Here is a 56,871-nt window from a genome sequence, read left to right as displayed (position 1 = left end):
GAGGGTCATCCGCCGACTTTGCCCGGTGCCACCGACCGCAGCCGCCCGATCACCTTGACCGTGCACCACGACAACGCGAGCGCGCCGGCCGTCAGGAATGCGGTACGGACGCCGTTGGCCTGAATGAGGCTGCTGATCGTGGCCGGGTCCTGCCCGATGTCGTCGAGCCGGTTGTGCATCGGAATCGCCCACGCCACCGTGCTGAGCAGTGCGCCCACCCCGCTCACCCCCACGACGGCCGCGACGGGCTTCGGAATGCCGGCCGGCCGGGTCCACCAGAACGCCGCGCACGCCAGGAACGAGACGAAGCCCGGAACGATGACGACGCCGGGGATGGCATGGTTGTAGGCGAGGTGGTACGCGGGGAACTCGTCGGCGCTCATCGCCCGATAGAGGGGATAGGAGACGAACTGGGCCTGCCAGGCCACCCCCGCGCTGTACGCGGTGAGCCCCGAGACCGCGGCCAGGTTCCAGATCCGCCAGCCGGGTCGGCCGACGTCGACGGCCATGGGGGCCGGGTGCGTGACGCTCATGAGGTGTCCTCTCGTGTGCAAGACTTTGACTTGAGTCATTCTAAATTGATTTTAGAAAGGATCAAGTGAATAACGGGAAAAGGTCATACGAAAGTCCGACACGGGCGAAGCAGGCCCGGGACACCCGCATGGCGATCCTTCGAAGCGCCGCGGCCCTGTTCGCCGCCGACGGGTATGGCCCGACGACCGTCGGTGCGGTGGCCGAACGCGCCGGGGTCAGCGCCCAGACGGTGTACAACTCGATCGGCTCCAAACGGGAGCTGTTGAAAGCCGCGTACGACGTCACCCTCGCCGGCGACGACGAACCGATACCGCTGGCCGAGCGGCCCGAGGTCAAGGCGATGTACGCGATGACCGACGCCGCCGAGTTCCTGCGGAGCTATGCGCGGTTGGGCAGGCAGGTGGCCGAACGGATCGGCCCGCTGGTGCTGCAGCTCGCCGCCGGTGCGGCGCTCGGCGAACCCGACCTCGTGGAACATCAACGGACCACCGACCAGCAGCGCCTCACCGGCACCGGAATGGTGGTCGCCAAGGTCGATGCTCTCGGAGCGTTGGCACCCTCGCTCACCGTCGAGGCCGCCCGCGACCGCATCTGGACACTGAACAGCATCGAGGTCTGGGGTCTGCTCACCCGCAACCGAGGCTGGAGCGGCGACGAGTACGCCGACTGGATCGGTGACGCCATGTGCGCGGCGATCCTGGCGCGACGGTGATCGGTGTTCGTAGCGGGTGCGGTGCCCGGACGTCGACAATAGACTTCTGAGTCGTGAAGTTCACCCAGTCGGTGGCGGGCACGAGCTACCAGTTCGACGGCCTCATCGAGTTGATGGCCAAGGCCACGCCGCGCCGCTCCGGCGACGAGCTGGCCGGCTGCGCGGCGTCATCTGATGCCGAACGTGCCGCTGCCGCATGGCAATTGGCCGATCTTCCGCTGTCGGTGTTCCTGGAGGAACTCGTCGTCCCGTACGAATCCGACGAGGTGACCCGTCTCATCATCGACAGTCACGATCGCAGCGCCTTTGCCGAGATCTCCCACCTGACCGTCGGCGGTCTACGTGAATGGCTTCTGGAGGCTTCCGCACACGACGACAGTGCCGACCGGATCGCCCGGGTGGCAGCAGGTCTGACGCCGGAGATGGTGGCGGCGACCTCGAAGATCATGCGCAACCAGGACCTGATCCTGGTTGCCGGGGCGACCACGGTCACCTCGGCTTTTCGAACCACGATCGGGCTTCCGGGACGGATCGCGACCCGTCTGCAGCCGAACCACCCCACCGACGATCCGCGCGGGATCGCCGCGGCGACACTCGACGGGCTGCTGATGGGCTGTGGTGACGCGGTGATCGGGATCAATCCCGCGACGGACTCGCCGCATGCCACCGCCGACCTGCTGCGGCTGCTCGACGACATCCGACAGCGGTTCGAGATCCCCATGCAGTCCTGTGTGCTCTCGCACGTGACGACCACGGTCGACCTGATCGACGAGGGTGTGCCCGTGGATCTGGTGTTCCAGTCGATCGCCGGCACCGAGGGAGCGAACACGAGTTTCGGTGTCACCGTCCCGATGTTGTTGGAGGCCAACGAGGCCGGGCGTTCGCTACGGCGCGGTACCGTCGGCGACAACGTGATGTATCTGGAGACCGGACAGGGATCGGCGCTGTCGGCCGGTGCCCATATCGGCACCGGTGGTCGCCCGGTCGATCAGCAGACTCTGGAGACCCGCGCCTACGGACTCGCCAGGGCCCTGGAGCCGTTGTTGATCAACACCGTCGTCGGGTTCATCGGTCCGGAGTACCTGTTCGACGGCAAGCAGATCATCCGTGCGGGACTCGAAGATCATTTCTGCGGAAAGCTTCTCGGCCTGCCGATGGGTGTCGACGTCTGCTACACGAATCACGCCGAGGCCGACCAGGACGACATGGACACGCTGCTGACGCTGCTCGGTGTTGCCGGGGCCGCGTTCGTGATCGCGGTGCCCGGGGCCGACGACATCATGCTCGGCTACCAGAGTCTGTCGTTCCACGACGCGCTGTATGTGCGGCAGGCGTTGTCGTTGCGCGCGGCGCCCGAGTTCGAGGCGTGGCTGCAGCGTCTGGACATGGCCGACGGCGACGGCGCCATCCTCCCGATCGATCCGGCCACATCGCCGCTGCTGGGTCTGGCGGCAGGCCGATGAACGAGCCGCAGCAACCCGCCGATGACGTCTGGTCCGATCTGCGTGCCACCACTGCCGCCCGCATCGGCCTCGGCCGGGCCGGGAACTCGTTGCCGTCGCGCCGGGTGCTCGAGTTCCAGGCCGCGCATGCGGCAGCCCGCGACGCCGTCCACGAACCCCTCGACATCGACGGCTTCATCGCGGGTTTGGCGGATCTCGACATCGAAGCGCCGCTACACATCTCGAGCCAGGCGGACGGCCGCAGCGAGTATCTGCGACGCCCCGATCTCGGCCGCCTGCCGGCGGATCTCACGGGGCTGCCCGACACGGGTGCGGACCTCGGCATCGTGCTGGCCGACGGTCTCTCGCCCCGCGCGCTCACGGATCACGGCCACGGCATGCTGGCTGCGCTCCTCGACACGCTCGCCGGGCGGTACAGCCTGGCCCCGCCGGTCGTCGCAACGCAGGCACGGGTGGCGTTGGGCGATCACATCGGCGAGGCACTCGGCGTGACGACCCTGATCGTCGTCATCGGCGAACGTCCCGGCCTCTCCGTTGCCGACAGTCTCGGGATCTACCTCACACATCTGCCGCGTCCCGGGCGCAGCGACGCCGACCGGAACTGCATCTCCAACATCCATCCACCTGATGGGCTCGATTATGCGGGCGCGGCGTCGATGACGGCGGCGCTGATCGACGGTGCACGCAAGCTCGGTCGTTCGGGCGTGGTGCTCAAGGACACCTCACGCGCTGCCCTGACAGACGGAGAGGCGATCACGATCGAGTCGTGATCGCCTCTCCGGGGAATCTCTCTGGAGGATCTCTTCTCCGGGAATCTCCCTCGATTCAGTCCCGCGCGTCAGCCAAGACCCAGCATCGAGAGGAGGCCCAACCAGAATTCGCCGAGTTCGATGGTGAGCGAGCCGAATGACATGGAGGTCTCCTTTGTATGGGTGCCCGTGTGGGTGTGCCGCACAACGTAGCAGACACGTTGCGGTGCTGCTCGGTACGCGGAACCGGCACGCGGGGGTATGCGCGGTTTGCCGTTATCGGTGTGGCGCACCCCACCATTCGCACGACATCCGAGGTGCTAGCCGAAGGTGAACCGCGTGCAATCGGTGGGAAACGACGACCATGCGAACGCGCGCCGCGGGGTGATCGTCCGCAGGCCCCCGCCGTCGGCCGGTGACTGCCACGAATCGGGTCCGGGTCGGTAGTCGGAGTACTTGTCGAAAGCCGCCGCGAGCCGGGCGCCGACGCCGTCGGGCGACGCGCACACGGCCACGGAGTCGCCTTCGACGATCACCACATCCGACCCGCTCTCCAAGTTGAGTGTGCACGCCGGGTTGGCCTCGACGTTACGTGTGTGCCGCGTGGTCGGAGCGCCGTCGTAGAAGAACCGGCCGTCGACCCAGACACCCCAGCGAGGGACCGCATGCGGCGTACCGTCGGGCCGGACCGACGTCAGCCAGTAATGCTTGGACTCGACGAGCCGCGCCTCGACCGACGCCCAGGTGCGCGTGCCCTCGAGGTCGTCGCCGACGCCGTAGCCGTCCGGGAATCGCGGGCGGTCCACGACCGGATCCGGAACGGGTGGCAGCGAATCCGCGATCGGTAGCGTCGGTGCCCGGGTCGGTTCGTGCAGGTCGGCGGGGGAGTCGGTCATGGCCTCACTCTACGAGCGTGGGGCGGGTCGCGGCCCGACCGTTCTTGCTCTGTTGGCGTGGACGGTCTCCTCGAATCAGCCCACCGGGATCCGCATGAGATCGTTGCCGACGATCACGCGTCCGCGGAATCCACGCTGGGCCTGCGTCAGCCACAGCAGGTCGGGGACCTCCTTCGTGCCCGGGGCGAGGTGATTGAGCACCAACGTCTTCACGCCTGCCTTGGCCGCCACCGTCCCCACCCGGGTCACATCCGAGTGTGCGCGCTCGTGATGCTGGATCTGCTCCGGTGACAGACCGCCCGCGTTCCGGACCACGTTCAGGTCGATCACCTCGTGCACGAGGACATCCGCGCCGCGGGCGAGGGTGACCATGTTGGGGGTGATCGTGGTGTCGCCGCTGACGACCACCGAACCGTAGCGGGTGTCGAATCGAAAACCGTACGACGGGAAGATCGGTGGGTGTTCGACCAGGATCGCGCTGACCTTCACCCGCTCGTCGGACATCACCTCGAACGGCTTCATCGGTGGCGCCACGTTGCCATTTGCCGAAGCGCCGACATCCGGAGTGGGGATCTCGTGTGCCTGGAACATCTTTCGGATGTCGGGCCAGCCCTCGTCCCGCATGCGGGTGTTGATGTCGTAGGCGGCCGCAGCCAGGCTGTAACGGAAGAAGTCGGCCATACCCGGTGTCGGGTTCTCGGGATTCACGGTGCCACCCGGTGGACCGATGAAGTCGGGCAGTTCTCCCGCCGACGCCGGCCCGTGGATGTGCACCGGATGCGTCATCGGGTCGACGCCGCCGAAGCGCAGCCACAGCAGCGTGAACAGATCCGCGAGATGGTCTGAGTGCATGTGCGTGACGAAGATCCGGTCGAGGTCGCCGATGTCGAGCCCGGACCGCTCGAATTGTTCGAAGGCCCCGTGACCGAAGTCGATCAGGTAGATGTGCCCGTCGACCACCAGGGCGGTCGAGACGCCGGTGCGGCCGGTCATCGGGACCGGCCCGGCTGCCGTGCCCAGCAGCACGAGGTGAGCACCGGTGCGGGGCACGGGGATCGGGAGTGCCGTCGCCTCACCGGCGCCGACGGGTGTGGCCGCGGTCCCGGCGACGGCCGCGCCACCCGCGGCGAGCATGGCTGATCGGAGTGCCGTACGGCGATTGAATCTCATGAAGTCCTCATTGACGTCGATGGGTCAGCCCGCGACGGCGACAGCGCCGCCGGCGGGAAGATAGGTGTAGACAGCGGAAACGGAGGCGCCGGCGACTGTCACGACGCGATCCGGGCGAACGACCGCCGCCGTCGCGCCACCGGAAGCCAGCCATTGCCCGAGGGGTGACTCCTCCTCGACGGTCATCGCGATGGCGCCGCGGCGCCCGATCTCGTCGGCCTGTGCCCGGCTGGGCGGCGTGGTGGTCACCAGCAGGAAGGTCGCCGACACGACGTCGTCGAGCCTTCGGTCGCCCTCACCGACCACTGCGTTGGGGCACAGCGTCCCGGAGAGGCTGCGCGGATCCAATGCCACCGCGGGTGTGGGGAGCAGACGACCCCGGGACCAACCGGCGTGTACGAGGGCCGACGCCGGCAACGCCGGTGATGCGCCTTCCACGGCCTGCTGGGTGATCCCGGGCAGGTGCGGAAGCAATGGGCCCACGATGCGACGTGCGACGTCGCCGATCCGGCCGCCGCCGGTCATCGTCACACCGATGGCCATCGCCAGTGTGATCAACGCGGTCACGTGGGGCTTGCGTTCCTGCTCGTAGGTGTCGAGTGCCGATTCCGGCAAGGTGTGGCCGATGACCCCGGCGAGCTTCCACGCCAGGTTCATCGAGTCCCGCAGGCCCGAACCCAATCCCTGGCCGATGAACGGGGGAGTGAGGTGTGCGGCGTCACCCAGCAGGAAGATGCGCCGGTCGCGCCAGCGCTGGGCGACATGGGCGCGGAAGGTGTACTCGCGTGAGCGGACGAGCGTGAGGTCGTCGAGGTCGGTGGAGGCCAGCCATGGTCGCAGAAGTGGTTCCAGCGCAGCCAGATCCGGGAAGGTGTCGGCGGATTCACCATCCAGCAGACGAAACTCCCACCGGTAGCGGACGTCGCTCACCCGCATGAACGTGGCCGCCCGGCGACCGTCGCAGACCTGCGCGACGCCGTCCCACTGGCGCAGATCCGCCGGGGTGTCGACGTCGACCACCAGCCACCGTTGCGTGAATCCGAGATCGTTCCAGCGGATCCCCGTGGAGCGGCGGACCGTGCTGTTCGCGCCGTCGCACCCCAACACGTACTGTGCTCGCAACACCTGCCGTCCACCGGTGCGGCGGTCGGTGAGTTCGACGCGTGCCGCGTCGCCCTCGTTCACGACGAGGTCCACCTCCACGTCGCTGCGCACCGTCACCGCCTCGCGGCACTCGACGGCACCGCGCAGCAGTTGCTCGAGTTCGGGTTGGTCGAACATCGACGCTCCGGGATGGCCGTGCCTGCCCACGTCGGTGAGCCGGCCGAACTCGGCGAGCACGCGCAGCGACCGGTCGACCAGCCGTAGCCCACGTGCGGGCCTCGAGTGCTTGCCGAACTCGTCCGCGATACCGACTGCGGCAAGGATTCTGAACACCTCGTCGTCGAGGTGTACGGCCCGTGGTTGCGGGTAGGGGTCGGCCCATCGCTCCAGGATCAGCGACGGGACACCGAGATCGGCGAGCAGCGCCGCGGCAGTCAGGCCGGTCGGTCCGCCGCCGACGATGACCACCGGCAGCACCTCGGGACCGTCGTCGTGCACACTGTGTTGCTGTTGCTGCACGTCACACCTCGCCGGGTCGGTCGGCGAACTCCCAGCGCAGTGGCAGCCGGTCGAGTGCGGTGCGGACCGACGTGAGCTCGGAATCGGGCCCGGCGGCCGGGGTCAGGACGGTGACCACCGTGCCGTCGTCGACCCTGGTGTCGACGGTCATCCCGGCACCCGTCTCTGCGACGATCTCCTCGACGACGCGGCGAGTGGCATCCGCGCGCAGCGCGAGTTTGTACGGTTTGCCGACATCGGTGACCGGAAGATCATCGCGGATCGTCACCGAGACCGGGACCGCCGCCGATTCCGGCACATGCGCGATCGCCCAGTCCCGCAGGTCTGCTGCGGCGACATCGGCTCCCGGACGGAGGGTCACGTAGGCGACCGGAACCTCGCCGGCGTGTCCGTCGGGCCGGCCGACAGCGGCGGCACCGGTGACATCCGGATGCTCGAGCAGCGTGTCCTCGATGATCGCCGGGTCGATATTGTGGCCGCCGCGGATGATGAGATCCTTTGCCCGGCCGGTCAACCGAAGGAAACCACGTTCATCGACCGCTCCCAGATCGCCGGTGTCGAGCCATCCGTCGACCAGCTTTCCCATGCCGTCGAGGACGACGCCGTCGGGCCCCGGACCGACGACATAGCCGGCGAACACGGTCGGCCCGTGGATGACCACCGTGCCGACCTCTCCCGGCGGCAGATCGGTCCAGGTGCCCTCGGCGTCGATGTGTACCGACTTGATGTGCTGATAGGGCAGTCGCTGACCGACAGTTCCGGCCGGTTGTCCAGTGCCGAAGCTGCGTGCACTCGCGCAGGTCGCCTCGGTGAGGCCGTATCCTTCGAGCAGCGGGACCCCGGTGTGGGTTTCGAACGCGTCGCGAACGGCGCGGGGCAGCATCGACGCGCCCACCATGCACACCCGCAGGCTGGAGATGTCGGCGTCGATCGGACATTGCGCCAGCACCGAATACACGGTCGGCACCCCGCTCATCCCGGCGATTCGATGGTGCTCCACGATCTTCCAGAACTGGCCGTACAGCTCCAGATCGCGGTACCCGAGGGGGCCCGCCCACACGACGGTCTGACCGCGCAGCAACGGAGAGAGAACGGTCACGATCAGCGCGTTGACGTGGAACAGCGGCAGGGCGGCGAAGATGCGCGCCTGCTCGTCGAGCACGGTGTTGGAGGCCAGCATCCAGGCATTGGCCACCTCGTTGGAGTGGCGATGCGCGGCGAGTTTCGGTGCGCCGGTGGTACCTCCGGTGTGGAAGAGGGCCGCGAGGTCGTCCGGTTCGGGCGACGGGACGGTGACCGCCGTGTCCACCCGGGCGACATGGTCGGCGAGGTACTCGACGTGCACGCCGTCGATCATCGGCGCGCGTGCGGTGACCTCGCCGCCGGTGGGACGCAACAGGAGCAGCATGTCGATCATTCCGGTACGTGCGATCGCCTCGGCCTTGGCGAACACCGTCTCATCGAGTTCGGGGCCGGCGGCGATCAGGGTCCGGGCGCCCGAGCGGCGCAGGAGTTCCGAGATGTGCTGCTGTCCGAGTGCAGGATTCATCGGCGCCGCAACCCCGGCGGTCTCACACGCCAGGAGTGCCACGATCAACTCGGCACAGTTCGGAGACAGCAACCCGACCGGTTCGCTCCGGCGGATGCCGTGTTCGGCCAGCGCGCCGGCCAACCGGGACACCTCGCGGTGCAGTTGTCCGAACGTCAGCTCGACCGGGTCTCGCCATCGCGCCGCATCGGGGATCACCGAGATCGCCGTCCGATCGGGCCACAGCGTGGCGGCCCGCTCGAGCACCCGGTAGGTCGAGTCGGGTAGTCCACGATCCTGCAATGGAATCGATTCCACCCGTGCGACATCATCAGGTGTCTCGTAGGCCGTCCACATCGTTTGGTCGGCCAATGCTGTTGTCGTCGAGCGGCTGTCGTAGACGGTCATGAGTAATGCACCTCGGTCCGCTGGACACCGAGGTCCAGCTTGCCGTCGTCGGTCGCGATGGCGAGTTCCATGACGTCGCCGTCACGCAGGTACTTGGGGTTCTTCGCCTGGCTCTTGAAGAAGCTCTTCCACTTCAGGGCGGGTGGCAACAGTGAGCCGATGATCTCGATCGGTTTGGGTGGCGCGGTGAGTGCGGTGCCGCCCGGTGTCCCGGTCAGGATGAGGTCTCCGGTGTCGAGTCGCTGGAATCGTGACAATGCCTGCAGGGCCTGGAGCGGTGAGTAGATCATGTCCGCCACCGTCGAATCCTGTCGGACTTCACCGTTCACCCGGGTGATCAGACGCAGGTTGTCGATCTGGTCGAGGTCGCCGGGTTCCAGAATCACCAGTGCCGGCCCGACCGGCGTGAAGGACGGGTAGGACTTACCCTCGTAGAACTGCGTTTTCGGCAGTTGGACGTCGCGGGCGGACACGTCGTTGGTGATCACCAGCGCTGCGATGTGGCGCGGCAGGTCCGCTGCGGTGAGTGTGGTGCCCACGGGGATCGGTTCGCCGATGACCAAGCCCAGCTCGATCTCGTAGTCGAGGAGTTTGACGTGTTCCGGTTTGATCACATCCGATGTGGGACCTGTGATCGAGCCGGATGCCTTCCGGAAGAAGGTGAGTGGGACGGTGTCCGGGTTCATGCCGGAATCCTTGACATGGGACACGTAGTTGGTCATCTGCGCGACCACCCGGCACGGCGTCGTCACCGGCGAGATCAGTTCCAGCGTTGCGATATCCACCGAGTCGGAGTCATCGGCCGTCTCGCCGAGAGCCGCCTGATCGGTGGAGATCTCGGCCAGCAGTTCGGCGGTGGTGGCGGCAGACGTGGCCAATCGGCGCCCACGGTTGCCGTCACGGACCCACCATGCGTCCGCGGTCCGGAGAACGGAAATGCTCATGATGATGCAACTTTCACTAGGCCGAGCAGACGCTGCACGTCGAACTCGTTGTCGGATTCACGAAGTGAGTTGAGAATGGCGGCGAACTCCCGGATGGATTCGCGGCCGGGCTTCACCCCGAGGAAGTCGGCGGTGGCCGGCGGGCCCCATTGGTTGAGCCCGGAGGCCGTCATCGGTGCCCACCCGGGTTCCAGCGTGCAGTCGAACAGATCGCCATCGGCGAAGTGCTCGACCAGGAAACCGTCGGGATCGCGCCAGTAGTCGAAGATCTGACTGCCCTGGATGTGACGGCCGATCCCCCACGAGCGGAAGTGCCCGCGCTCGCGCAGATACTCACCGCCCTGCGCCAGGACATCGAGGTCCCGGACCTGGTACGCCGAGTGGACGTACCTGTTCGCCGGTCCCAGGGTCATCGCCAGCGTGTGGTGGTCGGCGGGGGTGGAGCCCCGGTCGCAGCGGATGAAGCTCATCACCGGGCCGCGCTGGCGCTGGCCCGGATAGAACAGGAAGTCGCTGACGATGAGGCCGAGGTTGGCGAGGTACCAGTTCAGCGTCTCGAGGTACCGGTTCGACTGCAGCACAACATGTCCGAGTCGCTCGACCTGCGCGGGCTCGCGGGGCTGACGGACGGTGACGTTGGCTCGTTCCGGTTGCCCACCGACGTTGTGCGGGACGGCCTGCTGGGTCGGTAGCGCCGGTAGGTCGCGCACTCCGGCGACCACCTGCACCCGCGCTCCACTGGGATCTCGCGTGGTGGCGACGACCCCGCCGAGTGTCTCCGGAAGTCGTTCCACGCGCGCATCGACCCCGGCGGCGAATGTGTGCACGTCCTCGAGCGCGGCGGCGCGGAAGGTCGGACCGACGAACTTCGACCGCCGACCACGACGCACGATCACGCACGGCGGGCCTTCCAGCGCTCCCCGCAGATGAAGCTCGTCGTCGGTGTGGAGCGAGATGGTGAATCCGAAATCGGCGGCGAACGCCGCGGTGCGCGCGAGATCGGGCTTCTCGAACTCCAGCCAGGCCAGATCCTCCACCTTGATCACCGGATTCGCGTACCGCCCGGGGTGTTCGCCGGGCAGTGCGCCCTGATCGACATGCAGGTCGTGATGCACGTCCTGTGGTGTCTCGAGATCCATGGGAATCACCTTCACATCTAGACTGACGATATCGTCACATATGCCGCAACGCTCAGTCAATGTTTTCTGACGAAATCATCACTATTGAGAGTGCGGTGTAGAGTCGGCGCTGAACGTGAGGGGACGAGCACATGACGGCAACGACGAACGCGGCGGTCAGCCGGTCGGAGCGACGAAAGCTGCGGACACGGTCGGCGCTGATCGGGGCCGCGCAGCGGTTTCTCGCCGAGGGGCGGGTGACCGCTTCCGTACTCGACCTGACGAACGCCGCCGATGTCGGGATGGGGTCCTTCTACAACCACTTCGACAGCAAGGAAGATTTGTATCAGGCCGCCGTGGATGCTGCTCTCGAGGCTCACGGGGCACTGATGGACCGGATCACGCACGACATGCCCGATCCGGCCGAGGCATTCACGCAGAGCTTCCGACTCACGGGGCGCATGCATCGGCTCAATCCGGAGATCAGTCGCGTTCTGCTGCAGCGTGGTAGCTCGATGTTGCTCGCCGATGAGGGTCTGGCGCCCCGGGCCCGTCGAGATCTCATCGCGGCCGCCGAAGCCGGACGATTCGCCATCGATGACATCGACACCGCCATGGTCGCGGTGGCCGGCGCCGCCGTCGCGCTCGGCGAGCTGCTGCATTCGCAACCCGATCGCGACGCCGGCACGACGTCGGACGCGGTCACCCAACGGGTTCTCATGTCGTTGGGGATGAGCGCCGACGACGCTGCCGCGCTGTGCCGGATTCCGTTGCCGGATATCGGGTCTGCAGACTTGCTGACCGACGGGGCCTGACGGGCGGACTCGCTCACCTCAGCCGACCCGCGTCACCGCCGGCGGATTCCAGTTCCCGTCGACGATCTGCTCGGATGGCCAGTACAGCCGCAACACCAGCGAGGCCTGTCCGTCGGCCGGCATGGGCAGCCAGTTGGATTCCTTGGCAGGACCGGGATTCTCACGCTGGATGTAGATGTCGATCGAACCGTCGGGGTTGGTCCGCAGACGCTCGCCGCGTACCGCATAGCGGTTGATCGGATTGGCTGCGAGGTAGCCCTGTTCGTCGTAGAGGGTCAGGGACCAGAAGGCGCGGACATCCGGGACCTGATCCTTGTCGAAATGCAGCACGTAGTCCTTGTCTGCGCGCAGCGGCCTGCCGTCACCGGTGGTCTCGCTCATCGCATATACGGCGTCCTCGGGCAGGTTGGCGCCCAGTAGCCGGGCGGCGGTCACCGCACGTGCCAGATAGTCGGTGCCGTAGGCGCCGATGCTCTCGACCGGAGTGCGCCACCCGTTCACCTGCGGGGTGGTGTTGGCGAAATCGAGACGTCCGCGGGTTTCCGGCCAGGCCTTTGTCCACACGGCCCGATCTGCCGCGGACAGACTGTTCAGGTCGAGGCGGCGATTCGGCGACCATCCGTACCGGGCTAGGTCGGCGAGCAGTTCGCGGTCGGCCGGTCGCGTCTGGGTGTGGGATCGGGCCTCGTAGTACAGATCCCAGTACTCCTGGGGAGACAGTGCGGCGATGTAGTCGCCTACCTTCACGTTGCGGGGCCAATCCGGGTGGAGGTCGGTGTTGGGAAGCGGGATGTACGGACGTCCCAGAGAACTGAGCGGCACCGCCGAGAGCTGACGCTGCAACCCCTGCACAGCGGGGATGTCGTTGGGCCCGTTCACCTGGATCCGGCCGATCATCCACCCGGTGTCCGTCGCCATCCGGTACTCGCGGATTCCGGCGGGCAGTGTGCCTTTCCAGTTCGGCCCGACGATCGCGAACCGGTACGCCTTCCCGTCGCCGACGGTGCGAGAGCCCGGGGCTGCCGTGGTGTCGGTCCACATGTCCATGATGGAGAAGACGTGATACCGGTCGCCCATGTCCGGAACGCTGATGACGATGGGTTCGGCGGCCACGTCATAGAGCATTGACGTGTACAGGGTGTCGACGTTGGTCCGGACCACACCCTTGAAGCTCGCGTCCGGCAGGTTGTCCTTCGATCCGAGTTGATTCGTCGGCGCGATGCCGATCGCGGAGATGGGAACCGGCACATTCGTGTTCTGCCGACGCGTCACCTCCATCGACACGAGTGGGTAGGTGTAGGTGTAGGCGGCAACGGCTGCCTCCTCGAGCGAGCTGACCCCGAGCCGGGGCGCAGCGGCTGCCGGGGTCGACGTGAGCGTGATCCCCAGCATGGCCAACAGGATGACGAGGATGCCGCTGTGGACCCGTCGGGCCGCACGCGGTACGCGATCGAGTCGCCGGTTCATTCTGATTCCTTTCGTGGTGCGGCGGATCCGGTACCGGGCCGGGAGACGTCCGACGCCCCACGGATCACGCCACGCAAGGTCGCGGTGAAAACCGCTGTGAGAGTTGCTCGATCGACGCGGTCGGGATCGGTCCCGTGTTCCAATGCCAGCCCGAGGCGGAGGGCCTGGAGCGTCAGGGCCAATTGTTCGGGGGGCACGATGATCTCGACACCCAGGTCGTCGGCTGCGGTCTGGAGGGTGGTCGCCAGTGCGCCGCGCAAACCGCGTCGCACCCCGACATAGAGCTCACGCAGCTCGGGTTCGCGTGCGGCCTGCTGGGCGATCTCGATGAGCAGCCGCGTCCCTGCCTCGTGCTCGACGATGCCGACGGCCCAGACCTCGGCGATGTCATCCAATGCCGCCTCGGGGCGGTTCTGCGCCCGGACCTCGATGTTGCCGAGGGCCAGCTGCGCGCGGGCCTGCTGCTCGATCAACTCGGCAAGCAGCGCGTGCTTGCTCGGAAAGTTGGAGTAGACCGCACCTTTGGTGAAGCCCGCGGCATGCGCGATGTCGTCGAGGCGTGCGCCGGCATACCCGCGTTCGGCGAAGACGCTCGCGGCCGCGTCGATCAGGCGGCGGCGCACTTCGTCGCGAGGTACCCGCGGGACGGGGCCCGTCATGGCCGCCTCGTCCGGTGCCGCAACCCGTCGACGTCCTGCGTGGAGTTGATCACGCCGACACGATACTGGTCAGTATCCAATACTCACAAGTATCCAGTTCGGGGCAGCGTGAGATCACCAATTGCGCGCGGGGATCTCTCGGCGGCGGACTCGCCGCCGCGATCAAAGGTCGAGCGTCAGATGATCGTCACGACCACGTGACACGCACGTCAGGTATGCGCCGGCGGCGCGTTCCGCATCCGTCAGGATGGTGTCGCGGTGATCCACCTCGCCGACCAACGCCCGGACTTTGCAGGTTCCGCAGAATCCCTGTCGGCACGAGTACGGCACCGACGGCATGGCGCGGCGGATGGCGGAGAGCGCGGACTCGTCCGCGCCGACCCGGACCTGCCTCCCCGACGACGCGAGGGTCACGGTGAAGGGGCGACCATCCCGAACGGGCGGTGGGCTGAACCGTTCGTAGTGCAACTCGATGTCCGGCCGGTCGGCGAGATGGCGACGCAAGCTCTCCAGCAGCGGAATCGGGCCACAGCTGTAGACCGCAAGGCCCGACGGCGCACGACCGGTCGCCGGGTCCGTCGCGCCGAGCAGCGCCTCCATCGACGGGAGACCGTCCCTGTCGTCGGTTCGGATCGCCACCTTGTCGCCGTAGGCCGTCACCTCGTGACGGAACGGGATCGATTCGAGACTGCGACCGGTGTAGATCATCGACCAGTCGACTCCGAAACGTTCGGCAGTGTGGAGCATCGGCAGGATCGGGGTGATGCCGATGCCGGCCGCGATGAAGCGAATCGTCGTCGCCGGTGAACCGTGACCGGGTACCGCGAACGGAAACGCGTTGCGCGGCCCCTTGATCGGTATGTGATCGCCCACGCGCAGCTCATCGTGGATCTCCATCGAACCGCCACCGCCATCAGGGATGCGGCGTACCGCGATCCGGTAGGTGTGGCGATCGGCCGGGTCGCCGCACAGTGAGTACTCGCGCATCCTCCCCGATGGCAGGATCACGTCGAGGTGCGCGCCGGGATGCCAGCGAGGCAGTGGCGAGCCGTCGGGTGCCGCCAGGGTGAGTGCGACGACGTTCTCGTCGGCGGCGACGACCTGGCGATCGATGATCTGCAGCGTGATGGTGCCGAGCACGTCATCGGTTCGGCGGATGGGTGACAGTGGCCGCCAGAACGGCCACCACGCCTTCGCGATCACTCCACCGACGGTGAGGATCGGGTCGCGCCGCCAGCGTCCGTACAGATGTGGGGGCGCTGTCGTGGGGGGCGCGGAAGGCGGGCCGGAAACTGTTGACATCGTTTGTCACCCAGCGTTTCTGGCGGCAGGCGAACTGGCCAGATATGCGACCGCCTGCGCGGTGGAACCGATCTCGCTGGGATGAAAGCCCGGGCGGAAGTAGCTGAAGGTGGACATGACCACCTTGCGCATCTTCGGCAGTACCCCTGCCCGGACACCGCGGAGGTAGTGGTACTGCTGTCGGCAGAACCCGATGTCGAGACTCGGGTCCTGTCGCATGATGAACCGGAAGCCGCGGTGGATCAGGAACAGCAGTACCGGCAGCGCCACCAGCATCGCCCGGCCGCGACGCAGGTAGCTGTCCCCGAAATACACGGCGACGTCGTGGGCCACCGCGCGGTGCTCGACCTCCTCGGCGCCGTGCCAGGTGAACAGGTCGGTCATCGTCGGGTCCGCCCCGTGCTCCACCCAGGTGTTGTTGAGGGCGAAATCACCGAGGATCGCGGTGTAGTGCTCCAGCGCCGCGATCAGCCACAGACGCTCGACGAGGTGCTTGTGACGGGCCTCGGGGCTCCCGTCGTCCATCGGGGCGAGCACCTTGCGGAAGATCCATTCCGCGTGTGCCACAAATGGTCGCGGGTCCACTCCGTGGTGATCGAGGAACTCCCACAGCACGTGGTCGTGGGCGTCGGCGTGCATTGCCTCCTGTCCGATGAACCCGCGCATCGCGGCGGCGAGTTCGGGGTCGCGGACCAACGGCAGGGCCTCGCCGTAGGTCTGTACGAACCAGCGTTCGCCCTCGGGCAGAAGGAGATTGAGGACCGACACGAAGTTGGACGGGACGGGGTGTCCGGGTATCCAGTGCAGCGGAACCTGCGAGAAGTCGAAGCTGACGTTGCGTGCGTGCAGTTCGACCGGTCCGGGGTCTGCGGGGTTCGGTTCGACGACGTCGTGCGCGGAGCTGCTCATTGCTGCGCTCCGCTTGTCGGCGTTCGGTTTCGGCGCTCGGGGTGATGGGCGTGGATGAACTCCAGGGCGTCGGCGGCCAGCTGCTCCGGGTGTGCCAGCGGAAGCCAGTGCCCGGTGTGGCTGACGCGTCGTTCGGATGTTCGGGCGAACCGATCCGTGTGGGAGAACAGGGGCGGGCGCAGCGCGACGTCGCGGGTGTTGATCAGTTCGAGGACCGGAACGCTGGTCGGCCGCGCGTGCGGTGGACGGCGTCGGCGGCTCAGATTGGCACGGTAGTACCGGAGTCCGGAGCGCGCATCCTGGCGGAATGTCGGCGCGAGGACGATCTGTTCGGAGTCAACCTTTTCCGTGCGGGCGACGAACCGAGTCCATCGTCGCGGCGACAGCGCAGCGCCCACGAGTGCGTCGGAGACCCTCGGGATCTTGAAGAACCGTGCGTAGAGCAGACATGCCTGCTGCGTGAAGTAGTCGCGGACTCCGCGGGCGGTCGGCGGCCGCCACTGGGCTTTGAGCCACACGTCGGCGTAGTCGAGGTTCGGGCCGGAGACCGAGACGTAAGAGGCGATCCGGCGTTCCGCGCCAGGTGTGCAGACTGCCTCCCAGGTCTGGATGCCGCCCCAGTCGTGTCCGATCACATGTACGGGGTGATCGGGGCTGACCGCGTCCGCGACGGCGAACAGGTCGCGGGCGAGATGGTCGAGTCTGTAGTCCTCGGTCGTCCGCGGACGATCGCTGTCACCATAACCGCGGGTGTCGTACGCATAGACATCGCAGGTCGCGGCGAGAATCGGCGCCACGTGTGTCCACAGATGATGGCTGTCGGGCCACCCGTGGACGAGAAGGACCACAGGCCGACCGTCATCATCGCGCGTTTCGGGTGGGGTGGTTTCGGTCTGCTGGGTGGTGTCCGCGACGGCTCGGAAGACGGCAAGACGAACACCGTCGCTGTGGACATCGGATCGGGACCATTCGACCATCAACGCCATCCCATCGTCGTCATCGGTGTGAACTCCCCGCGGAGGAGAGAGCTCGCAGCCATCGGCAGAATCTAACAACACCAGTGCCGATTGTGTCAATGAATGATGGAACGTTTGGCGACTCTGACTGAGCGCGACGGTCGCCACTGTGTCCCGCGGCCGTCGTTCGAGCCGCGGTGAATCCGGCCCTCGTGCGAGGGCTGGCCGATGTCAGGGGTTGCGACACCGTCGATCGCGGTAGCGGTACATCCTGCCGGTCCTCGGTTGTGCCGGCGGCTGGAAGGTGATCGTGCTCGTGGCCAGGAATTCGGCGACGTCAGGCCCGGTTCCGATGAGGTCGATGACCGTGATGCCCGACGAGCTGATGTCCTGGTCAAACACGTCCGCTGTCGACGCCGCGGATGCTCCAGAGTCGGCGGACGTTGCGGGCTGGCTTATGGGCGCCGAGTCACGATCGGGTCCGTGCCCGGCCGGCTCACCTGTGGGAGGTTGCGGCCCGACGGTGTCATCGTGGCGTGGGTCGACGCCGTCCGGGCCGCGCATCTCGGCTCGGCTGCTGTCGCCGGATTCGCGGTCGTCCCGTTGCTCGCGCGGCTCGCCCGCCACCTCCGCGTCTTGTTCTGCGGGGGTGGAGGAGTGGGGTGTGGATTCGTCGGTGGCCGAGTCTGCGGTTGTCGAGGCGGCGGGGGCCGGCGCATCAGTGTCGGTGTCTTGGCGCATCGGGCAGGTGTCGAAGCCGCATTCGCAGCGGAGTTCCTCGCCGGGAACTCCGTGGATCTCGGCCAGGGCGGTGGCTCGTTGCTCACCGATGCGACGTGGGTCGCGTCGGCACACTCGGGTGGCGATCATGTCGGCGATCCGCTGGGATACGAACACGCCGTGTTCGGCACTGATGGATGCCGACATGTCCATGTGGCCGAACGCCGCCTTCGAGAAGGTGACGTTCTGGAGCATTTGTGCGGTGTCTTTGCGGGCCTCTGCGTAGCCGTCGGGATCGAGGGTGATCACCGCATCGTCGAGCTCATCGCGCAGGACGGTGTCGGTGGTGGGCCGGTGCCCCAGATCCAGTGCGACATCCTCGAAGTCGATCGGCGTCTCTGTGGTGCCGGAGCCCGTGTCAGGCTCGGTGTCGGACCCGGATTCCGTGGGCTCGGCTTCCGTGGGCTCGGGGGTCTGGTCATCGGGGTTCGGCTTGGGGCTCGGGCCGAATGCCTCATCGATGATCTCGTTGATGCGTTCGCGTAGATCACCTTTGGGCGCGACCTGTGCTGCGCGCACCATCTCCGCCATCCGATGGGTGCTGAAGTCTCCTGCGAGATAGGCGAGTCGGATCTTGGGCAGGTCCTGCAGCATCTCGCCGAGGTTCGACCACTGGGTGGCCTTGGTGCGTGAGAAGCCCAACTGCATCGAGATCTCGCCGGTGGCCGCCCGACGAGCCGCGGCCAGGGTCTTGTTCGATGTGTACGGTCCTGACCCGATGCGTTCGTTGTAGGTCGACAAGCCGATCTCGTAGGCGCCCAGCAGAGCTCGTGCCTCGGCTTGGCGACTGAGCCGCAACGCATCTCGCACGGCCTGATTGCGTGCCAGATCTGTCTCGGCACCTTCTCGCATGGCAGACAACGCAGCGTCGTCGACCATGTGATCGGTGAACGAGAACACGATGCGACCTCCCCCAAGGTGCTGCGATCTGATTGCGTTCAGAGTATCGGGTGGGTCTGACAAGATGGGACGCCCGCACGCGGCGGCTACCCCAACACGCGGTCGTCCTGAAGAAATTCCACAAGGATGCCGTCCGGATCCGCGATGAAGAAGTAGCGGACGCCGGTGCGTCCGTCAGTGATCGTGGTCGACGCCGGGCACAATCCGCGGTGGATGAAGTCGTGCAGGGTGTCGGCAACGGAATCCACCTGTAGCCCGAAGTGCTTCACCCCGATCTCGGGCAGGTCGGTGCTCAGCTCGCGGGCCGCATCAGGCAGCGGTGACGGGGTGGCGAAGCTGAACAACTCGAGAATGAGCCCGTCGAGCCGCAGATGTGAGACCGACATGCTCCCGTCGGGTGCGTCGTAGCGTAGCGCCTCGTTGAAGCCGAACTGTGCGTAGAACTGGGTCGACCGCTCGATCGAGGACACGCTGAGCGCCACATGGTGCAGGGAGAACTTCATCCGGCGACTATCCCCGACTGTCATCGATCCACACAACCGGGTGAACGCGCGGCTACCCAACGGGCGCGCAGGCTGCTGGCAGCGCGTTTGGTTGCAGGGTGCGCGAACGCGCCGCGACGTATCGCAGCTGGCCCCATCGAAGGCGCCCGCAATGGACGCGATGCGATCTGATCCTCGGGAGCTCGTGCGATCATGTTGCTGTGAGTGCAGGGCCTACTGCCGCGGATTGGGCCGAGCAGCAGATCGCTGCTGTGCGCGACGATCCGGCAGGCCGGGTCGCGCTTATGCAGCGTTGCTACTACGGGCCATACGGAAAGGCGCCGCGGCATCTCCCGTTTCAACGGGCGGCGATGTCGTTCATGCAATGGCAACTCCGGCGAGGCCTTCTCCACCCACTGTCCGGCGACCATCCCGGAAGCCCATGGTGGCGTGCCGTGAACGAGCGCATCCTTCGTGACGGGTGCGAAGCGGTTGCCCTGAGCGGGGACTTTGCCGGGCCGACCTCCTCGCAGACCGTTGACTTCTGGATGTCATTCGTCGGCTACCCGACCCCTCGGGCGTGGTATCGGGCGCACAACGGGAGCGTCGTCGCTGCCTACCTCGAGCACCGTGAACAGGCATCGGCCGAGAACGAGGCTGAGCGCTTCTTCATGAACGTCGTGCTCTGCCGTGTCCTGTTCAGCCACGCCCTCGTCGCGGCCCCACGAATGGCACTTGGGTGGCTACGCCCTCTCGCCCCGTTGCTAGGTGACCCACGACTGGGCATGATCGGGATCTTCCTGCAGCTGTCCCGCGTGCTTCCGGACCAGTACCCGCTCGACAAAGGAGTTCAGTTCTATCGTGATGCCGAACTCGGATTCGGCCGACTCGTGGACTATGGGGTGATCATCCCAAGGGTGCAGCAACTGTATGAGTGGTCTTCGCACGAACTCGCCGCGCCGGGGCTGCTCGACTGCATCCGGGACGAAGCACTGACCTACGCATGGCCATTCGAGGACCGCGACGTCTGGCGGCCCCCGAAGTCATTCCTTGTCCAGATGGCGCCACGGGCGCTCCGACCAGAACGACGCGTCTGAGCAACCACAGCACCGAACCACGGCTCCGTGACTTTGTGGTGCGGGTGGGTCCGGTGGACTGGCCGCGGTTACCGACGGTGCCGATCTGCTGACCGGCGTGGACCTTTGGGCACTGCGTAGACCGGAGTCCCGATCTTGTTGGCGATGTCGATGCCCTTGTGGCTGGTGCCCCAACGCGGATCGTAGCCCGAGGTGACGGTGCGCCCGCTGACTATTTGTCGGAAATCATTGCGAGGGATGGGCGGCAGGCTGTCGAGGAGCGGCCGGCGTCCAACCTCATCTCAACAGGCGCATTGGACGCTGCGCTGCGCACGCGGGTAGCGCGATTAATCCTGCGGAGGGAGCCGGAGGCTGCGAAATGCCACTCTGAGCAGGGCTTCTATCGGAGCCGATGACGGGAATCGAACCCGCGTATTCAGCTTGGGAAGCTGATGTTCTGCCATTGAACTACATCGGCGTGCGAGCGCCGAGACTCGCGAACGACAGAGTAGCAAATGTTGTGCGGGTGACACCCGCCGACTGGCGACTGGCGTGCCAGGCGCGGATCTCGGGATGGATTTGGCGGTACTCGCCGCATCTTCGGGGCACTCGCTCTAGTCTCGGGCAGGTCACCGACCACCCAGGAGTCCCACTGTGGAATACCGAGGCAAGACCGCGTTGATCACCGGCGCCAGTGGCGGTATCGGCGCGGAGTTCGCGAGGGTGTTGGCAGCTCGCGGCGCTCACCTGATCCTGGTTGCACGCAGCGAGGACAAGCTCAAGGCACTCGCCGGCGACCTGGCCGACCGACACGGTATCCGCGCCGAGGTCATCGCGGCCGACCTCAGCGCCGCCGGCGCCACCGACGACTTGGTCGATGAGGTGGACCGGCTCGGACAAACCGTCGACATACTCGTCAACAATGCCGGGTTCGGCGTACACGCCGACCTCGTCGATGCGGACCCGAAACGAATCCACGATCAAGTGGCGCTCAATGTCGGCGTACTCACCGACCTCACCACCGTCTTCGTCAAACGGATGGTGCAACAGGGTTCCGGCGCGATCATCAATCTGTCGAGTCTTGCGGCCTTCCAACCGGTTCCGCATCTGGCGGTCTACGCCGCGACGAAGGCCTACGTGCTGTCGTTCAGCGAGGCGCTCTGGTGGGAGTGCAAGCCGCACGGAGTCAAGGTGCTTGCGCTGTGTCCGGGCGCAACGGACACCGGTTTCTTCGATGCCGCCGGTGCGGACGGACAAGCGGTGGGCCCACGGCGATCGACGCGTCAGGTCGTGGAGACCGCGTTGCGCGCGTTGGACGCCGGCAAACCGAGCGTGGTCGACGGTCTGCTGAATCTCATCGGGGCCGTGGCGAGCCAACTCGCACCGCGACGGTTGGCAGTCGCGGTGGCCGAGCTGGCCGTCCGGCCCAGCCTCCGAGGCTGACCGAACCGCGGCGCGCCGTGCCGCGCAACCGACCCGACCTCCGCGTCACCAGCGCGCGGCGGACACCGGAACCCGTTGCGTGGACTGCTGCGTCGGTGCCGGTCGCTTGTCCTCGGCCAGGCACATCGAGCGCAGCACATTGTGGTAGACGACGAGCCCGTAGAGATTGGGCGCCCCGACGATTCCGCTGGATTTCGGGACCATCTCCGCGGTGATCCCGGCACTCGGGAACAGGTCGTTGAGCAACGCCGCCGCCGGGTCCACACCGCCCTGCGACCACGCCAGTTCGATCATGTGCGCCGACAACGCGTACGCGTAGTACGCCGCAGTCAGTGTCTTGGTGACCGACAGCTGCGAGATCGGAGCGGTCGCGGCGAGGTTGTCGCCCTGATTCCTGTTGTGGCTCAGCCCGATGACGACGTCGAGCGGCGCGCCGCCGACGTAGGGGAGGAGCACGCCGATCTGGGAGATCGCGGACTCGGCGGTGGTGAAATCGGCGGGGTCCGCCGGGATGAGATTGCGCTGGACGTGGGTTTGGCGCATCCATCGCTGCACGTCGTCGGACATCGCGGCGATCTGCCGATCGGTCACCGGGTTGGTGCTGATCGCCTGCAGATAGTTCGACGTGCGGGAAACGATGCGCGACAGCGGCAGGTCGCCGATCGCCGGGCAGCTTTCGGGGTCGGCGAGGTCGACCTGACCGGCGATGTCACGGATGAGCGCGGGGACCGAGTCGGTGAACCGCAGGTCCTTGACCGACTTACCGGCGTTCTCCTTCTCCGACCGGGTGACCGACACGATGCAGGCCTCGACAAGTCGCTCACTGACCGACTTGTAGATCTGGGTCGTGGCGAACACGCCGAGCAGGATCGGCAGCGTGATCAGGGTCCCGACACTGATGGGACCGGCGACGGTGGCGATCGACGGCACGGTGCGCCGGGCGACCGTCAACGGGACCATCACGGTCACATACAGATACAGCCACACGGTCTCGACAGCTTGTGCGACGGTGAGGTTCTCGACGGGGATCGACTCGGTTGCGTCACCTTCCCGGACATTCACCAACTGCGTGACGATCCACTGTGAGATCGGATCCCGATACGTCATGATCGGGCTCTCGTCGTCGGCACCCATGTCGTGCGGGTGGTTGGACACCGCGAGTTTCGAGATGCGCAGCCCCTGCATGTCCCGGTGGGCCCGGGCCTTGATCGACGCCGAGCGTTTCTGGATCTCGGGCGGCATCTTCGGCAGCAGCGAATCGAAGATCGCGTCATAGACGGCGCCGAACGTCGCGAACCGTGAACCAACGCATTCCTCTGGTTCGGCGGTGTGTGCGCGTGCGGTGGGTGCCGACGGCTGCGCCATCGCCAACCCCGTGACACCACGCTCCCCGCCGAACGACAGCACGACGGAGATCACCGCAGCCACCGAGATGGCAGTGATCAGCACTCGGCGGCCGGGGCGTCGCGGCAACACCGCTGCGATGCTCTGTGAGCTACCTCGAAGATTGCGCGCTGGCACCCGCTTGCCCCCCCAAGAATCGTGCGATGGACCAATTGCCCGCTCGCATGTGTCGTGTCTCATGACCGTCACGGAATGGTCACGCGGGTCACTCTAAATGAGCGATCGCTTATTTGCCATAGGTGGGTAGGGATCGCATGTGGTTCGACAGATGTTGGCCGGCCGCCGTTCATCGGGCGTATGTCAGATAACCTCACACCGTGCTGCTCTCCGACCGCGACATCCGCGCAGAGATCGCCGACGGGCGGTTGGCGCTCGACCCGTTCGATCCCGGTCTCGTCCAGCCGTCCAGCGTGGATGTGCGGCTGGACAGCTTCTTCCGCGTCTTCAACAACACGCGCTACACCCACATCGACCCGGCGCAACGCCAGGACGAATTGACCTCGCTCGTGCAGCCGGGGGATGGAGAACCCTTCGTGCTCCACCCCGGTGAGTTCGTCCTCGGCTCCACCCTCGAGGTCTGCACACTGCCCGACGACCTCGCCGGTCGTCTCGAGGGCAAGTCGTCGCTGGGCCGCCTTGGCCTGCTCACCCACTCGACTGCCGGCTTCATCGACCCCGGATTCTCGGGTCACATCACTCTCGAACTGTCGAACGTCGCGAACCTGCCGATCACCCTGTGGCCCGGGATGAAGATCGGGCAGCTCTGCCTCATCCGGCTGTCCAGCCCTGCCGAGAATCCTTACGGCAGCTCGTCGGTCGGGTCGAAGTACCAGGGTCAGCGCGGTCCCACGCCGTCGAAGGCCTACCTGAACTTCACCCGACCCACCGACTGACCGGCGGCTGCGCCGGATTCGTTCGGCGTTCATCTTCGACCGCGGCTGTTCATCGAATCGATCGGGACGGGTCACGTCGTCGTCGCGTCGCCGACGGAAACCCGGCGTACCCACAGAATCATGAAGATGACGGTGATCGGGTGTGGGTACCTCGGAGCGACCCACGCGGCATGCATGGCCGAACTGGGACACGATGTGCTCGGGGTGGACGTCGACCCCGAGAAGGCGGCGCGGCTACAGGCCGGTGAGGTTCCGTTCTTCGAGCCGGGACTCTCCGACGTGCTGCGCCGCAACCTCGCCGCCGGACGGCTGCGGTTCACCACCGATCCCCGCGAGGCCGCCGACTTCGCCACCGTGCATTTCCTCGGTGTCGGTACCCCGCAACTGCGGCGCGGTTACGGCGTCGACCTCTCCCACGTGGAGTCCGCGGTCGATGCCCTGGCGCCGCTGGTGCGGGGCGAGCACCTGGTGATCGGGAAGTCGACGGTACCCGTCGGAACGGCGGCCGCCCTCGCGCAGCGCATCGCCGTGTTGACCGCTCCCGGATCGCATGTCGAGTTGGTGTGGAGCCCGGAGTTCCTGCGTGAGGGCTTCGCGGTCGAGGACACGCTCGAGCCCGACCGACTCGTCCTGGGCACCGACCCCGACCGTGACGACTCCGGCCCCGCCCGGGTGGTCGCCGAGATCTATCGCGAGATCCTCGAATCCGGCACTCCCTTCGTCCGAACCGATTGGGCCACCGCAGAACTCGTCAAGGTGTCGGCCAACGCCTTTCTGGCGACCAAGATCTCGTTCATCAACGCGATCAGCGAGATCTGCGAGAACGTCGGCGCCGACGTGTCCACGCTGGCGGACGCCATCGGCTACGACGGTCGAATCGGGCGACGATTCCTGAACGCCGGGTTGGGATTCGGCGGCGGATGTCTCCCCAAGGACATCCGCGGTTTCATGGCCCGCGCAGACGAGGTGGGCGCCGGTCGGGCGCTGCGGTTCCTCCGTGAGGTCGATGCCATCAACACCCGCCGACGGGCCGCACTGGTGGATCTGGTGTCCGACGCCGCCGGTGGCGACGTGCTCGGTACCAACATCGCGATCCTGGGTGCGGCGTTCAAACCCGAGAGCGACGACGTCCGAGATTCCCCCGCCCTCAACGTGGCCGGGCAACTGGCGCTGCGGGGTGCGTCGGTCTCGGTGTTCGACCCCAAGGCGATGGCGAACTCGCGCCGGCTGTATCCGACCCTCGACTACGCCGACAGTGCCGCGGCGGCCTGCGAGGACGCCGACGTGGTGGTGGTGGCCACCGAGTGGGCCGAGTTCGTGCACATGCTGCCCGAGGAACTGTCCGGTGTGGTGCGGGCGAAGGTCATCGTCGACGGCCGGCGCTGTCTCGATGCCGCCGCCTGGCGTGCCGCCGGTTGGCGCCTGGTCGCACTCGGGGGGCCGATGCGGGTGACCGCGCCGCAGATTCCGGCCGACGGGGCCGAGCCGATCGAGACCGCGGCCCCGCAGGTCGCGCGGCCGCGGTCCTGAGAACACCGTGTTAGTGTCGTGACCGCACGCCTGCGCGCGCTCAGCGGCGCGGCGGACGCGGGGGAACGTTCATGGATGCAAGGCACCGGATCGGATGACAGACGACGCGACGGATGGCGATCGGTCGGTCGAGGCCACGACCGACCTCGATGCGCGAACAATCGATCGGGTCCTGCTCGGCGACATCGCGGCCCGCCAGATCGCGGTCGGCGTACCCGCTGACCTGCCGTTCATCCTGATCGACATCCGAGTCGAGGGCCTTCGCATCGGCATCGTCGACCCGCGCCTCGAGGCCGTCGTCGGGGAGCGGCTCATCACCACCATTCGTCCCGACGTGATCGACCGACTCCTCGCCGACCATCTGGTCCGTACCGGCCGCGTGGAAGAACCGGCCACGGACGAGTGGACGAGCGAACTCCTGGAACTGGCGGCCCGCGGTCGCGAACGACTCGCATCCTCGGACGCCACATTCATCATGGGGCAGCAGAACGTCCGGTTCTTCCGGGTCGCGCAACGCGACCTCGACGAGGCGACCGCGCCGTTGCGTGCCGAGATCGCCCTACTGTGTGATCAGGCGGCTGCGGCCGTCGCCGACCCGGTCGCCTCCGTCGTGCTCGATTCGGGACATCACCGCTGGCCGGGCCTGTCGGAGATGTTGGGCGACGCCGTCACGCTGCCCGTCGTCGCCGTGGAGGCGGACCGGATCGTCGACGAGCGACCCCGACGCCATCACGACCCGGTCGGTGAGGCGATGACCGAACCCGTCGTCGTGGCCGAACCCGAGGTGCCCCAGGCGGACCCGGTGGCCGTCGGTTCCGTCGTCGACGCCGGCCAGTTCGAAACACCTGTGCCCGAACAGGTTCCGCAGCCCAACCAGTCCGGTGACTTTCCGGTCGCGTGGGTGGATGCGGCGATCACACCGACCACCGATCCGATCGCCGTCGTGCGCGACGACGTGCATGCGCTGCGCGACACGACGGGCACATACGCCGCGCCGTACGAACCGCTCGCGCCGTACCTGCTCGATGCGCCGACCACGGTGGATGATCCGTCTCCCCGGACGATCGCCGACACCGGACCGGTGACGGTTGTGCAGACGGGTTACCACCCGCGCGAATGGGCCCTCGATCCCGACCACACTCCGGCCACCGCGACGATCCGCGAGCGCCCGATCCGCGAGCGCCGGCGCACCATCATTCGTGCGGCCATCGCGCTCGGAGCCGTCTGCGTGATCGTGGGACTCGCCGTCGCGGGCGTGCTCGCCGTCACCGGCGACGAGACGTCCGAACGCGCCGAGGTGCCGGTTGCGGCAGACACGACCACGCCCACACCCACCCGGGCCTATGCCGATCCCGCCGACGTCGTCGAGGCCGGCCTACCGGCGGCGCGGTACACGCCACCGCCACCACCGCCGCCGCCGACCACTGCGGATGAACCGACGCGGCAACAGAACCAGCCTCGAAACCGCCCGCAGCCCCGGCAACGGGTGATCCCGAATCCCATTCCGGGTCTCCCGCCGATCGTTTTGCCATTCTGAAGTCACCGTTCGTCAGGCCACATTGCGTGTCCTGGCGTGTTACGTTCGACCTGACTGTCACCGTTCGGAGTCTCGGACGTGCAGACGTCGGTTGATCGATGCTCGGTTTCCTGGGCATTTGGACGATCGGCAACCAGCCGGCATGAGTTCGGTCAATGCTCGAGACGGCAGGGCATGAGATCCGATGAGAGATTTTGCGACGCCCGTCGGTCGCGGCACCTCGGCCACGATCGGCGATCCGCTGCGCCGCATCATTCCGGATCGACTCGGTGACATCGCCGCGCGGCAGATCGCGGACGACGTCGATCCCGAGCGCTTCTTTCTCTTGGTGGACCTTGCCGCTGACGGCATTCGGATAGCCACCGTCGACCCGTCCACGGAGACCGTCGTGGCCGAGCGGATGTCGAGCATCCGCCCCGCCGAACTCGATCATCTCCTCGCCACGCACCTGGTCCGCACCGGCCGGGTGGAGCGGCCGACCTCCCCGGAATGGGCCGCAGAACTCGTGGAGCTCGCAGGACGTGGACGGTCCCGGCTGGCGACAGTCGAGACCGCCGTCGTGGTGGGGCACGACCGGGTGTCGTTCTTCCGGGTCACGCGCCGCGACCTCGAGGAGGCAACCGAAACGGTCTGGCCACAGGTCGCGCAGTTGTGCGACGAAGCGGCGGTCGCCGCGCCGGAGGAGATCAGTTCGGTCGTGCTCACCGCGGGTCACGACGCCTGGCCCGGACTGGCGGCAATGCTCCGCCGGGATGCGGAGGTGCCGGTGGTCGTGGACGGGCCCGGGGCCTTCCGGTCGGCAGGCCGGCCGTCCGATCGGCGCAGCGAAACCGACACGCGGGCACCCGTCGCGCGGACTTCCGCCGGCTCGGCGGCGGTCGAGCAGCGCACCCAACCCGTTGAGCGCGTCGATCGGTTGCAGGACTGGCCCGACGACGCACCGATCCCGAACGACGACCCGCTGCCCGGCCCCATCGCATCACTCGCGGCGGATCGCCCGCCCCGCTCTCGGAAGCCGTTCCGGAGACCATTGGCGGGGGTGGGGCTCATCGCCGTCTGCGCGCTCATCGGCGTCGGTGCCGCGGTCGTCTTCGCCGCCGTCATCGCACTGTTCGGTGGCGAGGAAACCCCGGACAGTCTGTCCGAGTTCGTCGACGACGGTCGCGAGGCGTCGGCACCGGCCGATCCCGGCAGCGGTGACGCCGATCCGGCCGACCCCACCACAGCCGACCCCGGAGTCGCCGTCAGGCGAGCTCTCGCCGCGGCCCGACGGCCCGCCGAACAATATGTGCCGCCGCCCCCACCGGAGACCTACTCGTCGAACCCCGAGTCGACGACGGGCGGCCCGCCGGCACGACGCGGACCGCAAAACCGGCCGCCCGGTCCCGCACCGGCGCCACCGCCTGCCCCGCCGCCCCCGCCCGCTCCGGCACCCGCCCCGGCGCCGGGTCCACCGCAGCAGCGGACCGTCCCGAATCCGATCCCCGGGCTGCCGCCGATCGTCCTGCCGTTCTGAGTAATTGGCCACGGCGATGACGCTGTGGCCCACCGCGTCTACCCGGCGGCGGGGGCGTCCGGTGGATCGGTGGCAGCGGATTCGCGTGCGCGGTCGAGGTATTCGCTGAGCTGACGCGCGAGGTCGCGGTCCAGTGCGCGGTCGAGGGCATTGTGGGCGGATACCGACCCGGCGCGCCGCAGCTCACCGAGAAGCTCTGTCGCCCATTCGGATTCGGCCGTCGTCTGCGGTATCCAGCCGTCGTCGTGGCCCTCGGTGACGGCGCGCCGCCCTGCGGAGATGACGATCTCGGCGACGGCGGCCATCTCGTGGTCGAGACGTCCGTGCACATCGAGGATGCCGCTCAACGGAAGACCGAGCTTCACCAGGCGGCCGTACGCGGAGACCGTCTCCTGATCGAGGATCGTGTACCGGTCTGGACTCTCGGAGTCGTCGGGTTCGATCAGCCCGTACTCCGCCAGACGCTCGTAGTGGACGGGGTTGCCGGAGTTGAGCAGATCCCGCAGATCCTGGGCCGACATCGTGGTCGACGTCGCGGTCGACCACGGCTCGGACACCAACTCCTCGAGGCCGAGGACCTTGGCGAGATTTTCTCCGCGCTGCAGGCCGGACAGGAACTCGCCGATGTGGCGAATGGTGAAGCCGCGTTTGAGCAGGTCGTTGATGACCTTGAGTCGAGCGAGATGGGCGTCGGTGTAGATCGCGATGCGTCCCCGGCGCAGCGGCCTCGGCAGCAGACCCCGGTCCTGGTATCCGCGGACGTTGCGGGTGGTGGTTCCGGCGGCGCGTGCCAGATCGTCGATCCGGTATTCGGTCACCGCGACATTCTCGCAAATGGCAATCGCGACACCGTCACGCGGCGATTCCGCGCGCCACCAGCAACAGGAGGTGTTCGTAGTTCTCCGCCGGGTCGAGGAAGGGTGGCTGCGACTCGGCGAGCTCAAGACTCATCGCGCCGTGGACACACGCCCAGACCTGCGCGGCCAGGCTGTCGGGATCGCCGGCCATGATCAGGTTCGCGGCCTGGCCGTACCGGATGATGTCGACGAGGACGCCGAACGCGCCGGTCGCGACCTCGTCGTCGGGCGTGCACTTCGTCGAGAACATCAGTTCGTACAGCCGCGGATAGTCCAACGCGAACGCGCGGTAGTTGCGGCCGGCGGCCAGCAGGCGCGCGGCCGCGTCGGAATCGGTGGCGGCGATGCGCGTTCCGAACTCGCGGAAACCGTCGGTGACCACGGCATCCAGCAGACCGTCCTTGCCGTCGAAATGGTTGTAGACACCCATCGGCGCCACTCCCGCCTCCGCGGCGACCCCGCGCACGGTCAATGCGTCAGAACCCTCGCGTTCCAGGAGCTGCCGCGCTGCGGCGATGAGGTTCGCCCGGACCTCGGTCGCGGGTGTTCGCGGATTCTTCACGGTCGACACGTTGACAAGTGTACTAGGACGGCGTTCTATTGGAGTAGAACACTGTCCTACAAAAATGTGACGACGTTCCACAATTTTCGAGGAGAAGCAGATGAAGACTCGTTGGTGGGCCCTGGCGGCCCTGTGCTTCGCGGAACTGCTAGTGATGGTCGACAACACGATCGTCAACGTGGCGCTGCCCACCCTGGCGCGTGATCTGGATGCCGGGATCTCCGGCCTGCAATGGATCGTCGACGCCTACACCCTGGTCTTCGCCGGTCTGCTGCTCACCGGTGGCTACCTCGGCGACCGGTTCGGGCACCGGCGCATGCTGTTGACCGGTATCGCCGGCTTCGCGGCGGTGTCCGTGTTGGCGGCGTCGTCGCAGACCCTCGGTCAGCTGATCGCGGCGCGCGCCGGCCTCGGGCTGTTCGCGGCCCTGGTGTTCCCGGCAACTCTCGCCATCATCGTGGCCGTCTTCGTCGAATCGAAGGAACGTGCTGTGGCCGTGGGTGTCTGGGCGGCGACGTCGGGCATCGCGGTGGCCATCGGTCCGGTGCTGGGCGGGTGGCTCCTGGAGAACTTCTCGTGGGCGTCGGTGTTCTGGGTGAACCTGCCGGTGGCCGCGATCGCCGTCGTCGCCATCGTGGCGGTGGTCCCGGGTACCCGCCCGGAGCGTGTCGCCCGGTTCGATCTCATCGGTCTGCTGCTCTCGGTCGTCGGCCTCGGGCTGCTGACCTACTCGGTGATCGAGGGTCCGCACTTCGGGTGGGCCGACCCGCGGACGATCGCGGGGCTCCTCGTGGCCGTCGGCGCACTGGGGCTGTTCGCGTGGTGGGAACTGATCATCGACCACCCGATCCTCAACATCCGGCTGTTCGCCAACCGGCACTTCGCCACCGCGGCCGCGATGATCAGCGTCGCGTTCTTCGCGCTGTTCGGATTCATCTTCCTGATCACGCAGTACTTCCAGGCGGTCAAGGGGTACAGCCCATTCGAGGCGGGCCTGCGGACGTTGCCCTTCGCGATCGTGATGGCGGTGTTCTCGCCGGTCGCGATGTCGTTGTCGCAGCGGTTCGGTCCGCGGCCGGTGGTGGTCGCCGGCGCGGTGTTCATGTCGGCCGGCTTCGGCGTGGTCGAGGTGTCGTCGCGCACCTCGGGCTACTGGGAGCTGATCATCTGGGCGATGTCGCTGATGGCCATGGGCCTGGCGTTCATCTCCGGGCCGTGCACGCAGGTCATCATGGAGGCGTTGTGGCCCGAACAGGCCGGCGCGGGCTCGGCGGTCAACGACACCACCCGCGAACTCGGCGGCACTCTCGGTGTGGCGGTGCTCGGCTCTGTGCTGACCTCGGTCTACACCGCCGGCGTCGTCGACCGGCTGTCGGCGCTCGGACTTCCTCAGGCGCTCACCGGCCTCGCCGAGGAGTCGGTGATGGCCGGGGTCGAGGTCGCCCGCCAGGCCCCTGCGGTGGCCGGCGGGCAGATCAGTGTCGCCGTACAGGAGGTGTTCGTCGACGGGCTGCACAGCGCGGTATGGGTCGCCGTCGCCATCACCGCCGCGGCGGCCATCGTGGCCGCCTACCTGTTGCGTGGCGCGCCGGGAGTCCCTCCGGTCCCTGAGGAGCGAGGCGCTGGCCGAGCGTCACGAAGGGCCGCCCTTCGTGACGCACGCTCACTTCGTTCGCGGGCTCCTCAGGGTTCGGGGGTGGGCACTGTCGATCTGGCCCTCGCCCGTTCGACGGATGATCAGAGGCAGGACATCCGTCTTGCCCCCTGAGAACAGGAGCACCATGCGCACACTCATCGTCACCGAGTTCATCAGCCTCGACGGCGTCATCGACTCGCCCGGCGGTGGCGACCACCCCCGCGCCGGCTGGACCTTCACCGACATCGACTTCGTCGAGGAGGCCTACGAGATCAAGGGCCGCGAACAGCAGGAAGCCGGCGCGCTACTCATCGGGCGCGTGAGCTACGAGGAGTTCGCACCCGTGTGGCCCTCGATGGACGAGTTCGCCGAGTACAACGCGATGCCGAAATACGTGGTGTCGTCGACGTTGACCGACCCCGACTGGAACAACACCTCGGTGTTGCGATCCCTCGACGACGTCGCACGTCTCAAGGAAGGCGACGGCGGCAACATCCTCGTCCACGGCAGTGCGACCCTGGCCCAGGGTTTGGCGGCGGCCGGCCTGGTCGACAGGTATCACCTCCTCGTATTCCCGGTTGTCCTCGGTTCCGGAAAGCGGCTGTTCGCCGACGATCCGGCGGAGGCGACGAGCCGGTTGTCACTGGTCGAGCACGAGGCCTATACGAACGGAGTGGTGAAGGCGGTCTACGACGTCGTGCGTGCGGACTCGGGCGATGTCGCCCAGCGGGCAGGTAGCGAGGCCGCTGTCGGCTGACTCGAATTGCCTCTTCAACGCGGACGCTCCGGGACGTACAGTGATTTGAATCACTTGCGGTCCGGTATGTGCTCGGGGCCATTCGAGCGAGCCGGATGCGTCCGCGCAGGTGAACAGGTCGAGTGCCGGCACGACGGTCATGATCCGCTCCGGGCGACGACGATCGGACAATTCGTGCGGTTCGCGTCGCACACGGATTCATGCCACAGTGGCGCGGCATGGCGTGACGACCGACGGTCGGCGCGCCATGTGCGACACATGTTCACTGAACGCTATCGACGGTCCGCAATTCGGGGGCAGGCGGCCGACGCCAGTAGGAGGCTCGACCGATGTCCCCCGACGCTCCCGGCGGCGATCCGGGCCCGGTGGCGATTCGTCCCCGCAACGTCAGGTTCGACCTGCACGGAATCCCGCTCCAGTGGATTCCCGGCCATCCGGTCGCCTCGAACTTCATCAGCGCGCTCAATCTCATCCTCCCGGAGGGTGAGCGGTGGTTCGTGGAGGCATTCGAGGAGGCGCTGCCCCTCGTCGACGACGAAGAACTCCGCGAGTCCATGCGTGGATTCATCGGCCAGGAGGCGATGCACTCCAACGTCCACGACGGGGTGCTGTGGGGGTACCTCCGCGACCAGGGCATCGACGCGACCCCGTACCAGCGCCAGGTGGAGTGGATCTTCCGGGCAGTGCTGGGACCTCGACAGGGGCTGTCGCGACGTCGTCGCCGCAAGCGGCTGATCGCGCGGCTGTGGTTGATCGCCGCGGTCGAGCATTTCACCGCGGTGTTCGGGGACTTCGCGCTCAACAGCCGCTGGGACGAGGCCGGCGCCGCACCTGCGCTGTGCGACCTGTACCGGTGGCACGGGGCCGAGGAAGTCGAGCACCGATCCGTGGCCCACGACGTCGCGACCTACTTCGGCGACAGCTACTTCCGCAGGGTGTGGGCCATGGCTGCGGCGTTCCCGCTGCTCATGTCGCTGCTGGTGCGCGGCACCCACTTCATCAACCACCACGACCAGTCCGCCCCGACATCCGAGGTGGCGCTCTGGCGGCAGGGATATGCGGACTCCCGCGCCGGGCTCCTGCCGGGGTTCGCTCACTTCGGGGGATCACTCGTCGCCTACCTGCGGCGCGACTACGATCCCGCCGACATCGGGTCCACGGCACAGGCGGTGGCGTACCTCGCGTCCTCGCCCGCGTCACGGATGGCGATGTGATGGCGAATCGACGATCTGCGACCCGAGTTCCGGAGCAGCTCTACGGTCGGCCGCGAGCCGACTACACCATGGCGGCCACCCGCGCGTTGTTCGGCGCGTGGATGCCGGTGTGGGAGCGGTTCCTGCGATACGACACCCGAGAGCACGCGACCACGACGATCGACGTCGAGGTGAGCGCCCGAACGCCGGTCTCCGCGGACGGAACTGTCGTCGAACTGTTGCTGCGACCTGCCTGCGGCACGCCTCTGCCGTCCTGGGCACCGGGTGCGCACATCCGAATCCTCCTGCCGTCCGGACGGATTCGTGAGTACTCACTGTGCGGTCGACCTGCCGACGCCGGCGAGTACCGGATCGCCGTCCGGCGCATCTCCGAGTCAGGCGGTTCCGCCGAGGTGCACGACCTCCAGGTGGGGGGTACCGTCCGGATCACCCACCCGCTCAATGCTTTCCCCCTGGCGCTGCCGGGACACGGCTCGGCGGCGGCGCGACTGCACTTCATCGCCGGTGGCATCGGGATCACCCCGATCCTGCCGATGATCGAGACCGCAGAGGCGTTCGGCGTGCCGTGGACACTGACCTACCTCGGCCGCAGCACGGACTCGCTGGCCTACCTCGAACGGCTCGCCGGCCTGAACCCGGAGGGCCGCAACCGGATCGACATCCGCACCGACGATGTCGCAGGTATCCCCACCGCAACGGGGCTCATCGACGCCATCGGCGACGACGCCGCGGTGTACTTCTGCGGTCCACCATCGCTCACCGACGGTCTGCTCGCCGCGCTCCGCACTGCCGAGCACTGCGCCGAGATCCACTTCGAGCGATTCGGCCTGCCGACCCCGGCCGGCCGCGAGTTCGAGGTGAGTATCGCCGGCCGGAACACCCTGACGGTGGCACACGACGAATCGATGTTGACGGCGTTGTTGCGTGCCGCACCGGCCGCGACGTACTCGTGCCGACAAGGCTTCTGCGGCACCTGCAAGGTGCGTGTACTCGACGGCGAGGTGGAGCACGCCGATTCGGTGCTGACCGATCACGAACGACAGCAGGGCTTCATGCTGCCGTGTGTGTCCCGGGCTGCGGACGACAGTCTGACCATCGATCTCTGACCGCCGATCTCGGACCGGGCTGCCGGATCACTGGCGGTACGCGGACAAGAAGTTGCCGATACGATCGATCGCCTCGTCCAGATCGCGCGACCACGGCAGGGTGACGATCCGGAAGTGGTTGTGATCGGTGAGGTTGAAGCCGGTGCCCTGCACCACGAGGATCTTCTCCTGAAGCAGTAGGTCCTGGACGAACAGTTCGTCGTTGTGGATCTCGTGGACATTCGGATCCAGACGGGGGAACGCGTAAAGCGCGCCCTTCGGCTTCACACAACTGACGCCGGGAATCTGGTTGAGCTTCTCCCATGTGACGTTGCGCTGCTCGTAGAGACGTCCACCGGGGGCGACGAGCGCCTCGATGCTCTGGTAGCCGCCGAGCGCGACCTGGATCGCGTGCTGCCCCGGTACGTTCGAGCACAGGCGGGTCGACGCGAGGATGCCGAGGCCCTCGATGAATCCCCGCGCGTGGTCCTTCGGCCCGGTGAGCACCAACCAGCCGGCGCGATATCCGCAGACCCGATAGGCCTTCGACAGGCCGTTGAACGTGAGGCACAGCAGATCCGGCGCCAGCGAGGCGACGTTGATGTGCTCGGCATCGTCGTAGAGGATCTTGTCGTAGATCTCGTCGGCCATGATCAGCAACGAATGTTGCCGCGCGAGTTCGACGAGCTGTTCGAGCACCTCGCGGGAGTACACCGCACCCGTCGGGTTGTTCGGGTTGATGATGACGATTGCCTTGGTGCGATCGGTGATCTTGGCCGCGATGTCGGCGACGTCGGGGTTCCAGCCGTTCTCCTCGTCGCAGCGGTAGTGGACGGGCTGGCCACCGGACAGGGAGGTCATCGCCGTCCAGAGCGGGTAGTCGGGGGCCGGGATCAGTACCTCGTCGCCGTCGTTGAGCAATGCCTGCATGGTCATCGTGATCAGCTCGGAGACACCGTTGCCGAGGATCACGTCGTCGACGTCGAAGTAGGGGAAGTCGGGGAGGAGTTCGTAGCGGGTGACCACGGCGCGACGGGCAGAGAGCACACCGGCCGACTCCGAATAGCCCTGTGAGTAGGGGAGGGCATGGATCATGTCGCGCATGATCACGTCGGGCGCTTCGAAGCCGAAGAGCGCGGGATTGCCGATGTTGAGCTTGAGGATGCGGTGGCCCTCGGATTCGAGCCGCGCCGCGTGCGCGTGCACCGGTCCCCGGATCTCGTAGCACACGTTCTGCAGCTTCTGGGACTGCTCGAGTGGCTTGAGGTTCTGGTTCAGGTGCGATACATGCGGTCTACTCACGAGTTCAATTGTGACAGCACAGCGCAAACCGGTTTTCGCGGGACGACAAGCACCCCCAAACGACAACACCACCTTGGGAACGAAACCAAGGTGGTGTTGTCGGGTATACGTCGTTTCTACTTGTGTCCGGGCCGCTTCTTGCCCGCGGCGATACCGAAGCCCTTCGCCTTGGATGCGCCGGCCTCCGAGATCGTCTTGGCCGACGACCCGTTCGGAGACGGAGCGGAATCCTCGGTGTCCGCACTGCTTTGGGCGTCTGCTGACGCTTCGTCAGACTCGGCCACCGCTTCGTCCGCCACGGGCTCGGGCTCGCTCGGAGTCGGCTCGGGCGTGGCGGCCGGCTTCGGAGCTGCCTTCCCGATGCCGCCAGGCCGCTTCTTGCCTGCCGCCATGCCGAACCCCTTGGCCTTGCCGGGGGTGGACTCGGTGGACGCGACAGCCGCCGTCTCCGCCGGCGCGGATTCGACGGTGCCGGCCGCCTCTTCATCGACAGCCTCTGCCTCGACGACCTGCGCCTCGGCCGCTTCCGCAGGCTCGGGTTCGGCGGCCGCCGGCTTCGCCGCCGAGCCGATACCGCCCGGCCGCTTCTTGCCCGCGGCCATCCCGAAGCCCTTGGCCTTACCGGCCTTCGCTTCGGTCGAGGCCGCTGCCGCAGGAGCACTCGGTGTCGGGGCCGGCTCTGCTGCGGGCGTCTCTGCCTCGTCAGCCGCTGCAGGCCGGCTCGGCGCGCGTGTCGCCGCGGCAGCCGGCTTGGTCGCACCGCCCGGCCGCTTCTTGCCCGCTGCCATGCCGAAGCCCTTGGCCTTACCGGCTTTTGCTTCGGTGGCGGAGCCGCCGGTCGCCGCGGGGGAGCCGCCCGCGGATTCGGTATCGGCAGTCGGGACCGCATCTGGCGCGGACTCGGTTTCGGCGACCTTGTTCTCGGCAGGCGCGTCGACGCCGGCCTCGGGTGCGGCGGCATTCGGCTTCGCGGCACCCGGCCGTTGGGCCTTGCCCATGCCGAATCCCTTTGCCACCGGCTTCTTCTGCGAGGCAGTCTCCTCGACGGCCGCCGACGACTCGGCTTCGGCCGGGGCGGGGGCAGCAGATCCGGCATCGGCCTTGGCCGCGCCCGGCTTCTTCGCCTTGCTGCCCATACCGAATCCCTTGGCAGCCGGCTTCTTCTCGGCCGGCGCCGCAGATTCCGCAGGTGCGTCGGTCTTGGCAGTGGCACCAGGCTTCTTGCCGCCCTTCATGCCCAGACCGACCTTCGGCTTCGGCTTCGCCTCGGTGGCCGTGGCGGTCGCCGCGGCTGCGGTGGCTGCGGCCGGCTCCGGTTCCTTCTCCGCGGCGGCCGGTTCGGGCTCGGCGGTCTGCACGGATGCGGGACCGAGGTACCGTCCGCCACGCTTGACCTCGGGGGCGCCGCGCTTGACTGACTCCAGCAGCAACTGCGCGACGTCGACGACCTCGATCTTGCCCTCTTGCTCGGTGTTCGACGTGCGTGCGGTCACGCCGTCGGTGAGCATCACGCGGCAGAACGGGCAGCCGGTGGCAACCTTCTGCGGCGCATCCCCATTCGGTGTGCCGAGAGTATCGAGCGCCTCGTCGACCCGGTCGATGTTGATGCGCTTGCCGATCTGCTCTTCCATCCACATCCGGGCGCCGCCGGCACCACAACACATGGACCGCTCGCCGTGCCGCGGCATCTCGGTGAGATTCGAGCCGGACGCGGCCATCAGCTCACGCGGGGCGTCGTAGACCTTGTTGTGGCGGCCCAGGTAGCACGGGTCGTGGTAGGTGACGCCCTCGCCGAGCGGGGCGACGGGCACCAGGCGCTTCTCCCGGACCAGTTTGTTGAGCAGCTGCGTGTGGTGCACGACCTCGTACTTCGCGCCGAGCTGCGGGTACTCGTTGCCCAGCGCGTTGAAGCAGTGCGCACACGTGACGACGATCTTCTTGCGCTGCTGCGGCGCGGTGGCGAACACCTCGCCGAGCATCTCGATGTTCTGCTGGGCCAGCATCTGGAACAGGAACTCGTTGCCCGCGCGACGGGCGGAGTCACCGGTACAGGTCTCGCCCTCGCCGAGGACCAGAAAGTTCACGGCCGCGACGTCGAGCAACTCGGCGACGGCCTTGGTGGTCTTCTTCGCACGATCCTCGTAGGCGCCTGCGCAACCGACCCAGAACAGGTACTCGAAGCCCTCGAAGCTCTCCACGTCCTGCCCAAACACCGGGATCTCGATGTCCATCTCGGAGATCCAGTTGGTGCGCGCCGAGGCGTTCTGACCCCACGGGTTGCCCTTGTTCTCCAGGTTCTTGAACATGCCGGCGAGCTCGGTCGGGAAGTCCGACTCGATCAGCACCTGGTAGCGACGCATGTCCAGGATGTGGTCGACATGCTCGATGTCGACCGGGCACTGCTCCACGCACGCACCACAGGTGGTGCAGCTCCACAGGGTCTCGGTGTCGATGACGGCACCGAGCGCCTCGGGATCGAACTCGCCGTCGGCGGCCTCGATGCCGTTTCCGCCGCCGGTTGCGCCCTTGCTCTCGCCGACCAACTTGCGGGCGGCTTCGGCGCGAGCCGACTCGGGGATCGCGTTGAGCTTCGACTCGTCGACGTTGCCGTCGGCGTCGACCAGTCCGACCTCGTCGCCGGCCATGTCCTGCTTGCCGCCGGCCAACAGGTAGGGCGCCTTCGCGTACCCGTGGTCGCGTAGCGACATGATCAGCAGCTTCGGCGACAGCGGCTTACCGGTGTTCCAGGCCGGGCACTGGCTCTGGCAGCGGCCACATTCGGTGCAGGTGGTGAAGTCGAGCCAGCCCTTCCAGGAGAAGTCCTCGATCTTGCCGGCGCCGAAGGCGTCGACATCGGGGTCAGCGGTCTCCATGTCGAGGACCTTGCCCTGGCTCATCATCGGCTTGAGCGCGCCCAGGGCGACGCCGCCGTCGGCCTCACGCTTGAAGTAGATGTTGACGAACGCCGCGAAGCGGTGCCAGGCGACGCCCCAGTTGATGTTGCGCCCGACCACGGCCAGCCAGATCATCGCCGACAGCAGTTTGACCACCGCCATCGCCGAGACGGTCCACTCGGGCACGCCCTCGAACGGCATCGCCAGGTAATGCAGCGTGGGCGACGCCCAGATCGGGGTGTCCTTCAGTCCCGACGCGATCTGCAGCAGCTTGACGCCGAGCATGCCCAGGCCCTCGATGATGACGACGGCTTCGACGAAGTACGCGGCCCTGAAATTCGATCCCGAGAACCGCGACAGCCGCTCCGGGACGCGCGGGTGATTGAGCTGCCGGATGACCAGGAGCACAACGCCGCCGATGACGGTTCCCCACCCCAGGATCTCCTCGGCCAGTCCGTAGATCGGCCACTTCCCGATGATCGGCCAGTGGAAGTGCGGATCGAAGGCCTGTCCGTAGGCCTCGAAGACGAAGATGAAGCCGAGCAGGAAGCCCACCATCACCAGCCAGTGCGCCCAGCCGACAGTGCGGAACTTCGCCATCCGGGTGTGCGCGGCGAACTCGACGACGACCGTCTTGACGCGGGGCAGGATCGGGAAGATCCGCGCTCGATCGATCTTCTGTCCCTTGCTGATCGTGCGGACCATCCGCCCGACACCCTGGAAGAAGATCGCCCAGCACACGAGGCTGACGAGTGTCGTGATGGTACCGATGGCGATCGTCGTGGAAGTCACGGGCGCGTCCCGGCCTTTCTCTGGGGCGGCGTCGGCGGCTTTGCGCAGGCTGTGGCGCACGTGGCCGACGTGTACTACAGGTAACCGTAGTTCCTGCCGACGATGTGGCGCTGCCAAGGCTGGCCTAACCAACGCTCGGTCCGCGGCAGGAGTTCCTGCCCAGATGATACCCACGAGTAACTTACTGTCGAGTCAGTTCGTCATGATGGGAATCTTTGTGGCGAGTGTCACAGCTGCACGAATGGTCCTGTCAGCTCACAAGAATGTCTACCGGGGTTCGTTCAAAGGATGTAGTGCGCGACAGTGATCGTCGATTCTTGGTTACTTCCTTGTCACAAACATGGTCGCCGAATCGAATTTCTCGCACGTCCGCGATCGTGCCTTTTTCTTTCGCGTGGCGAAGAATTGCGGACCGCCTCGGACGCCCTCACCATTGACTCTGAACTGCAACGACGGCAGTCATATCAATCCGGAGCAGATGCCCTGAGGAGACGGCCGTGGGCGGTGTTCGTCTGTTTTTTCTTCGATTAATCGCAATTCTCGTAGTTTCTTTCGGTGCGGCGTACATCACGTGGCGGTGGACGGAAACAATTGCCTGGGGTGCATGGTGGATCGCGGTACCGCTCGCAATTGCGGAAACCTATAGCTTGTCGGAATCGGTTCTCTTCGGATTTCTTGTCTGGAATGCGCGCCGACGCGATGCGCCGGCGCCTGCGCCCGCATCGGCGACCGTCGATGTGTTCATCACCACCTACAACGAGCCCCTCGATCTGGTCCTCACCACGGCCATCGCGGCACGTGACATGCGCCATCCACACGCCACCTGGATTCTCGACGACGGCGACCGGGAGGAGTTCCGTGTCGCGGCCCAACGCGCCGGGGTCGGCTACATAACCCGTGGTGAGGAGTGGCAGGGGCGACAACGTTTTGCCAAGGCGGGAAACATCAACAATGCCTTGTTCCGGACCGACGGCGAGTTCATCGCGATTCTCGACGCCGATCAGGTGCCCAAACCGGAGTTCCTCGAGCGCGTTCTCGGATACTTCACCGACGAGTCCGTCGCCTTCGTCCAGACCCCGCAGTACTTCTGGAACGTCCCCGACCACGATCCGCTCGGCAGTCAGGCGGAGCTCTTCTACGGACCGATCCAGCAGGGCAAGGACGGGTGGGGCGCCGCCTTCTTCTGCGGGTCCAACGCCGTGCTGCGTCGCGAAGCCCTGATGGCCCTGGGCCTCACGACCTACTCGCAGGGGATCGACGCACACGGTCGTCGGGCGCTGCGAGAACGGCGGGCGCGACTCGAGGACATGATCAACGACGCCGGGCCGGGCTCGACGTTGCGCCGGCCGCTGGAGGACGCCCACACGGCGGTGCGGCTGGCGCAGATCGGACTCCGACGTGGCGAGCCGGTCGGCGACGTCGCCTTCGACCTGCAGGTGCGCATTCGGGACGTGCTCGAGTCGACGCCACTGCCGGAGTCGGTGGTCGCCGAGTTCACCGCGACGGTCGACGCGATCGAGGTGTCCCGCATCGATCAGGCGCTCGCGATCCAGCCGATCAACACCGCGACGGTGACCGAGGACATGGCCACCGCGATGCACCTGCATGCGATGGGGTGGGAGAGCGTCTATCACCACGAAGTACTCGTCGAGGGCCTGGCGCCGGACGACCTGCGGACGATGCTCGTCCAGCGGCAACGTTGGGCGACCGGCTCCATGCAGGTGTTCTTCGCAGATAACCCACTGCTGCGAAAGGGACTCAGTGTCGCGCAACGACTGATGTACCTGGCGACGATGACCTCCTACCTCAACGGATTCGCCGCGGTCGTCTACATCGCGGCACCGATCATCTATCTGGGCATCGGCGTGTTCCCCATGGAGGCATTGCCGTTGGACTTCTTCGCACGGTTCATCCCGTTCTTCCTCGCCTGCCAGTTGCTCTTCCTCGTGGCCGGGTATCGCTCCAGCGGGTTGTGGCGCGGTCAGCAGATCTCGTTCGCGCTCTTCCCGACCTGGATCGCCGCGACCCTGTCGGCTGCGGCCGCCGTGTTCCTGCGCCGCCACATCGCGTTCTCGGTCACCCCCAAGGTGCGGGAGGAGTCCCGTGTCGACTACCGGCCGGTCGCGATCCAGCTGGTGGCGATGATCGCTCTGGTCTGCGCGTGTGCGGTCGGGCTGATTCGCTGGTCGGTCGGTGCCGCCGAGACGTTCCCGACCTTCCTCTCCATCGGCTGGGTCGCGCTCGATCTCCTGCTGCTGTCCGTCGTGGTCCGTGCCGCTCATTACCGCCCGGCCGAGCCGCCCCCGCCGATCACCCCGGCCGCCGAGCAGGCCCGTGACGTCGCCGGCGACCTCGATGCCGCCGGGGTGCCGACATGAATGATCCGGCCCCACAGTCTCTTCCATGCAAACCGGCCCCGCTGAATCCACCACGACCCTGACCAACCGAACGCCATGACCCACCGAGACACAGGAGAGACACGATGACCATCCGAACCCCCGAGTACGCCTACTTCGGCGACAGCACCTTCGACATCACCGCCCTCGACATCGCGCTCGACGGCGCGGCGGATGTGACGACGCGTTTGAGATTGCGTGTCGCCGAGGCCTGCTCGCGTGGTGCCCGCCTCGTCCTGCTCGATGTCTCGGGCCTGACGACCGTCACACCGTCCGGGGTCGCGGACCTCCTGCATGCGATGCGGGCAGCCCGGACGCAGGGCGCCGATCTGCGTGCATATGGGCACTCGCCGGTCCTGACCGATGCCCTGGAGGCCCTCGACCTGCGCAAGGTCTTCACCGTGCACGCGAACCGGCAGCACGCCATCGATCGCACGCGGCCGACCGGGCCGGTCAGACACCGGGCACGTCGGCCAGTCCTTTCCGGAAGGCGCTCTCGCTCAGTGGGTTCGAGTTGAACCTCCAGTCCCGTTCCTTGTTGGCCTGGAACCAGACGAATCCCTCCACTCCCGGCGTGATCGTCATGAGGCGCACGAAGTGAGTGATCCAGTCCGCCTTGCGGGTGGGGTCGGGATCGTCGGCCGAGGCCACCTCGGCGACCAGGATGGGTTTGGCGTCGTCGAGGGCCCGCAGACGACGCAGGCTGTCGGCGAAGATGTAGTCGGGCGACGCCCACCCGTGGACGCCGTCGTCACCCCAGTTGTAGCCGTCGAGCCCGAGACGATCGACGTATTCCGCCCCTGGGTACGCTGCCTCGAAGTCGGCGATTCCGCTCACCGCAGCCATTGGTGCCCACACGAACGAGACATTCTCCGCCCCTGCGGATCTGATGATCTCGTGCATCCGAATCCAGGTGTTCCGGTAGGCCTCGGCCGTGTTGCCGTTGACGGTGATGCCCCATGGATACCAGTCCCCGTTCATCTCGTGTGCGAACCGCAGCAGCACCGGTTGCCCCCAGTCGGCGAGTTGCTGTCCCCAGCGCCGCAGGTCGGCGTCGTGAACCCCGGTCGCGAAGGTGTCGAGGCGGTAGTCGGGTTGTTCCGGTCCGCCGTCGGGCTCCCACGGTTCGATCGTGACGACGGGTGTCGCACCCGACGCCGAGATGGTCGCGAGATCATCAAGCGGGACAGGCTCGTTCAGGGCCGAGAAGGTGAGGATGAGGTCGAGGGACTGATCGGCACGGGTGGCCACACCGACCACACCGGCGTCCGACGTCACGTCCGTTCCGTTGAGGTCGGGGAGGTAGGCCCCCCATTGGACGTGATGGGGTTGCGTCTCGTCGGCGGTCGCCTGGCACGCCGCGGTGACCGCGACGACCGCGAGCAGGGTCGCCGTGGAGCGGGGCATGCTGAATGTCCTGATCGGTGTGCGCCATCTCATCGAGTCCGACTCCGTCCGTCCGTGCCTGAGAGAAGAGGGGCCTGCGAAAGGGGCCTGGAAACGACCGGCCTTGAAATGAGTGTGACATGACCACGCCCCCAATCGAAACTGAAAGTGCGCGTGACGAAGTCGATGGCGGGTTTGCCGACCGCTGGTCCAAGCGCCGCCGACGCCACCCCTCGATCCTGATACCCGTCATCGCGATGGTCATCGGTGTCGGTGCCGCCGGCGCCCTGTTCCAGCACTATCTGCCTCCGCCCGAACCGCCCTGTGCGGTGGTCGATTCGACGCGCGTCGTGCCCGACGAGGGAGTGCTGTTCGGCGTCAACCTCGACTGGGAGGCGGAATCGCTCGGGCAACACCGATCGATGCTCGGGCACGCGCCGGCGGTGGCCGTCCAGTTCTCCGACATCCCGTACGACAACGCGACCTGGGCACACACCGTGGCGGCCGCGGAGCAGGTGAAGACGGATTCCGGCGTGATGGTGTTGACCCTGGAACCGCATGCGGGCCTGGCCGCCATCGACGAGGGCGTCATCGGACGCCTCGGCGACGACCTACGGAAACTCAATGATTCAGGGGTGCCGGTGATCTTGCGGTTCGCCCACGAGATGAACGGCACCTGGTACGCGTGGGGGCAGCAGCCGGTGGCCTACGTGGAGACGTTCCGCCGGGTCGCGGCGATGATCGACCGCAAGGCGCCCGGGACGGCGATGATGTGGGCGCCGAACTACGGTGGCGGCTACCCGTTCGTCGGTGGCAAGTATGCGGCGGCTCCCGACACGGCGGATTTCGACCTCGTCGACACCGATCACGACGGTGAACTCACCGCCGACGACGACTCCTACGGCCCGTACTACCCGGGCGACGACGTGGTCGACTGGGCCGGGATCTCGTTGTACCACTGGGGCAACAAGCGACCGTGGGGCGACAACGAGATCACCGAGCCGGGAAAGTTCAGCCGGATGCTGGAAGGTACCTACCTCGGCACGGCCGGTGACGACCGGGCGGTTCCGAACTTCTATCAGGAGTACGGCGTCGACCGCGGCCAGCCTGTTGCGATCGTCGAGACGGCGGCGATCTACACCCCGTCGAGGGCCGACGAGGGCGCCGCGGAACTCGCGGTGAAGTCGATGTGGTGGAAGCAGGTCTTCGCCGCCGACATCCCGGACCGTTTCCCGGAACTGAAGATGATCAACTGGTTCGAATGGAAGAAGTACGAGATCGAGATCGACGACACCGTCGATTGGCGGGCGGCCGGGTCGCCGGTCGTCCACGACGAGTTCGTACATTCACTACCCGACTGGTTCCGCTACGCCGAGGCAGTCGACGCGTGCTGAACGCGGGTTCGTGCGTCAACCACCGACACCCGCGACCTTCTCGAGATCCTCGAGGGCACTGTCGAGGTGGGTGAGGATGCGCTGGAGACTCGGCAGCTCTTTGCGTGCGCCGATGATGCCGAAGTTCACCTGGTCGCCGGTGGTGGTGAGGGTGATGTTCATGGCCTGCCCGTGCATGGCGATCGACACCGGGTAGCAGCCGTCGAGCCGGGCGCCGTTCCAGTACATCGGCTGTGACGGGCCCGGCACGTTGCTGATCAGCAGGTTGAACTGGGGCGGTGTGGTTCGCACGAATCCGGGGACCGGTGCGAGGGCCAGCGGGGCGAAGGTGGCGGCGCCGAACATCAGCGCCTGCAGTGTGGGGAGTCCACGGATCACCTGCTTGGCCTTGCGGGTGGACGCGACCACTGCGTCGAGGCGCCGTTCCGGATCGGGTTGATCGGTCGCCAAGTTGGCCATGATCGCGGTCACCGCATTGCCTTCGCGACCGCTGTCGCCATGCATCGACACAGGGAGTGCGGCGATCAGCGGGCGGTCGGGCAACGCGTCCTGGTCGATCAGGTAGGCGCGGAGGGCACCGGCGCAGGTGGCGACCACGACGTCGTTGAGGGTGATGCCGAGGGAGTTTCCGATCGCGTCGAACCGATCGCGCGGCCACTGCTGAGCGGCGAATCTGCGTGCGCTGCCGATCGGTACGTCGAGGATCGTCTTCGGCGCGGGCACGAACGGCGCGGCGAAGTCGTCGTCGGTGATCGCCGTCCACGCGATCTTCGCGGCAGCTGCGGGCGCACCGACCACCTGACCGACGGCCCCCAGCGTCTGCCCCGCTGTCCCGGTGATCCGCTCGAGTGCCGAAACGCTCTTGGGTGCACGGGGATTTCGACGTCGCCGCATCAATGCCGGGTCCCACCACGCCGTCCCGCTGCGGTCGTCGGGGTCCGGCGACAGGGAGTTCTCCAGCAAACGAAGCGCCGAGACACCGTCCAACAGGGAGTGATGGATCTTGGTGTAGACAGCGACGCGACCGTCGTCGAGTCCCTCGATGATGTGCAGCTCCCACATCGGCCGGTTGCGATCGAGGAGGGCGCTGTGATTGAGCGAGACGTACCGCAGCAGTTCGCGAATGCGCCCCGGACGCGGCAACGCGGCACGACGGACGTGATAGTCGACGTCGATGTCGTCGTCGAACGACCAGGCGAGCGTGCCCACCAGCGAGGCCGGTGAGGCCGGCCGCTTGCGGAACAGCGGCCGGATCTCCGGACAGGAATGGAACGTCTCGAAGATCTCCGTCGCGAGGTCGGTGGCGGACTGGCCTTCCCTGGGGATGAACAGTTGCAGCCCACCGGCGTGCATCGGCTGTTCGCGGTTCTCCGCGAGCAGGAACATCGATTCGGTGATCGGCATGTAGGGCATCGCGAGACGACCTCCGGACTCGAGTGGCGCGCGGTGGTGTCACAGCGCGTCATCCCAGTATCGGCCCGGCACCGATCACCGAGGGGAATTCGGCGAATCCGTTGTCTATCGGTGGTCGAGTGCCTTCTCGATGGTCGAGAGCCTTCCCGATGGTCGAGTAGGTGTGAGCTTGCGGGTGCCGTTGTTTTCGGTGGTCGAGTAGGTGTGAGCCTGCGAGCACCGTATCGAGACCCTCGCGCCTCACCTGCCAACCGGCTCCGGCGCCGCCAGTACTCCCAATTGAATTCGCGCACCCAGCTCGTCGCGGATGCCCCAGTGCTCGGCCAGCCGGTCGCCCTCGGTGCGGTAGATGTGAGCGGTCGGCATCGCGTAGGTGCGTCCATCGGCGCCGGGCCCGTGCACCGCGTCGACGCCGACGCCGTGGGCCACGGCGCGCAGCACGATCCGGTCGTCGGTGCTGAAGAAGTCCTCGATCTCGTATCGGATTCTGAGCACCTGGGTGACGAAGGTCAGGATCTGCCGGTACCCGCCGGGCCCTGGGGGCAGCGGGAACGGCGAGCCGTGATCGACGAAATCGTCGGTGACACACGACTCCAGGCACGACAGGTCGCGCGAGTTGATGGCGTCGAAGACGGCGCGCGCGGCCGGGACCGCGGGATTGGTGAGGTAGGACATGGGTAGACTCCTCGCTGACCGGAATTGAATGGATTCATATTCCATTGGAATGTGAATCTAACAGATTGAGGTGCACATGGCCAGGGCTTATGACAGCTCGGGGCGCGAGCGTGCTGCCGCCCGGACACGGGAGCGGATCGTGGCCACCGCGCGTGAGCTCTTGCTACACGGGGGCTACGCGCAGATGAGGGTCACCGACCTCGCCAAGGCTGCCGAGGTCAGTCCGCAGACGATCTACAACGCGATCGGCGGGAAGGCCGAGGTGGTCAAGGCGGTCTACGACGTGATGCTGGCCGGCGACGCCGACGAGACACCGATGAGCGAACGTCCGGAGTTCCTCCGGCTCACCGCGGCGGGCACGATCGACGAGTTCGCCGCGGCGTACGCCGGCTGGACCCGTGGCATCCAGGAGCGCGTCGGTCCGCTGCTGGGCGTGCTGCTCGAGCACGGTGCCGCCGGCGATCCCATCCTCGAGGGGCTGGTGCAGAAGATGAACACTGAACGGAGACAGGGCAACACGAACGCGCTCAACAGACTCTCGCAGCGAGTCGAGTTGCCGGACGGGGCGGCGCGCACGCGGCTCATCGATGCGATGTGGACTCTGACCGGGCCCGCGGTCTACGACGACCTGGTGGGTCGGTGCAACTGGAGTTCGGGGGACTATGAACAGTGGCTGGCCGCACAGCTGTCGACCGCGTTGCGGGCGCGATGACGCAGGCGCTGTGATGACCCGGGCCCTGCGGTGGACGGTTCTGATCGCGATGGTTGCAGCGGAACTCCTCGTGACCATCGGTGCGACATGGGCGTTCTGGTCGGCGTCGGGACGGGTGGTCGAGGAGGACGAGGTTCCGGTCGGGTCGACGGCGTTGGTGCTCGGATCGCTGGTCGACGACGGGGAGCCCGGCGACTACGTTCGTGGCCGCCTGGACACGACGCTGGAGCTATACAGGTCAGGGCGTGTCGATCGGATCATCAACTCCGGTAACGGTTCTGAATATGCCGGCGACGAACCCGCCGTGATGCGAACCTATCTGGAGGACCGGGGTGTGGCGCCGGGGGCCATCGTCGACGACCCGCTCGGCCTGGATACCGACGCCAGTTGCCGCCGCGCCCACGATGACTTCGGAGTGGAGCGCGCGGTCATCGTCACCCAGGATTTTCATGTGTCCCGGGCGATCGCGCTGTGTCGGAGCCATGGGATCGATGCCACCGGGGTCGCGGCCGAATGTGAATGCCCGACGGTGACGGTGCTTCGTAATCACGTGCGGGAGTTGTTCGCCCGGCCGTGGGCGCTGGGGTCTCGATACGGCCTCGGCTAGCGCCTCGGCCTACTCGACCAGCGAAAACAGTTCTCCCGCTGATCGAGTGGTCGGCGAACATAGTGAGCGGCGTAACTTCCGCTGGCTCAGCGCTTCCCGAACGCTAACCGTGGACGCCCGGTGAGGTACAGCGAACCCGGCAGCCGCCGCAGGATCTCCATCAACAGCAACGACCCGCCGATCGTCGCGAGGTAGGTGATAATCGTGCCCCACGGCTGCCCGAGTGTCGCCAGAATCCACGGCTGTTCCCCGGACTGCGGCATGAGCACGAAGTACAGCACCAACACGTGTGCGAGGAAGACGCCGAACGAGCGGTTCGACGCGAACGACACCACTCGGGCGAAGCGCGGGGTGAACTCACGCCAGTTCGAACCCCAATGCGCCGCGGCTGCGTACAGACACGTGATCGCCACGATGAGGAACGGCAGCAGCCACGGGAAGAATGCGGAATCGTGGTCGTGGACCGGACGGTCGCCGAACCACACTCCACCGAGGTAGATGCCGACGGCCAGCGTGCCGGTGGCCATCAGCGCCCCGAACAGCCACCAGCCCTTGCCCTGCATCCAGCGGCCGATCGCCTCGCGATGCACCGCCGCGACCGCCCCGTAGAGGATGAAGAACTGGTAGGGGATGAACGTGGCGTAGTGATGCCACCAGAACCCGGCGATCGCGGCGGGCGGTTCCCAGTAGGTGATGGTCGACGTGATCGCCACCTGCACACCGAGGCTCGTGCCGAGCAGCAGGACGTGCCTGCCCGCGGTGGCGCGGACCAGCCACAGGATCAGCGGGAAGAGCAGGTACACCTGCAGCATCACGAACAGGAAGTACATCTGGAACCCCGACAGACCCCAGGCGATCAGGCGGGCGAACTCGGTGAGCCCGCCGATCGGGTCCGACAGCAGGTCGCCGACCCGATCTCGTGCCCACACCTGCTGCACGAGCCAATAGATCGCTGACCAGATGAGGTACGGGAAGATCACCAGTTTGATGCGGCGGCGCCAGAATCCGGTCGTGCTGAAGTCGGCCTTGTCGTAGTTCTGGTACATCAACACGAACCCGGTCAGCGCGAAGAACGTGTTGCGGGTGAAATGCAGCAACAGCGACGCCGTGTTGACCCCGAGGTTGTTGAACTCGTCGGTGGTCTGCGTCAGGCAATGGACGAAGATGACCAGCGAAAAGGTCGTCGCGCGAATGAGGTCGAGATGATGCAGGTAGGCGCGTTTGCCGACCCTCCGGATCGTCGCAGTCGCGCCGACGCCGGAATCGGCGGGTTCGCCGCCGGGCTTCGGTGCATACGTCGTCATGCGTGTGTCACGACCCCAACCACTCGATGGACGATCCGGAGCGGATCGCGCTCAAATTAACAGCCTCACCTGGGGACAAGCTGAGTCGAACACCCTCGGCGGGCCATCGTTCCGAGTCCATTGTCGGTGTGGTCGGCGCTCACCACCACTGCAGGGCGGGACCGAGGTCGGCGTCGACGGCCGGAATGAGACTCCGGACGAAGGTCGCCGACAGATGGTGATAGTCGTGCCAGACCAGGATGTTGCCGACCACCGCCGGGCAGTATGCGGCGTCGCACATCGCATCGGAGTAGTCGAGGAAGTTCATGTTGGGAAAGTCCGGAGCGACCGCGAGAGCCGGGTCCGTCGGGGCGAGCGCCATCTCGCGAGGGACCCCACAGACCTCGGGCTTGTTGCCCTCGGCCAGGCACTCGGGCGGCGTGACCTTGCCGTGTGCCCACGGGTTGTCGCGGACCGCCACGACCCGCTGCCCCCGGTCGCGGAACTCCGCGAAGATGTCCTTGTAGTCCTGCGGGACGAAGTCGCCGCGCGCACCCTTGCCCTCTTCGGGGCGGGTGGAGTTGGTGAACACGACGTCGGGCCGGTCGACCGCCAGTCGGTCCATCACCCGCCGCGACCAGTCGTTGCACTGGTAGTACTTCTGCCCGAACCAGGTGAAGACGTGACTGGTGGTGAGGGCGCAGCCGACCTTGAGATACGTGGTCACCTTGAAGCCGCGCTGCCGGCCGATCGCATCGAGCGCCGTGATCCAGTACTCGGCGTGCGACCCGCCCACCAGCGCCACGGTGCGAGTCGCCGTCGGGTCGCCGTACACGCCGACCTTGATCGACGGGTCCTTCCACCCGGAGATCACGGAGTCGTACGACGTGATCGGCCAGTCCTTGTCGACGACCTCCGGGCTCGGTTGCGCGTCGACCTTGGGTACCGCCGCACCGTCGAGATAGGCGCGGGCGCCGGGGTAGAGGCGGGGATCGAGGTTCTCCGTGTTGACCGTGGCGTTCGCCGCGTCGCGCTGCCAGACCACGGCCGTCGTGCCGGCGACGACGGTGCAGATCACGATCACCGCGACGAGCCCGCGGCGATAGATGCGGGAGGCGCCGGACTTGGTCCCGGCACGCAGCGGCGCCTCGATGAACCGCGTGGTCGCCCACGCCAGCAGCACCGAGACGGCGAGGATCGCCGTGCCCTCCAACCAGTTCACGTCGTCCTGATAACGCCAGCTCAGGTAGAAGATCAGCAGCGGCCAATGCCACAGGTACAGCGCGTAGGCGACCGAACCGAGCCACACCAGTCGCGGGTGTGCCAAAGTGCGGCTCACCGCGCCCGGGCCCGACGTCGCATCGGGCATGGTGGCTGCCGAGCCGGTCCAGATCAGCAGCAGGGTGGCGCCCACCGGGACCAGCGCCATGACGCCGGGGTATTCCTGTACCCCGGAGATCCACCAGCCGCAGCTGGCGATGAGGACCAGGGCGACGGCACCGAGCGCGTTGCGAAGCCATGTCGGCATCGCGACACGCGGAATCCAGACCGCGAGAAGGCCGCCTGCGAGCGGTTCCCACAGCCGGGCCACGGTGTCGTAATAGTTGAACGGCTGATTGATGCCGTGCCGGTGGACGGCCCAGGCGAACGACACCAGCGCCACGGCCAGCAGTGATGCGCCCACGACGCCGCGGATCACCGCCGGGTTCGCGAACACGGCGTATCGCCGCGACAACGCGCGCAGCACCCCGCCCAATGCCAGCGCGCTGAGCAGGGTGAGCACGAAGAACTGCCCCTGCATCGACATCGACCACAGGTGTTGCATCGGACTGATCGCCGAGTCGGCCGCCTGATAGTCCTGCGAGTCGAACGCGAGATGCCAGTTCTGGTAGTACAGCGCGCTGGCCTGCAGTTCGGCGCCCAGCGGGCCCCAGCGGGTCTTCGGCATCACCAGCGCAACCATCGCGGTGACGAACACCAGGACCACCAGCAGCGCCGGCAGCAATCGCCGCACGAGGCGCCAGAACCGCGGCCACGGATTGACCGCCGTCGCCCAGGGCACCGACTCCGGGCGCGTCGCGACGACGTGTTTGAGCAGGGACGCAACGAAGAAGTAGCCCGACAGGACGAGGAACACGTCGACGCCGCCGGACACCCGGCCGAACCACACGTGGAAGACGGCGACCAGCGCGATGGCGACGCCGCGGAGGCCGTCGAGGTCCAGCCGGTACCCGGAGGTATTGCCGGTGGCGGCATCCTCGTTGGGGGTCCGGGTGGGGGTGACGGCCGTGCTCACAGGCAGGGATGCTACTTGGGAGCAGCCGGAAAACCGCACTTGAACGCGGCTGTGTGGGGTGGGTCGCACCGATTGGGGCATTTCTGTCGCGTTTGCCGCGCACCGGCGCTGGGAATGGCTGACAGGCGCTGAGAGATGTGGCAGCCCGATTCGAAGGGAGTCCGATGACCGACCCCGAAACGACGACAGATGGCGGCACGCCGGAAGGCCACGAGGAGCAGCCGGACCCGCGGTCGGCGCGGGAGAAGGTGGACGAGCTCGAGGAGAAGGTCGTCCACCCGCCCGACGACGAGACCGAGGTCGATCCGCCGGCGGCCGCCGACCCCGGCACCGAGGATCCGGACAGCCCAGACGCGGGCGGTGCCGAGCCGCCCGACTGATTGACCCCTGGTCCCTGAGGAACGAGCGGGCGTCACACCCCCGATCCCTGAGGAGCCCGTGAGGAACGAGCGGGCGTCACGAAGGGTCTCCCGCAACATCCTCCGACCAACTGGCCCTTCGTGACACTCGGCTAGCGCCTCGTTCCTCAGGGACCAGAAAGGCTTCGTGAGGAGTCGGGCCTCAAGAAGCAGGCGGGTTCCGTGGGTCGCTCTCCCGGCGCGGGAACCGCGACTCGTAGGACTCCTCGTCCTCGACGGTGACCTCGGGCTGCAGCGGGTCCTGCTCGGGCCGCGGTGCATCAGGGGGGAGCGCCGACGCGGAACGCCGGGCGGTCGCCAGTAGTCCGAGTCCGGCCACGCAGACGACGGCGGCGGCGATGGCGATCCAGGCGACCCCACCCCGTCCGCCCGCAGCCGCGCCGAGCGCGATGACGATCAGCACGACGCCGGCTGCCAGCACGACATACCCGGCCAGGCCGGCAGCTGTGAAGCGATGGGCGATGGCCGCCTTGCGACGATGCCCCAGACCGCTGCCGTGGGTGTCGCGCGGGACCTGTCCCGGCCCGTCCGTGCCGGCGGTCACCGGAATCCCTGCTCGCCGGTCAGGTGGTCGATCGCGGCGGTGGCGCCGGCATTGTCGGCGACACCGGAGGCGCCGGACTCGCGGGCGCAATGCGCGCAGCAATACACCGTTCCGCTGCTCTCCACGCCGTGGCCGATCACCCTGCACCCGCAGTGCGCGCACCGCGGCGCCAACGCTTCGATGGCGCATTCGAAACTGTCGAACACCCCTTCGTTCCGTTCGGCGCCGTTGTCCACCGTGATCGTCATCGAGCGTTGATAGTCGTTTCCGCACACGTCGCAGACAGCCATCAGATGCTCCCATCGATTGGAACGACAGTTCGCAGTACGAGTTCCCGTTTGTCCGATTGCCAAACCCGCTCGATCCCAGGCGTAGAAGCGAGGGACGCCGGGTACGCTGCTGCGCGATGGAGACCTCACGCACGCCTCGACGTCCGGGCGGCCTTCGTATAGTGACCGAGCCAGGGCTGCCGGCGACGATCGTCGAGCACGCCGATCGACGTATCCGGCAGGTCCTCGATGAGAACGAGGCCGATTTCCGCGGATTCACCGTCACCGAGGAAGCGGCGTTGCACGCGTCGCCGCAGGGTGACCTGGAAGCGGGGTGGGCCGGGCGCGCCGAGGACGAGACGGATGCGGTGATCTTCGTGACCGAATTGCCGCGTGCGCAGGGCCGGGACGTGCTCACCGTCGAGCTCGACCATGACCGCCGCGCGGCCGTGATCTGCGCGCCGGCACTCGGGCTCTTTCCCGGTCATGCCTTGGTGCGGTGTGTCGAGCAGGTGCTGCGCAGGCTGTCCGGCGGGCACGGCGACGATTCCGGCACGGCAGGCGGGCATTGGCGCAGCGCCGGTGACGGCACCACCGAGTATCTGGTCGCCGCCGGCCCGCTCAGCCGGCTCCGGCTCGTCGTCGGCATGATCCGGGGCAATCGCCCGTGGCGGATGATCCCGACCCTCACCGGCATGACCGCGGCCGCGGCCGCCACCGCGTCGTTTGGTGTCTTCTACTCGTCGATCTGGTCGATGGCGAACGCGCTCAGCCCATGGCGCCTCGGACTCATCACCCTGCTGTCAGTTGCCCTCGCGTCGATCTGGTTGATCGTCAACAACCGTCTGTGGGAGGGCCCAGGTGCGATGCCGCGCTGGCGTCGACGGCTGTACAACACCGCCACCGTCGGCACGGTCGGCTTCAGCGCGGTCGTCCTGTACGTCGGGTTGTTCGTCGCGACGCTGGTCGCTGCCGTCGTCGTCATCGAATCGCAATACATGGCACAACAACTCGGGCACCCGGTCGGGATCCGGGATTATGCGTACCTGGCGTGGTTGGCGACTTCGATGGGTATGGTCGCCGGTGGCCTGGGCTCGAGCGCAGACAGCTACGATGACGTGCTGCGCGCCACCTACGGCTACCGCGAACGGATGCGCAGACGTCGGGTCGACGCTGCCGAACGCCGCGAAGAGGGCGAGGCCAGGGACAGCTGATGCGCGTTTTCGCGCGGCCTCGCCGCGTGTCTGTTTCGCTCGGTCCGCGGCGGGGTAACAATAGGACGACACCGAGACCACCGTGTGAGGAGTGACAGTGGGCGACTCTGGAGGGATCACCGACGAGCAAGAGGTGATCGACGCTGTTGCGGAGGCCGCAGGCGCTCCGGTGAAACTGTCGGTGATCGCTCATGCGGACCGGTTGCCCATCGTGCGTTCGGTGGTGGAGCGGACTCTCCTCATCGACGATTGGACCATCGACGACGTGGCCGACGTCAAACTCGGTGTCGACGAGATCTGCTCGCAGATGATCGCAGCCTCCGAGCCGGACCGCTGCGTCGACGTCTCACTGGCCGTCGGACCGCGCGGGATGACAGCGCAGATCGAGGGCTGGCTCGACAACGGCTTCGAGCTCGACACCTCCGGATTCGGATGGCGAGTCGTGGAAACGGTCACCGATGCGCAGTCGGTCGCGTATGTACCCGGCGGGTCGAATCGGCAGGTCGTCGTCCGTTTCGTCAAGCGCCGCGCCACACACTGATTCTCGAATAGCGCGGAACACCACGTCGACGAATTGTCGCTCAGTTCTACAGCTTTCACCCGGTGGCGCTGCTACATGCCGGAATTGTATGTAGCGCAACGCCACCGGGCGTCGACTGAAACTGCTACGAGGCCAGCCGGTGACCCGCGAGGGCGGAGCCGGCCTCGTCCACGGACGTGTGCAGGGACACCATCTCATCGAGCTGGCACGCCTCGATAGGCCGTGCGACGCTTCGGCGGCACACGACGGCAACGGGCATGTGCTGAGCTGCGGCGTCGGAGGCGAAGCGGGCCAGAATGGACAAACCCGATGCGCCGACGAAGCCGACCCCGGACAGGTCGAGTACGACGCATTCGGGACTTTGTGTGAGTACGCGATCCAGGGCAGCGGCGAAATCTGGCGCGGTCTGCATGTCAATCTCGCCGGAAAACCGTTGCACACAAAACGACTTCGTGGCGGTCAACGAGTTGTCGCTGACCTTGGAACGTCCGGTGGTTTCGTTGTGTGACGGCTGAAACGTCGTCTGGGTCGTCAGGTTCATCGAGCACGCCCGTTCGGTAGGGATCGGGTGCGAACGGCCCACGCGGTACGTGGTCGCTCGCGCGCAGCTTTTCACTGAACCGCTGTAACCACCGTACGATGCGGACGCTGGGTGTTCAAGCGATGTTTGCGATGGCCCCGGAGCGGGTAGCCGATATCGTCGTTTTCGTGGCCGCACATGAGTCGAGATCGGAGGGTGGTTTGCCGTCGACACCATCGGCCGATTCCGGGCCTGCCGCCACCAGCGAGCATGAAACAACCGATGCGGCCGACGTGGCTGCATCCGAGGCCGACACCGGTAAGCCCTCGACGCGACGCGGGTCCGGTAGCGACGACTACGCAGATGTACCCGCCCGGCTGCGTGAGATGCGGCAGGAACCCGACGACGACCGGCGCTCGGAGATCCGTGCCGAGGTCGTCGAACGATGTCTGCCGCTGGCCGAGCACGTGGCCCGGCGCTTCAGCGACCGTGGCGAGGCGTTCGACGACCTGCTGCAGGTGGCACGTGTCGGCGTGGTGAACGCCGTCGACCGGTTCGACGCCGAACGGGGCAACAACTTCCTGTCGTTCGCGGTGCCGACCGTCATGGGTGAGGTTCGCCGCCACTTCCGCGACAGCATGTGGTCGATGCGCGTCCCGCGCCGGGCCAAGGAGTCATCGCTGCGGATCGGGCGTGCGAGCGATGAGCTGGTGCAGCAGCTGGGACGGTCGCCGCGGCCGTCGGAGCTCGCCCGCCACCTGGACATGCCCGTCGATGAGGTGATCGACGGGTTGATGGCGAGGTCGGCGTACACCGCGATGTCCATCGACGCCGAGCCCGACGGGGACGACGACAACCGATCCATCCGCGACACCCTGGGCGAGGATGACACCCGCTTCGCGCAGGTCGAGGAGTTCGTCACGCTACGGCCCGCCCTGGAGCGGCTTCCGGAACGTGAGCGAGAGATCTTGTCGTTGAGGTTCTTTCACGCGATGTCGCAGAGCGAGATCGCTTCTGAGATCGGAATCTCCCAGATGCACGTCTCGCGGTTGCTGTCCCGGACGCTGAACCGGTTGCGGGATGAGATGGCTGCGAATCCGGATGCGGGGGAGGGGGATTCGGGGGAGTGATCTTCTCGGGGGATCTCGATACGCACGCTCGCCTAGTGTCCTGTCAGATTAGTGCGCCAATTAATTGGGCGTGTCGACTTTTGCCTGATCAGGAACGTGAGAGAATTGATGAAACATACTCTCACGCAAGGGATTATTGTTATGGCATCTCGTGGACGA

Annotated in this window: 50 protein-coding genes, 1 tRNA gene and 1 pseudogene; 23 read left to right on the top strand and 29 right to left on the bottom strand. The window is 66.9% G+C overall.

Annotated elements, in window-relative coordinates; translation table 11 throughout:
* Window positions 1–5: 5 nt before the first annotated feature.
* Window positions 6–533 (bottom strand): hypothetical protein, encoded by a 528-nt coding sequence (locus V1Y59_RS22075; RefSeq protein WP_330507190.1) that lies wholly within the window; start codon window positions 531–533, stop codon window positions 6–8.
* 128 nt (window positions 534–661) lie between these two features.
* On the opposite strand from V1Y59_RS22075, the gene V1Y59_RS22070 reads away from it, so the two are divergent.
* Genes V1Y59_RS22070 through eutC form a run of 3 tightly spaced genes read left to right on the top strand, consistent with a single transcriptional unit; the run spans window position 662 to window position 3,479 of the window.
* Window positions 662–1,246, top strand: coding sequence for a TetR/AcrR family transcriptional regulator (locus tag V1Y59_RS22070; protein WP_330507189.1), 585 nt, complete (start codon window positions 662–664; stop codon window positions 1,244–1,246).
* Window positions 1,247–1,299: 53 nt separating this feature from the next.
* Window positions 1,300–2,709 carry an ethanolamine ammonia-lyase subunit EutB gene (locus V1Y59_RS22065; protein ID WP_330507188.1) on the top strand — a complete coding sequence of 470 codons (1,410 nt, stop codon included), beginning with the start codon at window positions 1,300–1,302 and terminating at the stop codon, window positions 2,707–2,709.
* A complete protein-coding gene (gene eutC, locus V1Y59_RS22060; protein WP_330507187.1) occupies window positions 2,706–3,479 on the top strand; it encodes an ethanolamine ammonia-lyase subunit EutC in 774 nt (257 codons plus the stop codon). The genes V1Y59_RS22065 and eutC overlap by 4 nt, the downstream gene beginning before the upstream one ends.
* A gap of 299 nt (window positions 3,480–3,778) precedes the next feature.
* Here eutC and V1Y59_RS22055 read toward each other — a convergent pair whose 3' ends face one another.
* From V1Y59_RS22055 to V1Y59_RS22030, 6 genes are all read right to left on the bottom strand, one after another.
* Window positions 3,779–4,354, bottom strand: a complete 576-nt coding sequence (locus tag V1Y59_RS22055; protein WP_330507186.1) for a pyridoxamine 5'-phosphate oxidase family protein — start codon at window positions 4,352–4,354, stop codon at window positions 3,779–3,781.
* Window positions 4,355–4,429: 75 nt separating this feature from the next.
* Complete coding sequence (locus V1Y59_RS22050) at window positions 4,430–5,524, bottom strand: MBL fold metallo-hydrolase (protein WP_330507185.1); 1,095 nt, start codon at window positions 5,522–5,524, stop codon at window positions 4,430–4,432.
* A gap of 24 nt (window positions 5,525–5,548) precedes the next feature.
* Entirely contained in the window at window positions 5,549–7,147 is a 1,599-nt protein-coding gene (locus V1Y59_RS22045; protein ID WP_330507184.1) for a bifunctional 3-(3-hydroxy-phenyl)propionate/3-hydroxycinnamic acid hydroxylase, read from the bottom strand.
* Between the two features lies 1 nt (window position 7,148).
* The gene (locus V1Y59_RS22040) at window positions 7,149–9,083 is read right to left on the bottom strand and encodes an acyl-CoA synthetase (RefSeq protein WP_431309270.1); all 1,935 of its coding nucleotides are present in this window, start codon (window positions 9,081–9,083) and stop codon (window positions 7,149–7,151) included.
* Entirely contained in the window at window positions 9,080–10,027 is a 948-nt protein-coding gene (locus V1Y59_RS22035; RefSeq protein WP_330507183.1) for a fumarylacetoacetate hydrolase family protein, read from the bottom strand. Before V1Y59_RS22035 ends, V1Y59_RS22040 begins: the two co-directional genes overlap by 4 nt.
* A complete protein-coding gene (locus V1Y59_RS22030; protein ID WP_330507182.1) occupies window positions 10,024–11,166 on the bottom strand; it encodes a VOC family protein in 1,143 nt (380 codons plus the stop codon). The genes V1Y59_RS22035 and V1Y59_RS22030 overlap by 4 nt, the downstream gene beginning before the upstream one ends.
* Window positions 11,167–11,297: 131 nt before the next feature.
* Here V1Y59_RS22030 and V1Y59_RS22025 point away from each other — a divergent pair, with 131 nt between their 5' ends.
* On the top strand, window positions 11,298–11,960 hold the full coding sequence (locus V1Y59_RS22025; protein WP_330507181.1) for a TetR/AcrR family transcriptional regulator: 663 nt from the start codon (window positions 11,298–11,300) through the stop codon (window positions 11,958–11,960).
* Window positions 11,961–11,978: 18 nt separating this feature from the next.
* Here the strand turns inward: V1Y59_RS22025 and V1Y59_RS22020 are convergent, their stop codons facing one another.
* From V1Y59_RS22020 to V1Y59_RS21990, 7 genes are all read right to left on the bottom strand, one after another.
* Window positions 11,979–13,427 carry a DUF1254 domain-containing protein gene (locus V1Y59_RS22020; RefSeq protein WP_330507180.1) on the bottom strand — a complete coding sequence of 483 codons (1,449 nt, stop codon included), beginning with the start codon at window positions 13,425–13,427 and terminating at the stop codon, window positions 11,979–11,981.
* The gene (locus tag V1Y59_RS22015) at window positions 13,424–14,086 is read right to left on the bottom strand and encodes a TetR/AcrR family transcriptional regulator (RefSeq protein WP_330507179.1); all 663 of its coding nucleotides are present in this window, start codon (window positions 14,084–14,086) and stop codon (window positions 13,424–13,426) included. Before V1Y59_RS22015 ends, V1Y59_RS22020 begins: the two co-directional genes overlap by 4 nt.
* A gap of 162 nt (window positions 14,087–14,248) precedes the next feature.
* Window positions 14,249–15,388: a PDR/VanB family oxidoreductase gene (locus V1Y59_RS22010; RefSeq protein WP_330507178.1), complete on the bottom strand. Its 1,140-nt coding sequence runs from the start codon at window positions 15,386–15,388 to the stop codon at window positions 14,249–14,251.
* Window positions 15,389–15,394: 6 nt separating this feature from the next.
* Entirely contained in the window at window positions 15,395–16,297 is a 903-nt protein-coding gene (locus V1Y59_RS22005) for a metal-dependent hydrolase (protein WP_330507177.1), read from the bottom strand.
* Window positions 16,294–17,283, bottom strand: coding sequence for an alpha/beta fold hydrolase (locus tag V1Y59_RS22000; RefSeq protein ID WP_330507176.1), 990 nt, complete (start codon window positions 17,281–17,283; stop codon window positions 16,294–16,296). The genes V1Y59_RS22005 and V1Y59_RS22000 overlap by 4 nt, the downstream gene beginning before the upstream one ends.
* A gap of 201 nt (window positions 17,284–17,484) precedes the next feature.
* Window positions 17,485–18,933: a hypothetical protein gene (locus V1Y59_RS21995; RefSeq protein ID WP_330507175.1), complete on the bottom strand. Its 1,449-nt coding sequence runs from the start codon at window positions 18,931–18,933 to the stop codon at window positions 17,485–17,487.
* 86 nt (window positions 18,934–19,019) lie between these two features.
* Window positions 19,020–19,436: a VOC family protein gene (locus V1Y59_RS21990; RefSeq protein WP_330507174.1), complete on the bottom strand. Its 417-nt coding sequence runs from the start codon at window positions 19,434–19,436 to the stop codon at window positions 19,020–19,022.
* A gap of 200 nt (window positions 19,437–19,636) precedes the next feature.
* Here V1Y59_RS21990 and V1Y59_RS21985 point away from each other — a divergent pair, with 200 nt between their 5' ends.
* On the top strand, window positions 19,637–20,512 hold the full coding sequence (locus tag V1Y59_RS21985) for a hypothetical protein (protein ID WP_330507173.1): 876 nt from the start codon (window positions 19,637–19,639) through the stop codon (window positions 20,510–20,512).
* 46 nt (window positions 20,513–20,558) lie between these two features.
* Here the strand turns inward: V1Y59_RS21985 and V1Y59_RS21980 are convergent.
* Together V1Y59_RS21980 and V1Y59_RS21975 are read right to left on the bottom strand one after the other, a co-directional pair.
* Window positions 20,559–20,724: pseudogene (locus tag V1Y59_RS21980) on the bottom strand (M23 family metallopeptidase); the annotation flags it as partial.
* A gap of 174 nt (window positions 20,725–20,898) precedes the next feature.
* Window positions 20,899–20,969 (bottom strand) — tRNA-Gly (locus V1Y59_RS21975).
* Window positions 20,970–21,145: 176 nt separating this feature from the next.
* On the opposite strand from V1Y59_RS21975, the gene V1Y59_RS21970 reads away from it, so the two are divergent.
* On the top strand, window positions 21,146–21,934 hold the full coding sequence (locus V1Y59_RS21970) for an SDR family NAD(P)-dependent oxidoreductase (protein WP_330507172.1): 789 nt from the start codon (window positions 21,146–21,148) through the stop codon (window positions 21,932–21,934).
* 45 nt (window positions 21,935–21,979) lie between these two features.
* On the opposite strand, the gene V1Y59_RS21965 is transcribed toward V1Y59_RS21970, so the two are convergent.
* The gene (locus tag V1Y59_RS21965; RefSeq protein ID WP_330507171.1) at window positions 21,980–23,410 is read right to left on the bottom strand and encodes a hypothetical protein; all 1,431 of its coding nucleotides are present in this window, start codon (window positions 23,408–23,410) and stop codon (window positions 21,980–21,982) included.
* 245 nt (window positions 23,411–23,655) lie between these two features.
* Between V1Y59_RS21965 and dcd the strand changes: the two genes are divergently transcribed.
* The 4 genes from dcd to V1Y59_RS21945 all read left to right on the top strand — a co-directional run bounded on the left by dcd (window position 23,656) and on the right by V1Y59_RS21945 (window position 28,814).
* Window positions 23,656–24,231, top strand: a complete 576-nt coding sequence (gene dcd / locus V1Y59_RS21960; RefSeq protein ID WP_330507170.1) for a dCTP deaminase — start codon at window positions 23,656–23,658, stop codon at window positions 24,229–24,231.
* A 120-nt stretch (window positions 24,232–24,351) separates the two neighbouring features.
* Window positions 24,352–25,761: a UDP-glucose dehydrogenase family protein gene (locus tag V1Y59_RS21955; RefSeq protein ID WP_330507169.1), complete on the top strand. Its 1,410-nt coding sequence runs from the start codon at window positions 24,352–24,354 to the stop codon at window positions 25,759–25,761.
* Between the two features lie 94 nt (window positions 25,762–25,855).
* Window positions 25,856–27,298, top strand: coding sequence for a hypothetical protein (locus tag V1Y59_RS21950; protein WP_330507168.1), 1,443 nt, complete (start codon window positions 25,856–25,858; stop codon window positions 27,296–27,298).
* 184 nt (window positions 27,299–27,482) lie between these two features.
* The gene (locus tag V1Y59_RS21945) at window positions 27,483–28,814 is read left to right on the top strand and encodes a hypothetical protein (protein ID WP_330507167.1); all 1,332 of its coding nucleotides are present in this window, start codon (window positions 27,483–27,485) and stop codon (window positions 28,812–28,814) included.
* A 38-nt stretch (window positions 28,815–28,852) separates the two neighbouring features.
* On the opposite strand, the gene V1Y59_RS21940 is transcribed toward V1Y59_RS21945, so the two are convergent.
* Window positions 28,853–29,632, bottom strand: a complete 780-nt coding sequence (locus V1Y59_RS21940; RefSeq protein WP_330507166.1) for a MerR family transcriptional regulator — start codon at window positions 29,630–29,632, stop codon at window positions 28,853–28,855.
* A 34-nt stretch (window positions 29,633–29,666) separates the two neighbouring features.
* Window positions 29,667–30,242 carry a TetR/AcrR family transcriptional regulator gene (locus V1Y59_RS21935; protein WP_330507165.1) on the bottom strand — a complete coding sequence of 192 codons (576 nt, stop codon included), beginning with the start codon at window positions 30,240–30,242 and terminating at the stop codon, window positions 29,667–29,669.
* Window positions 30,243–30,333: 91 nt separating this feature from the next.
* Between V1Y59_RS21935 and V1Y59_RS21930 the strand changes: the two genes are divergently transcribed.
* The 4 genes from V1Y59_RS21930 (at window position 30,334) to V1Y59_RS21915 (ending at window position 34,946) form a co-directional block, all read left to right on the top strand.
* On the top strand, window positions 30,334–32,001 hold the full coding sequence (locus V1Y59_RS21930; protein ID WP_330507164.1) for an MFS transporter: 1,668 nt from the start codon (window positions 30,334–30,336) through the stop codon (window positions 31,999–32,001).
* A gap of 13 nt (window positions 32,002–32,014) precedes the next feature.
* Window positions 32,015–32,626, top strand: coding sequence for a dihydrofolate reductase family protein (locus V1Y59_RS21925; protein WP_330507163.1), 612 nt, complete (start codon window positions 32,015–32,017; stop codon window positions 32,624–32,626).
* Window positions 32,627–32,955: 329 nt separating this feature from the next.
* Window positions 32,956–33,840, top strand: coding sequence for a metal-dependent hydrolase (locus V1Y59_RS21920; protein WP_330507162.1), 885 nt, complete (start codon window positions 32,956–32,958; stop codon window positions 33,838–33,840).
* Window positions 33,840–34,946: a PDR/VanB family oxidoreductase gene (locus tag V1Y59_RS21915; protein WP_330507161.1), complete on the top strand. Its 1,107-nt coding sequence runs from the start codon at window positions 33,840–33,842 to the stop codon at window positions 34,944–34,946. The genes V1Y59_RS21920 and V1Y59_RS21915 overlap by 1 nt, the downstream gene beginning before the upstream one ends.
* Window positions 34,947–34,973: 27 nt before the next feature.
* Here the strand turns inward: V1Y59_RS21915 and V1Y59_RS21910 are convergent, their stop codons facing one another.
* Entirely contained in the window at window positions 34,974–36,227 is a 1,254-nt protein-coding gene (locus tag V1Y59_RS21910; protein ID WP_330507160.1) for a pyridoxal phosphate-dependent aminotransferase, read from the bottom strand.
* Between the two features lie 116 nt (window positions 36,228–36,343).
* Window positions 36,344–39,913 carry a (Fe-S)-binding protein gene (locus V1Y59_RS21905; protein ID WP_330507159.1) on the bottom strand — a complete coding sequence of 1,190 codons (3,570 nt, stop codon included), beginning with the start codon at window positions 39,911–39,913 and terminating at the stop codon, window positions 36,344–36,346.
* Window positions 39,914–40,410: 497 nt separating this feature from the next.
* On the opposite strand from V1Y59_RS21905, the gene V1Y59_RS21900 reads away from it, so the two are divergent.
* Window positions 40,411–42,291: a glycosyltransferase family 2 protein gene (locus tag V1Y59_RS21900; RefSeq protein WP_431309269.1), complete on the top strand. Its 1,881-nt coding sequence runs from the start codon at window positions 40,411–40,413 to the stop codon at window positions 42,289–42,291.
* A gap of 104 nt (window positions 42,292–42,395) precedes the next feature.
* Window positions 42,396–42,827 carry an STAS domain-containing protein gene (locus V1Y59_RS21895; RefSeq protein WP_330507157.1) on the top strand — a complete coding sequence of 144 codons (432 nt, stop codon included), beginning with the start codon at window positions 42,396–42,398 and terminating at the stop codon, window positions 42,825–42,827.
* Here V1Y59_RS21895 and V1Y59_RS21890 read toward each other — a convergent pair.
* On the bottom strand, window positions 42,763–43,716 hold the full coding sequence (locus V1Y59_RS21890) for a glycoside hydrolase family 26 protein (RefSeq protein ID WP_330507156.1): 954 nt from the start codon (window positions 43,714–43,716) through the stop codon (window positions 42,763–42,765). The genes V1Y59_RS21895 and V1Y59_RS21890 overlap by 65 nt on opposite strands.
* Before the next feature lie 119 nt (window positions 43,717–43,835).
* Here V1Y59_RS21890 and V1Y59_RS21885 point away from each other — a divergent pair, with 119 nt between their 5' ends.
* On the top strand, window positions 43,836–45,089 hold the full coding sequence (locus tag V1Y59_RS21885) for a glycoside hydrolase family 26 protein (protein WP_330507155.1): 1,254 nt from the start codon (window positions 43,836–43,838) through the stop codon (window positions 45,087–45,089).
* Between the two features lie 15 nt (window positions 45,090–45,104).
* Here the strand turns inward: V1Y59_RS21885 and V1Y59_RS21880 are convergent, their stop codons facing one another.
* Together V1Y59_RS21880 and V1Y59_RS21875 are read right to left on the bottom strand one after the other, a co-directional pair.
* Window positions 45,105–46,502, bottom strand: a complete 1,398-nt coding sequence (locus V1Y59_RS21880; RefSeq protein WP_330507154.1) for a WS/DGAT/MGAT family O-acyltransferase — start codon at window positions 46,500–46,502, stop codon at window positions 45,105–45,107.
* 240 nt (window positions 46,503–46,742) lie between these two features.
* Window positions 46,743–47,177: an ester cyclase gene (locus V1Y59_RS21875; RefSeq protein WP_330507153.1), complete on the bottom strand. Its 435-nt coding sequence runs from the start codon at window positions 47,175–47,177 to the stop codon at window positions 46,743–46,745.
* A gap of 76 nt (window positions 47,178–47,253) precedes the next feature.
* Here V1Y59_RS21875 and V1Y59_RS21870 point away from each other — a divergent pair, with 76 nt between their 5' ends.
* Window positions 47,254–47,889, top strand: a complete 636-nt coding sequence (locus V1Y59_RS21870) for a TetR/AcrR family transcriptional regulator (protein WP_330507152.1) — start codon at window positions 47,254–47,256, stop codon at window positions 47,887–47,889.
* A 13-nt stretch (window positions 47,890–47,902) separates the two neighbouring features.
* On the top strand, window positions 47,903–48,496 hold the full coding sequence (locus V1Y59_RS21865; RefSeq protein WP_330507151.1) for a SanA/YdcF family protein: 594 nt from the start codon (window positions 47,903–47,905) through the stop codon (window positions 48,494–48,496).
* Window positions 48,497–48,582: 86 nt separating this feature from the next.
* Here V1Y59_RS21865 and V1Y59_RS21860 read toward each other — a convergent pair whose 3' ends face one another.
* Window positions 48,583–49,800, bottom strand: coding sequence for an acyltransferase (locus V1Y59_RS21860; RefSeq protein ID WP_330507150.1), 1,218 nt, complete (start codon window positions 49,798–49,800; stop codon window positions 48,583–48,585).
* A gap of 139 nt (window positions 49,801–49,939) precedes the next feature.
* Complete coding sequence (locus V1Y59_RS21855) at window positions 49,940–52,075, bottom strand: acyltransferase family protein (protein WP_330507149.1); 2,136 nt, start codon at window positions 52,073–52,075, stop codon at window positions 49,940–49,942.
* A 164-nt stretch (window positions 52,076–52,239) separates the two neighbouring features.
* Here V1Y59_RS21855 and V1Y59_RS21850 point away from each other — a divergent pair, with 164 nt between their 5' ends.
* Window positions 52,240–52,455, top strand: a complete 216-nt coding sequence (locus V1Y59_RS21850) for a hypothetical protein (protein WP_330507148.1) — start codon at window positions 52,240–52,242, stop codon at window positions 52,453–52,455.
* Window positions 52,456–52,636: 181 nt separating this feature from the next.
* Here the strand turns inward: V1Y59_RS21850 and V1Y59_RS21845 are convergent, their stop codons facing one another.
* Together V1Y59_RS21845 and V1Y59_RS21840 are read right to left on the bottom strand one after the other, a co-directional pair.
* Window positions 52,637–53,038 (bottom strand): hypothetical protein, encoded by a 402-nt coding sequence (locus tag V1Y59_RS21845; RefSeq protein ID WP_330507147.1) that lies wholly within the window; start codon window positions 53,036–53,038, stop codon window positions 52,637–52,639.
* Window positions 53,035–53,286 (bottom strand): hypothetical protein, encoded by a 252-nt coding sequence (locus tag V1Y59_RS21840; RefSeq protein WP_330507146.1) that lies wholly within the window; start codon window positions 53,284–53,286, stop codon window positions 53,035–53,037. The genes V1Y59_RS21845 and V1Y59_RS21840 overlap by 4 nt, the downstream gene beginning before the upstream one ends.
* Window positions 53,287–53,444: 158 nt before the next feature.
* Here V1Y59_RS21840 and V1Y59_RS21835 point away from each other — a divergent pair, with 158 nt between their 5' ends.
* Complete coding sequence (locus tag V1Y59_RS21835; RefSeq protein WP_330507145.1) at window positions 53,445–54,521, top strand: hypothetical protein; 1,077 nt, start codon at window positions 53,445–53,447, stop codon at window positions 54,519–54,521.
* 97 nt (window positions 54,522–54,618) lie between these two features.
* Window positions 54,619–55,062 (top strand): ATP-binding protein, encoded by a 444-nt coding sequence (locus tag V1Y59_RS21830; RefSeq protein ID WP_330507144.1) that lies wholly within the window; start codon window positions 54,619–54,621, stop codon window positions 55,060–55,062.
* 124 nt (window positions 55,063–55,186) lie between these two features.
* On the opposite strand, the gene V1Y59_RS21825 is transcribed toward V1Y59_RS21830, so the two are convergent.
* The gene (locus tag V1Y59_RS21825) at window positions 55,187–55,603 is read right to left on the bottom strand and encodes an STAS domain-containing protein (RefSeq protein WP_330507143.1); all 417 of its coding nucleotides are present in this window, start codon (window positions 55,601–55,603) and stop codon (window positions 55,187–55,189) included.
* 365 nt (window positions 55,604–55,968) lie between these two features.
* Between V1Y59_RS21825 and V1Y59_RS21820 the strand changes: the two genes are divergently transcribed.
* Window positions 55,969–56,712 carry a SigB/SigF/SigG family RNA polymerase sigma factor gene (locus tag V1Y59_RS21820; protein ID WP_330507206.1) on the top strand — a complete coding sequence of 248 codons (744 nt, stop codon included), beginning with the start codon at window positions 55,969–55,971 and terminating at the stop codon, window positions 56,710–56,712.
* Window positions 56,713–56,871 lie beyond the last annotated feature (159 nt).

It is taken from the genome of Gordonia prachuapensis (genome assembly GCF_036350515.1).
GTDB lineage: Bacteria > Actinomycetota > Actinomycetes > Mycobacteriales > Mycobacteriaceae > Gordonia > Gordonia prachuapensis.
This window is presented reverse-complemented; position numbering and strand designations above follow the sequence as displayed.

What these genes read in the sequence shown, in the direction of transcription:
- V1Y59_RS22075 (WP_330507190.1), bottom strand. Translation starts at nt 533, where the DNA reads ATGAGCGTCACGCACCCGGCCCCCATGGCCGTCGACGTCGGCCGACCC.
- V1Y59_RS22070 (WP_330507189.1), top strand. Translation starts at nt 662, where the DNA reads ATGGCGATCCTTCGAAGCGCCGCGGCCCTGTTCGCCGCCGACGGGTAT.
- eutC (WP_330507187.1), top strand. Translation starts at nt 2,706, where the DNA reads ATGAACGAGCCGCAGCAACCCGCCGATGACGTCTGGTCCGATCTGCGT.
- V1Y59_RS22055 (WP_330507186.1), bottom strand. Translation starts at nt 4,354, where the DNA reads ATGACCGACTCCCCCGCCGACCTGCACGAACCGACCCGGGCACCGACG.
- V1Y59_RS22050 (WP_330507185.1), bottom strand. Translation starts at nt 5,524, where the DNA reads ATGAGATTCAATCGCCGTACGGCACTCCGATCAGCCATGCTCGCCGCG.
- V1Y59_RS22040 (WP_431309270.1), bottom strand. Translation starts at nt 9,083, where the DNA reads ATGACCGTCTACGACAGCCGCTCGACGACAACAGCATTGGCCGACCAA.
- V1Y59_RS22035 (WP_330507183.1), bottom strand. Translation starts at nt 10,027, where the DNA reads ATGAGCATTTCCGTTCTCCGGACCGCGGACGCATGGTGGGTCCGTGAC.
- V1Y59_RS22030 (WP_330507182.1), bottom strand. Translation starts at nt 11,166, where the DNA reads ATGGATCTCGAGACACCACAGGACGTGCATCACGACCTGCATGTCGAT.
- V1Y59_RS22025 (WP_330507181.1), top strand. Translation starts at nt 11,298, where the DNA reads ATGACGGCAACGACGAACGCGGCGGTCAGCCGGTCGGAGCGACGAAAG.
- V1Y59_RS22020 (WP_330507180.1), bottom strand. Translation starts at nt 13,427, where the DNA reads ATGAACCGGCGACTCGATCGCGTACCGCGTGCGGCCCGACGGGTCCAC.
- V1Y59_RS22015 (WP_330507179.1), bottom strand. Translation starts at nt 14,086, where the DNA reads ATGACGGGCCCCGTCCCGCGGGTACCTCGCGACGAAGTGCGCCGCCGC.
- V1Y59_RS22010 (WP_330507178.1), bottom strand. Translation starts at nt 15,388, where the DNA reads ATGTCAACAGTTTCCGGCCCGCCTTCCGCGCCCCCCACGACAGCGCCC.
- V1Y59_RS22005 (WP_330507177.1), bottom strand. Translation starts at nt 16,297, where the DNA reads ATGAGCAGCTCCGCGCACGACGTCGTCGAACCGAACCCCGCAGACCCC.
- V1Y59_RS22000 (WP_330507176.1), bottom strand. Translation starts at nt 17,283, where the DNA reads ATGGCGTTGATGGTCGAATGGTCCCGATCCGATGTCCACAGCGACGGT.
- V1Y59_RS21990 (WP_330507174.1), bottom strand. Translation starts at nt 19,436, where the DNA reads ATGAAGTTCTCCCTGCACCATGTGGCGCTCAGCGTGTCCTCGATCGAG.
- V1Y59_RS21955 (WP_330507169.1), top strand. Translation starts at nt 24,352, where the DNA reads ATGAAGATGACGGTGATCGGGTGTGGGTACCTCGGAGCGACCCACGCG.
- V1Y59_RS21950 (WP_330507168.1), top strand. Translation starts at nt 25,856, where the DNA reads ATGACAGACGACGCGACGGATGGCGATCGGTCGGTCGAGGCCACGACC.
- V1Y59_RS21945 (WP_330507167.1), top strand. Translation starts at nt 27,483, where the DNA reads ATGAGAGATTTTGCGACGCCCGTCGGTCGCGGCACCTCGGCCACGATC.
- V1Y59_RS21930 (WP_330507164.1), top strand. Translation starts at nt 30,334, where the DNA reads ATGAAGACTCGTTGGTGGGCCCTGGCGGCCCTGTGCTTCGCGGAACTG.
- V1Y59_RS21925 (WP_330507163.1), top strand. Translation starts at nt 32,015, where the DNA reads ATGCGCACACTCATCGTCACCGAGTTCATCAGCCTCGACGGCGTCATC.
- V1Y59_RS21920 (WP_330507162.1), top strand. Translation starts at nt 32,956, where the DNA reads ATGTCCCCCGACGCTCCCGGCGGCGATCCGGGCCCGGTGGCGATTCGT.
- V1Y59_RS21915 (WP_330507161.1), top strand. Translation starts at nt 33,840, where the DNA reads ATGGCGAATCGACGATCTGCGACCCGAGTTCCGGAGCAGCTCTACGGT.
- V1Y59_RS21895 (WP_330507157.1), top strand. Translation starts at nt 42,396, where the DNA reads ATGACCATCCGAACCCCCGAGTACGCCTACTTCGGCGACAGCACCTTC.
- V1Y59_RS21890 (WP_330507156.1), bottom strand. Translation starts at nt 43,716, where the DNA reads ATGCCCCGCTCCACGGCGACCCTGCTCGCGGTCGTCGCGGTCACCGCG.
- V1Y59_RS21885 (WP_330507155.1), top strand. Translation starts at nt 43,836, where the DNA reads ATGACCACGCCCCCAATCGAAACTGAAAGTGCGCGTGACGAAGTCGAT.
- V1Y59_RS21880 (WP_330507154.1), bottom strand. Translation starts at nt 46,502, where the DNA reads ATGCCCTACATGCCGATCACCGAATCGATGTTCCTGCTCGCGGAGAAC.
- V1Y59_RS21875 (WP_330507153.1), bottom strand. Translation starts at nt 47,177, where the DNA reads ATGTCCTACCTCACCAATCCCGCGGTCCCGGCCGCGCGCGCCGTCTTC.
- V1Y59_RS21870 (WP_330507152.1), top strand. Translation starts at nt 47,254, where the DNA reads ATGGCCAGGGCTTATGACAGCTCGGGGCGCGAGCGTGCTGCCGCCCGG.
- V1Y59_RS21865 (WP_330507151.1), top strand. Translation starts at nt 47,903, where the DNA reads ATGACCCGGGCCCTGCGGTGGACGGTTCTGATCGCGATGGTTGCAGCG.
- V1Y59_RS21860 (WP_330507150.1), bottom strand. Translation starts at nt 49,800, where the DNA reads ATGACGACGTATGCACCGAAGCCCGGCGGCGAACCCGCCGATTCCGGC.
- V1Y59_RS21850 (WP_330507148.1), top strand. Translation starts at nt 52,240, where the DNA reads ATGACCGACCCCGAAACGACGACAGATGGCGGCACGCCGGAAGGCCAC.
- V1Y59_RS21840 (WP_330507146.1), bottom strand. Translation starts at nt 53,286, where the DNA reads ATGACGATCACGGTGGACAACGGCGCCGAACGGAACGAAGGGGTGTTC.
- V1Y59_RS21835 (WP_330507145.1), top strand. Translation starts at nt 53,445, where the DNA reads ATGGAGACCTCACGCACGCCTCGACGTCCGGGCGGCCTTCGTATAGTG.
- V1Y59_RS21825 (WP_330507143.1), bottom strand. Translation starts at nt 55,603, where the DNA reads ATGAACCTGACGACCCAGACGACGTTTCAGCCGTCACACAACGAAACC.
- V1Y59_RS21820 (WP_330507206.1), top strand. Translation starts at nt 55,969, where the DNA reads ATGCGGCAGGAACCCGACGACGACCGGCGCTCGGAGATCCGTGCCGAG.